Origin of the sequence: Agrococcus pavilionensis RW1 (assembly GCF_000400485.1) — a bacterium.
GTDB classification, from domain to species: Bacteria; Actinomycetota; Actinomycetes; order Actinomycetales; family Microbacteriaceae; genus Agrococcus; species Agrococcus pavilionensis.
Window position 1 is genome coordinate 1 of sequence record NZ_ASHR01000028.1, and the last position, 57456, is coordinate 57456.

Genomic DNA, 57456 nt, shown 5'->3' on the forward strand with positions numbered 1-57456 from the left:
GGCCGACACGAGCCCGTCGTCGCCCAGCAGGTCGACGTCCGCGATGGCGTCGACCTCGATCCCGGCGAGGTCGATCGGCACGGATGCCGTCGCCACCACGAGGTCTTGCGAGCCGACGCTGATCGTCGCGTCGGCATCCACCGCACTGGCGATGCCAGTGCCTGCGGCCCAGAGGCCGCCCGCGAGCGCTGTGGTTGCCAGCGCTCGCCATGCGAGCTTGCGCATAGTCATCTTGCCCTTCTGATCGAGAGATCCGCCGGCCCGCTCCGGGACGGCTGCGTGCCGCGCGCAGGGCGCGGCCTCGGATCGCTCAATCAGGGCTTGCGGTGTGCTCCTCCACCGGGGCATCGGGGATGCGGTCATCCGCGGCCGCGCGGAGCTCGCCCTGGGCGAGCTGCGGCAGGCGGTGGCTGTCGGTGACGGCGAGCGGCTGGCTGGCGCCGGCGGCGGCAGCGCCGCTCGCTCCGCCGGCCACGACGGCCGACGGCTCGGCGCCGATGGGCGCCCGGGACGCGGCCGGCTCGGCCGCGAGCGGCACGGCGGGCACGGCCTCGTCGAGCGCGGCGGCCGGCGCCGGCACGGAGGCGAGCGCATCGGCGACGAGGCGCTCGAGGGTCAAGGGTGCGCGCTCGCCGAGCGGCGCGGGGGCGGATGCGTCGGCACCCTCGAGCGCGCCGCCGAGCGCGGGTGCCTCGGCGACGATCTCGCCGGGCTGCTCGCCGACCGCGGGGCCGGCGCCCGGCGCGGGGGTGGGGCCGGCGCCGGGCGCCGGGGTCGGGACGGGAGCGGGGCTCGCGCCGGGGGCGGGCGCGGTGCCGGGTTCGGGCGACGCGCCGGGCTCGGGCGACGGAGTCGGCACGACGAGGTCGACGACGGTCTCGTCGATCGCCTCGACGACGGGGTCGACGATGCCCGCGACGGGGCGCTCGCCGAGCAGCTCGTCGACGACGGGGAGCTCGGCCACGGTCTCGTCGACCGCGCCGACGACGGGCGCGAGCACCTCGCCGCGCACGCTCTCGACGAGTCGCTCGACGGGCTGCGTGACGGGCGCGAGCGGCTCGAGCACGGGCTGGAGGGCACCGGTGACGGGGGCGACGACGGGACTCGCGGCGCCGACGACCTCGCCGGGGAGGTCGACGACGGCGCCCACGACCGGGGCGACGGGGGCGACGACGGGAGCGACGAGCGCCTCGACCGGATCGGTCACGGGCGCGAGCCCGCCGACGAGCGCGTCGACCGGCTCGGTGACGAGCCCGACGGCGCCGCCGACGAGATCGCCGACATCGCCGAGCAGGCCGGTCGTGGCGCCGCGGTCGTCGTCGACGGCGTGCGCGGCCGAGCCGCCCAGCAGCACGGAGAGGCCGATGGCACCGAGCGATGCGGCACCGGCGGCGAGGGCCAGGCGCAGCACGCGGGGCCGCGCCCCTGCTCTGCTCGCCGCCATGGCTGCCCCTTCGAAGTCGTGACCTTCGGGTCTGCCCGCCACCGTACGGAACGCTTGCGCGAACGGCAAGGATTTCTCAGTGCTTTCCCAGGCGAGAGATCACGCGGCGGGCAGGCGCAGCGACTGCTCCTCCTCGAGCTCGACCGCCGGTCGACCGGCGATCGGGATGCGCGCCCTCCGGGGCGCGCCGCCAGCGGCGGCCTCGACGAGCAGGCTGCCCGCGGCGATCCGTCCATCGCCGTCGGCGAGCCCTTGCCACTCGGCGCGCACGCTCCGCACGACGGTCGCCGCGTTCGGCCACTCGCCGACGACGAGCAGCGTCGAGGAGGCCTGCCGCAGCCGCGCCGCGAGCCGAGCGGCCTCGGTGGGCGTCACGCGCGCGGGCGAGGCGGCGAGCACGACCGGCATCGCCTCGGCGAGGCTCGCGACCGCGTCGAGCCACGCGCGGCCCGGCTGCGGCACGAGCGCGATGCGGTCGATCGGCACCCCGAGGTCGCGGGCCGCCTCGATGCCGAGGTCGGGCATGCCGACGATCGCGCCCCACGCGCCGGCGGGCAGCGCCGCGCCGAGGCACGCGAGCGCGAGGCTGCGCGACTGGATGCTGTGGGCGGCACCGGGGCGGAGAGTGCGGACGACCTCGTCGAGCCCCGCGGGCGCCGCGTCGTCGACCGTCGGCGCGGTCGCGGGCACGGCCTGCTGCATGCCGCGCAGCCGCTCGCGCAGCGCCTCGATCGTCGCGGTGCGCTCCTCGCCCGAGCGGCGCTCGAGCCTCGTGGACGCCATCCTCACCCTCCCATTCTCGAACGTGTGTTCGAACCGGTCAACCGCCTCCGGCGTGTCGGGGACCGCGCGCCGTGCCAAGATCGATCCGAGTCCGCTGAGCCCTGCGATCGCGACGAGGAGGTTGGATGGCGACCGACGCTCCCCGCCCCGACGACGCATCCGACACCCTCGCACCGACCGCCGACACCGGCCGCCCGAGCGGCGCCCACGTGCTGTGCGTCACAACGAACCCCGCGATCGACATCACCTACACGATCGACGACCTGCGGCCCGGCTCGAGCCACCGCGTGCCGACCGGCCTCGCCCGCGCGGGCGGCAAGGGCGTCAACGTCGCGCGCGTGCTGCACCAGCAGCACGGCCGCGCGGTCGTCGTCGCCCCGGTCGGCGGCCCCGTGCAGTCGCTGTTCGTGCACGAGCTCGACCGCTCCGGGATCCCGCACCGGCTCGTCGAGGTCGCCGCGCCCACGCGCCGCACGACCGCGATCGTCACGCCCGCCGGCACCACGAACCTCAACGAGACGGGCGAGCCGATCGACCACCGCGACTGGGCGCGCGTGCTCGAGATCGTGCGCGCGGAGGCGCCCGCCGCGCGGGTCGTCGTCTCGTCGGGCTCGCTCCCGCCGCTGACGCCCGACCGCTTCTGCGCCTCCGTCGTCGACATCGCGCTCGCCGTGCGCCGCCCCGTGATCGTCGACGTCGGCGGCGAGCAGCTGCGGCACGCGATGGCCTCGGGCGCGACGGCCGTCAAGCCGAACCGGCACGAGCTCTTCGACGCGATGGGCGGCACCGACCCGCTCGACGCCGCCCGCCGGCTCGCGGCGCTCGGCACCGGCACCGTCTTCGCGTCGCTCGACATCGAGGGGATGCTCGCGGTGCTCCCCGACGGCCGCGCGTGGCACGCCGTGCTCGACCACGTGCTCGACGGCAACCCGACCGGCGCGGGCGACGCCGCGGTCGCGGCGCTCGCCGAGGCGCTCGGCGAGGGCGCGACGCTCGAGGAGCAGCTCGCCCGCGCGACCGCGTGGTCGGCGGCCGCGGTGCTCGACGCCCAGGCAGGCTCGATCGCCGATCCCGCCGAGCTCGCCGAGCGCATCCGCATCACGCCCATCGGCTGAGCGCGTCCAGCCGGCTCCGAGCGTTCATCCAACGCCCATTCGGCCCCCGGCATCGCGCTGGTACGGTGTGCCCATGACGACACTGCGCCTCGAAGAGCTCAACGCCGCCAACATCGTCGCTGCCAACGGCATGACGCTCAAGCGCGGCCAGGAGGCCTTCCTCGCCGCGAACGCGCGGCTCGAGGAGTTCGTCAACACCCAGAGCGCGTGGCAGCGCGTCGTCTTCGACGGCGACGAGCCCGTCGCGTTCGTGATGGCGAACTTCGACCCCGAGGTCGACCGCGAGGAGTACCGCTCGAGCATCCTGCGCATGTACGTCGCGGGCGACGCGCAGCGCCGCGGCGTCGGCAGCTACACCGTCGAGCAGGTCGCCGAGGAGGCCAAGCGGCTCGGCTTCGAGCACCTCTTCGCGGTGTGGGAGGAGGGCGACCTCGGCCCCGGCAAGTTCTTCCAGGCGGTCGGCTTCGAGGTCATCGGCGAGAACGAGTACGGCGAGGCCATCGGCCGCAAGACGCTCTAGCCCCCGCGAGCGCAGCGTGCGACGCCTGGCCGCCATCGTCGCGACCGCGGCCGTGCTCGCGGTCGCGGGCTGCGCATCCGCCCCGCCGGAGCGCCGCGACGCGGGCGTCGCGATGTTCCAGTGGACGTGGGACGCGATCGCCGCCGAGTGCCCCGCGCTCGGCGACGCCGGCGTCGCGTGGGTGCTGACCTCGCCGCCGCAGGAGCACGTCGACGGCGCGACGGCCGCGCTGCCGGGCGCGGACGGAACCGAGTGGTGGTGGAGCTACCAGCCCGTCTCGTACGCCGTCGAGTCGCGGCTCGGCACGCGCGACGAGTTCGCCGCGATGACCGCCGCGTGCGGTGAGGCGGGCGTCGACGTCTACGCGGATGCGGTGATCAACCACATGGCGGGCGTCGAGTCGGGCTCGGGCTGGGCGGGCACCGCGTTCGAGCACTACGAGTACCCGGGCCTTTACGGCCGCGCCGACTTCCACGACTGCAACCGCACGCCCGATGACGACATCGACGCCTACCGCGAGCCCTTCGTCATCCAGCACTGCGAGCTCGAGAACCTCGCCGACCTCGCGACCGAGTCGGAATCGGTGCGGGCGACGATCGTCGGCTACCTCGAGGACCTGCTCTCGCTCGGGGTGACGGGCTTCCGCGTCGACGCCGCCAAGCACATCGACCCCGACGACGTCGCCGCGATCGTCGGCGCGCTGCCCGAGGGCACGCCCGTCATCAGCGAGGTCATCCGCGGCGCGGGCGAGCCGGTGCTGCCCGAGCAGTACACCGGCTTCTCGACCGTGTGGGAGTTCGGCTGGGCCGAGCGCGTCGGCGCCTTCGTGCGCGGCGGGCAGGCGCGCGCGCTCGCCGACCTCTCCCCCGCCGGTTACGGCCTGCTCGAGGAGGGCCAGCGCACCTTCGTCGCGAACCACGACACCGAGCGCAACAGCCAGACGCTCTCCTACCGCGACGGCGGCGCGTTCGCCGCGGCGACCGCCGTCATGCTCGCGAGCGACTACGGCCCGCCGACGCTCTACTCCGGCTACGCGTTCACCGACCGCGACGCGGGCCCGGTGCTCGAGGCCGACGGCTCGGTGGCGGATGCGTCGTGCGCGGCGGATGCGCGGCCAGACCCCGAGGGTGGCTGGCAGGACGGCGACTGGGTGTGCCAGCACCGCTGGCCCGGCACGCTCGAGCTCGTCTCGTGGCGCTCGCGCGTCGTCGACGCACCGGTGACCGAGCAGTCGTCGATCGACTCGGTCTTCGTCTCGCTCCGCGGCGAGACGGCCGCGTTCGCGGTGCAGCTCGACGACGCGCCGGCCTCGGTCGAGGTGCCCGTCGGCCTGCCCGACGGCGACTACTGCGACGTCGTCGTGCCCGATTGCGCATCCGTCGTCGAGGTCGCCGGCGGCGTCGCCGCGCTCGAGCTCGACCCGTGGCAAGCGGTCGCGCTCGACCGCTCCGCCCGCCCGTAGCCGCCTCGCTCGTCGACCCCACCCGCTCGTCGAGCAGCGGCCGCAGGCCGCGACCCCACCCGCTCGTCGAGTAGCGGCCGCAGGCCGCGTATCGAGACGCACAGTCGATTCGTCTCGATACGGCCGCTCCGCGGCCTACTCGACGAACGGGCTATGTTCCCCCGCTCGTCGAGTAGCGGCCGCAGGCCGCGTATCGAGACGCGCAGTCGGTTCGTCTCGATACGGCCGCTCCGCGGCCTACTCGACGAACGAGGGTCAGCGCTAGACGAGCGACTCCCGCCACGCCCGGTGCAGCGACGCGAACTTCCCGCCCTGCTCGATGAGCTCGGCGGGCGAGCCGTCCTCGATGATCCGGCCGTGCTCCATCACGAGCACCCGGTCGGCGATCGCGACTGTCGAGAGCCGGTGGGCGATGATGATCGCCGTCCGGTCGGCGAGCAGGGTCGTGAGGCCCTCCTGCACGAGCCGCTCCGAGGGGATGTCGAGCGACGCGGTCGCCTCGTCGAGGATGAGCACGCGCGGGTCGGCGAGGAACGCGCGCGCGAACGAGAGCAGCTGCCGCTGGCCCGCGCTCACGCGGCCGCCGCGCTTGTTGACGTCGGTCGCGTAGCCGTCGGGCAGCGCCTCGATGAAGCCGTGGGCGCCGACCGCGCGCGCGGCCGCCTCGATCTCCTCGTCGCTCGCGCCCGGCTTGCCGAGCGCGATGTTGTCGGCGACGGTGCCCGAGAAGAGGTACGCCTCCTGCGTCACCATCACGACCGCACGCCGCAGGTCGTCGTTCGCGAGCTCGCGCAGGTCGACGCCGTCGAGCTTCACCGCTCCCTCGGTCGGGTCGTAGAAGCGCGAGACGAGCTTCGCGAGCGTCGACTTGCCCGCGCCGGTCGTGCCGACGAGCGCGATCGTCTGGCCCGAGGGGATGTGCAGGTCGAAGTCGGGCAGCACGACCTTGCCGTTGCCGTACGCGAAGCGCACCGCGTCGAAGTCGATCTGCCCGCGCGAGGCCGGCAGCGCCTTCGGCTGCACCGGCTCCTTCACCGTCGGCTCCTCCTCGAGCACGCCCGAGATCTTCTCGAGCGCCGCCGATGCCGACTGGTAGCCGTTGAAGAACATGCCGATGCCCTGGATGGGCTGGAAGAAGTTGCGCGCGTAGAGGGCGACGCCGAGCAGCGCCCCGATCTGCATCGAGCCCTCGACGACCCGGAGACCGCCGACGATCACGAGCGTCGCGATCGTGACCGCGCCGATCATCATGATCCCCGGCTCGTAGATGCCGAAGATGTTGATCGTGCGGTAGTTCGCGTCGCGGTAGTCGTCGACGCGCTCGTCGAACTCGCGCTGGTTCGCGGCCTCCTTGCGGAACGCCTTCACGGCGCGGATGCCCGTCATGGTCTCGACGAAGTGCACGATCATGCGCGCGCTCGTCGTGCGGGTCTCGCGGAAGAGCACCGTCGAGCGCACCTGGAACCAGCGGGTGAGGATGATCGCGGGGATGAGCGCGATGCCGATGATCGCGCCCGAGAGCGGATCGAGCAGCGTCATGGCGCCCGCGGTGAAGCCCATGATGAGCACGCCGCGCACGAGCTCGTTGAGCCCCTGGTCGAGCAGGTCGCGGATCGACTCGAGGTCGCTCGTCTGCCGCGCGATGATGCGGCCCGACGTGTAGGACTCGTGGAACTCGAGGCTCAGCCGCTGCGCGTGCGCGAACAGCCGCCGGCGCAGCTCGTAGAGCACCGTCTGGCTGATGCGCGCGATGCCGACGGTGTAGAGGTACATCAGCACGCCCGCGGCGATCGCCGCGACGATGTAGACGAGCGTCGCGACCCACAGCGGCATCCAGTCGCCCTGCTCCATGATCGCCGGCAGGCCGACGTCGATGCCGTAGGCGATGAGCAGCGGCCCCGCGATGTTCGCGGCGGCCGCGATCACGACGAACAGCAGCGTCACGACGACGCGGCCGACGTGCGGCTTCAGCAGCGAGCCGAGCAGGCGCCGCGAGCGCGCTCGGATGGCCTTCGACTCGGCCTTGGTGTAGTCGGTGCGGTCCTCGCCCTGCACGCCCTGCACGCTCATCGGGACACCTCCTCGGACTCGGCGTCGAGCTCGTCGAGGTCGATGACCTCCATTGAGCCGGTGACGGCGGCGATCGACTGGCGGTCGCGCTCGGCCTCCTCGAGGCTCGAGATCACGTAGCGGTAGTGCTCGCTGCGCGCGAGCAGCTCGGAGTGGGTGCCGACGTCGACGATCCGGCCGTCGCGCATGAGCGCGACGCGGTCGGCGAGCTGCACCGTGCTCGGGCGGTGGGCCACGATGAGGGCGGTCGTGCGCTCGAGCACGTGCCGCAGCGCATCCTCGACCTGCGCCTCCGTCTCGACGTCGAGCGCCGAGAGCGGGTCGTCGAGCACGAGCACCGCGGGGTCGGCCGCGACCGCGCGCGCGAGCGCGAGGCGCTGCCGCTGGCCGCCGGAGAGGGAGAGGCCCTCCTCGCCGATCTCGGTGTCGAGCCCGTCCGGCAGGTTGCGCGCGAAGTCGGCCTGGGCGATCGCGAGGGCGCGGTCGAGGGCCTCCTCCGACGCATCCGGCGCGCCCATGAGCACGTTGTCGCGCACCGACGCCGAGAAGAGCGTCGCGTCCTCGAACGCCATCGCGATGTGCGTGCGGAGCTCCTCGAGGGTCAGGTCGCGCACGTCGACGCCGTCGAGCAGCACGCGCCCGCCCGTGACGTCGTAGAGGCGGGTCGGCAGCGCCGTGAGCGTCGTCTTGCCCGAGCCGGTGACGCCGATGAGCGCCATCGTCTCGCCCGGCTCGATCACGAGGTCGGCGCCGTCGACGAGGTCGCGCTCGTGCGGCTGCGCGTCCTGGTAGCGGAAGTGCACGCCCTCGAACACGAGCTTGCCCTTCGGCTCGCGGATCGTCTTCGGCTCGGCCGGGTCGACGATCGTGTTCTCGCTGTCGAGGATCTCGTGGAAGCGGCGGGATGCGTTCGACGCGTCGATGAGGAACGCGAACAGGAAGCCGATCGACTCGATGGGCCAGTTGAGCACCATCGCGACGGCGAAGAACGCGAAGAGCGTGCCGACCGTGATCTGGCCGCTCGCCGCGAGCCAGACGCCGAGGAAGAGGCAGACCGCGTACGAGACGTACGGCACGATCGTCAGCCACATCCACAGGTTGCCGTCCATGCGGGCCTTGTCGATCTCGGTCTCGCGCAGCCGCTTCGCCTGGTCGGTGAAGCCCTCGAGCGCGTGGCGGCCGCGGCCGAAGGCCTTGAGCACGCGGATGCCGTGGATCGACTGCTCGACGGTCGTCGCGAGGTCGCCCGCCTGGTCCTGCGCCGAGCGCGAGATCGAGAAGTAGCGGCGCTCGAAGCGCAGCGCGACGAGCACGATGGGCGCCGAGAGCACGACGAAGACGCCGGCGAGCAGCGGGCTCCAGTAGAAGAGCACGCCGATGCCGACGACGAGCGTGATCGAGTTGACGACGAGCAGCGGCGCGCCGAAGGCGGTGAAGCGGCGGATCATGCCGAGGTCCTGCACGGCGCGGCTGAGCAGCTGCCCCGACTGCCAGCGGTCGTGGAACGCGACGGGGAGGGCCTGCAGCTTCGCGTAGAGCGAGCGGCGCATCGACGCCTCGACCTTCGTCGAGGGCAGCGTCACGAGCAGCCGCCGCATGTAGACGAAGAACGCCTCGCCGAGGCCGAGCGCGAGGATCGCGAGGCCGACCGGCCAGACCGCGGCGGCGTCGGCGGCGGCGAGTGGGCCGTCGACGAGCGCGCGCATCGCGATCGGGGTCGCGAGGCTCAGCAGCGCCGAGAGCAGCGCGGCGAACGTGCCCCACAGCAGCCGCGGCAGCACCGGGCGGAGGAAGGACACGAGCCGCGAGAGCGCGCGCAGGTGGCTGACGGGCTTGGTCTCGGTCTGATCCGGAGACGTCGAGGACATGAGGGGATCCTTCGCGGTCGCAGGCGGGGTGGGCCGGCGATGGTGGGGCGCGACGATGGTCGCTGGGGTCGAGCGGCGTCAGCGGTCGTGACGCGAGGGCGAGCGTGGCTCGCGGCGGGCGATGCCCCGTCTGCTCCTAGGCGGCGACGCGCGCGGGGCGGACGCGGAGGGCGGGGGCGGCAGCGATCGCGGTGGTCGTCGTGCTCATGGCATCCTCCTGGCGTCGGCAGCACCCGGTCGGTGCAGACAGCCTTCAATCCTAAGCAGACTCACAGCGGCGTGTCTACCGCTGATCGGCGTTTCCCGATGACGTCGCGTCGCGCGCACCGGGACCGAGCGCGTCGAGCAGCGCGTCCGCGTCGGCGGGGGTGCTGAGCAGCAGCACGGGCGGCTTCGTCGCGTCGGCATGCCAGGCCCGCATCCGCGCGCGCTTCGAGCGCCACGAGCGGAAGTGCCAGACGAGGATGGAGTCGCGGGAGAGCACGGCGCGGACGGTCTCGACGTTGCCGTTGCACACGAGCTCGCGCGTCCGCACGCGCCGGAGCGTGCGGCGCAGCAGCCGCGCGAGCGACACGAGCCGCGGGTAGTCGAGGCCGACGATCACGTCGACCCGCGCGAGCGCCGCCTCGTTGTGGATGCCGTAGACGGTGTCGGCGACGTACGCCTCGCGCTCGAGCACCGGCAGCACGCGAGCGTCGAGCTCCGGGCGCGGCGGCTGCACCCAGCCCGGATCCCAGCAGAGCTCGTCCATGAGCACGACCGGCAGGCCGAGCCGCTCGCCGAGCGCGGTGGCGAGCGTCGACTTGCCTGAGCCGGTCGCGCCGAAGCACAGCACGCGGCGGGCGCGACGCACGTCGTCGATCGTGCCGGCGCTCATGCGGGCGAGGCTACCGGCACGCGCCGAGCGGTGCGGATGCGCCCGAGCGGGGCGGGCGTGCCGGCCCCGGTCGGGCGCGACCGCCCCCGTCGGCGAGGCGGGCGGCGAGGCCGCGCCTTCAATGCGCGAAGTGGCGCTCGCCCGTGAAGTACATCGTGATGCCGGCGGCGGTCGCCGCGGCGATGACCTCCTCGTCGCGCACGGAGCCGCCCGGCTGCACGACCGCGCGCACGCCCGCGTCGAGCAGCACCTGGAGGCCGTCCGCGAACGGGAAGAACGCATCGGAGGCCGCGACCGAGCCGGCGGCCCGCTCCCCCGCGCGCGAGACGGCGAGCGCGCACGAGTCGACCCGGTTGACCTGACCCATGCCGACGCCGACGGAGGCGAGCCCCGCGGCGAGCAGGATGGCGTTCGACTTCACCGAGCGCACGGCGCGCCAGGCGAACTCGAGGTCGGCGAGCACGTCGTCGGCCACGTGCGAGCCGGCGACCCGTCGCCACGTGTGCGACGAGAAGCCATCGAACGTGTCGGGCTGCTGCACGAGCACGCCGCCCGAGACCTGCCGCAGCTCGGAGCCCTCGCGCGCGTAGCCCTCCGGCAGGCGCAGCAGCCGGATGCTCTTCTTCGCGGTGAGCAGCTCGAGCGCCTCGGGCTCGAAGTCGGGCGCGACGACGACCTCGGTGAAGATGTCCTTCACCGTCTCGGCCATCGCGCGCGTGACGGTGCGGTTCGCGGCGATGACGCCGCCGAAGGCCGAGACCGGGTCGCACGCGTGCGCGCGCTCGTGCGCCGAGGCGATCGCGTCGGCCGCGCCGGGCGCCGCGATCGCGATGCCGCACGGGTTCGCGTGCTTGATGATCGCGACCGCCGGCTCGACGAAGTCGTACGCCGCCCGCAGCGCCGCATCGGCGTCGACGTAGTTGTTGAACGACATCGGCTTGCCGTGCAGCAGCTCGGCCTGCGTGATGCCGCGGCCGCCGGGCAGCGCGAACAGGCCGGCCTGCTGGTGGCTGTTCTCGCCGTAGCGCAGCCCCTGCACGAGGCTCGCGGCGCCGACCGCGCGCAGCAGCCCGCTCGCGCTCGAGGTGTCGGCGGCGGATGCGTCGGCCGGCTCGGGCGCGCCCGTCGCGGCTGCCGGGGCGGCCAGCGCCGCGCTCGCAGCGGGCGCCTCGGCGGCGGAGGCCGCCGCGGGCGCCGCCGCGGCCGGCTCGTCCACCGGCTCGCCCGCGAACCAGCGCGCGACCGCGCGGTCGTAGGCGGCGGTGTGGGCGAACGCGTCGCGCGCGAGCGCGCGCCGCTGCATGAGGTTCAGGCCCGTGCCGGCGGCCTTCGCGATGAGCGGGTAGACGCGCGGGTCGGTCACGATCGCGACGTTCGCGTGGTTCTTCGCCGACGCCCGCACCAGCGCCGGCCCGCCGATGTCGATCTGCTCGACGATGTCGGCATCGGCCGCGCCCGACCGCACGGTCTCGACGAACGGGTAGAGGTTGACGACGACGAGCTCGAACGGCGCGATGCCGAGCTCGGCGAGCTGCGCCTCGTGGTGCTCGAGCCGCAGGTCGGCGAGCAGGCCGGCGTGGATCGCGGGGTGCAGCGTCTTGACGCGGCCGTCGAGCGCCTCGGCGAAGCCGGTGACCGACGCGACCTCCGTCACGGGCAGGCCCGCGCCGGCGAGCAGCTTCGCGGTCGAGCCGGTCGAGACCAGCTCGACGCCCGCCTCCGCGAGCGCCGCGCCGAGCTCGACGATGCCGGTCTTGTCGCTCACCGAGAGCAGCGCGCGCCGGAAGGGCACCGCGTCGCGCTCGCGGTAGAGGCTGGGGTCGTGCTGCGGTCCGCTCACTTGGCTTCCTCCGGTGCGGTGTCGGGCTGGTCGAGCCGGTGCTCGAGGCCGTGGTCGGCGAGGTCGATCGAGCCGTCGGCGATGCCCGCGAGCACCTCGGCGAGCAGCTCGCGCTCGACGAGCTTGATGCGCTCGTGGAGCGTCGCCTCGGTGTCGCCCTCGAGCACGGGCACGCGCTGCTGGGCGAGGATCGGGCCGGTGTCGACGCCGCTGTCGACGATGATGACGCTCGCGCCGGTCTCGGTGACGCCCGCCGCGAGCGCGTCGCGCACGCCGTGCGCGCCGGGGAACTCGGGCAGGAACGCGGGATGCGTGTTGAGCAGCGCCGGCTCGAAGCGCGAGACCGCCTCGGCCGAGAGCAGCCGCATGAAGCCCGAGAGCACCACGAGGTCGGGCTCGAACGCCTCGACGCGCTCGGCGATGCGATCGCTCCAGGCCTCGCGCGGCGGGGCGAACGGCTCGACGAAGGTCGGGATGCCGGCGGCGCGCGCGATCTCGATGCCGCCGCACTCGCGGTCGGCGCCGACGGCGATCACCTCGACAGCGACGCGCCCGGAGCGAGCACGATCGAGCAGGTCGGCGAAGTTGCTGCCGCTCCCGGAGACGAGGACGACGACGCGGAGCACGCCCTCCAGCCTACCGAGGGTGCTCGTCGCCGTCGGCAGTCGGGTCCGGATGCGCTGCGTCGCGCTCGTGCGCCGGCTCGGCGCCGTCGTCGGTCGCCGGGGTGCCCCCCGCGGGCGCCTCGACGGGATCGACGGCTTGCGTCGCCGCCCGGTCCTCCATCGAGACGGCGACGACCGGCGAGGTCTCCTGCGGCGCGTCGGGCACCGGTGCTCCAGCCACCGGCTCGACCCGTCCCGGCTCGACCGGTCCCGGCTCGGCCGGCGCGGGCTCGACGGGCGTCGGCGCTGCGACCGCGGGCTCCGCGACCGGCGCGACCGGCCGGGTCTCCTGCGCGTCGGCGTCCGCGTCGCCCGTGGACGCATCCGCACCGTCGTTGCCCGCGCGGAGGCCGAGCACCTCGCGGATCGTCGAGCCCTCGCCCTCCCGCGCGAGCGAGCCGAGGCCGCGGCCGCCCACCACGAGGCCGATCAGGAGGCCGACGCCCACCTCGAGCGCGCCCCACGCGGCGACGAGCACCGCGTCGGGCCCCGCCTCGGCGAGCCGGCCGGGCCCGATCGAGCCGCTCGAGAGCATCGCGGCGAGGCCGAGCAGCGCGCCGGCGAGCACGCCGCCACCGATGCCGGCGATCGCGAGCTCCCACCAGTGCACGGGGCGCGCGGCGGTGCCTGCGAGGATCGTCTGCCGCGCGAGCGCGCCGACCACGACCGCCGCGACGACCGGGAGCGCGACGACGGCGAGCATCCACGGCGCCGCCTCGGGGTCGATCGCCGACAGCAGCGGCATCGCGGGGATCGGGCCGAGGTCGGTGCTGAGCGGCGAGACGTGCGAGCCGGTGCCGATCATGAAGCCCGGCCCGACCGCCCACGCCGCGGCCCACACGATCGCGACGGGTGCGAGCACGAGCTGCAGCAGGAAGAGCACGAAGGCGCCGAGGTGCGTGACCTGCAGCGACTCCATCACGAGCAGGCCGTCGGCGAAGCGCGCGAAGAGGCCGACGCCGAGCACGAGGCCGCCGACGCCGAGCACCGCGACCGCGCCGCCCGCGCCCGTGCGGAGGGCGGCGCGGATCGGGCGCATCCAGCGGTCCTCGATCGTGAGCGCGCGCGCAGCCGCGTCGAGCCAGTCGTGGCCGTGGACGCGCACGATGGCGGCGACCATGCCGACGAGGGCGACGAGCGCGGGCAGCGCGAAGGCCTGCGCGAGGTCGGGGGATGCGACGGGGTGCTGGGCGCTCACGGCCGCGAGCAGGCCGACGGCACCGGTCGCGAGCGCGCCGCTCGCGGTCGCGATGCCCGCGTCGAGCATCGGCAGCTCGGCGAGCCGGCGGCCGCTGCGCCAGTGGAGCCAGAGCGTGAGGAGGCCGATGCCCCACGCGCCGAGCGTGATCGCGAAGGGCCGGCTCGCCGCCTCGATGCCGACCGCGATGACCGCGTCGCGGCCGAGCTCGAGCGAGAGGTCGACGCCGTGGCCGACGAGCCACGCGTCGGCGGCGATGCGCCAGTGCACGAGCGGGTCGCCGGCGAAGCCCTGGTCGACGCCCCAGACGGCGAGCAGCACGAGCGCGCACAGCACGAGGCCCACCGCTGCGATGGCGGCGGACTCGACTGCCTGGCCGATCCCGGCCCACACGCGACGCACGGCTGGCACCCTACCGACGCATCCGGCCCGAGCCCCGCCGCCGCGCGGCGGACGGGCACGCTCGCGGTAGGTTGGATGCGCACGGCGCGGCCCGCGCACGCTCTCGAGGCCGCCGTCACAATCCGAGACCGCGAGGGGTTCGAGCCGCATGGCCAAGATCATCTACACGTACACCGACGAGGCGCCGATGCTCGCGACGCACTCGTTCCTGCCGATCGTCGAGGCCTTCGCCGCGGCCGCCGACGTCGAGGTCGAGCGCCGCGACATCTCGCTCGCCGGCCGCATCGTCGCCGCCTTCGCCGACCGCCTCCCCGCCGAGCAGCAGGAGGCCGACGCGCTCGCCGAGCTCGGCGAGCTCGCGAAGACGCCCGAGGCCAACATCATCAAGCTGCCGAACATCTCGGCGTCGGTGCCGCAGCTCAAGGCCGCGATCGCCGAGCTGCAGTCGAAGGGCTTCGCGCTGCCCGACTACCCCGACGAGGTCGTCACCGACGACGACCGTGACGCGCGGGCGCGCTACGACTCGGTCAAGGGCTCGGCCGTCAACCCCGTGCTGCGCGAGGGCAACTCCGACCGGCGCGCGCCGCGCTCGGTGAAGGAGTACGCGCGCAAGCACCCGCACTCGATGGGCGCGTGGTCGGCCGACTCGAAGACGGCCGTCGCGACGATGGGCGCCGGCGACTTCCGCTCGAACGAGCAGTCGGTCACGATGCCCGCCGCCGACACGCTGCAGATCTGCCTCGTGAGCGCCGACGGCGAGACGACCGTGCTCAAGGACGCCCTCGCCGTGCTCGAGGGCGAGATCGTCGACGCGACGTTCATGTCGGCGAAGGCGCTCGACGCCTTCCTCGCCGAGCAGGTGCGCCGCGCTCGCGACGAGCACATCCTCTTCTCCGCCCACCTCAAGGCGACGATGATGAAGGTCTCCGACCCGATCATCTTCGGCCACGTCGTGCGCGCGTTCCTCCCCGCGGTGTTCGAGCGGTACGGCGAGCAGCTCGCCGAGGCCGGCCTCTCGCCCGAGAACGGCCTCGCCTCGATCCTCTCCGGCCTCTCGGAGCTCGGCGAGGAGACGGCCGCCGAGGTGCGCGCCGCGATCGAGCAGGGCATCGCCGACGGCCCGCGCCTCGCGATGGTGAACTCCGACCGCGGGATCACGAACCTGCACGTGCCCTCGGACGTCATCGTCGACGCATCCATGCCCGCGATGATCCGCCAGTCGGGCCACATGTGGGGCCCGGACGGCGAGGAGGCCGACACGCTCGCGGTCATCCCCGACTCGTCGTACGCCGGCATCTACCAGGTCGTGATCGAGGACTGCCAGCGCAACGGCGCCTTCGACCCGACGACGATGGGCTCGGTGCCGAACGTCGGCCTCATGGCGCAGAAGGCCGAGGAGTACGGCTCGCACGACAAGACGTTCCGCATCGAGCGCGACGGTCGCGTCGAGGTCGTGAACGCGGCCGGCGAGGTGCTGCTCTCGCACGACGTCGAGGCCGGCGACATCTGGCGCGCGTGCCAGACGAAGGACGTGCCGGTGCGCGACTGGGTGAAGCTCGCGGTGACGCGCGCCCGCGCCTCGTCGACGCCCGCGATCTTCTGGCTCGACGCCGAGCGCGCGCACGACGCCGAGCTCATCAAGAAGGTCGAGGCCGAGCTGCCCAAGCACGACACCGAGGGGCTCGACATCCAGATCCTCAGCCCGGTCGAGGCGACGCGCGTCTCGATCGAGCGCATCCGCCGCGGTGAGGACACCATCTCGGTGACCGGCAACGTGCTGCGCGACTACAACACCGACCTCTTCCCCATCCTCGAGCTCGGCACGAGCGCGAAGATGCTCTCCGTCGTGCCGCTGCTCAACGGCGGCGGCCTGTTCGAGACCGGTGCCGGCGGCTCGGCGCCGAAGCACGTGCAGCAGCTCGTCGAGGAGAACCACCTGCGCTGGGACTCGCTCGGCGAGTTCATGGCGCTCGCGGAGTCGTTCCGCCACCTGTCGGAGTCGACCGGCAACGCCCGCGCGGGCGTGCTCGCCGAGACGCTCGACGCGGCGACCGGCACGTTCCTCAACGAGAACAAGTCGCCCTCGCGCAAGGTCGGCGAGACCGACAACCGCGGCAGCCACTTCTGGCTCGCGCGCTACTGGGCCGAGGAGCTCGCCGCCCAGGGCGACGACGCGCAGCTCGCGGAGGTGTTCGCGCCCGTCGCGCAGCAGCTCGTCGAGCAGACCGACGCGATCGAGCGCGAGCTGCTCGAGGCGCAGGGCTCGCCCGTCGACCTCGGCGGCTACTACCGCGTCGACACCGACCTCGCCGACGCCGCGATGCGGCCGAGCGCGACGCTCAACGGGATCCTCGCGCACCTGCGCTGACGCGAGACCGACGGGGGCGGATGCGCCCGAGCGGGCCGGGCACGCCGGCCCCGCTCGGGCGCATCCGCCCCTCTCGCTCGTGCCCGTCCGGGCGCGCCCTCAGGTCAGGTCGTCGTGCACGCCCGTCACCCAGTCGATGTGGCGCTGGGCGCTGCGGGCGATCGCCTCCGGCCCGTCCTCGACGACCTGCCCGGGGATGTTGCCGTAGACGCGGCGGAACCGCAGCCCGACCGCCTGCTCCGCGAGCCGGCGCACGACGCCCGCTGAGAGCGGGATGTTGTTCGGGTACGAGCGCATGAACGCGACGCTGCGCCGGTCGGGCTTCGGCTGCATCGTGTCGCCCGCGAGCAGCGAGCCCTCGCCGCCGCTCCCCCGCGCCCACTCGATGACGGCGGCGCCGGGGAAGTGACCGCCGAAGCGGATGAGCCGCACGCCCGGCAGCAGCTCGACCTCCCCGTCCCACAGGTCGATGCGCTCGTGGCGGCGGGCGATCCAGGATGCGTCGCGCTCGTTCACGAGCACGCGCGCGTCGAGCGCGTCCGCCCACGCGCACTGCACGCTGAACATGTGCGGGTGGGAGGCGGCGACGAACGCGAGCCCGCCGAGCTCGTGCACCTGCTCGACTGCGTCGTCGGTGATCGTGCCGAGCGGATCCCACAGCACGTTGCCCGCGTCGGTCTGCACGAGGATCGAGCGCTGGCCGATGCCGACGGCGGGATCCGACGTGAGCGCCCACGCGCCGGGCTCGAGCTCGACGACGTCGATGTGCATGCCGTCGGCCAGCTGCTCCTCGACGCTCGTCCAGATCTGCCCGTGCAGCGGCACCCACTGCCGCTCGTCGGCGCAGATGCGGCAGGTCTCGGGCAGCGGCTCGGCGGTCTCGACGCCGCACGTCGCGCAGAGGATCGTCATGCTGACACTCTGCACCGCGTCCGTGCTCGGCGCGAGCGCGGGCCGTCGCGCGCGGGGCGCGAGGCGTCGTCAGTCGACGTCGGGCTTCGCCGCCTGGTCGTCGGCCGCCTCGTCCTCCTCCGGCTCGAACGTCGACTCCTCGTCGGTCGTCGTCGCGCCGAGGCCGTCGGGGTTCGCGGGGATCGTGCCGTCGTCGCCGAGCCCGCCGGGCTTCTTGGTGCCCTCGTCGTCGTGCTCGCTGCTCGCGTCGTGATGCATGGCTGCCTCCTCGAGTCGTGCAGCCACCCTAGACGGCGCGCCCGAGCGGTGCCCGAGAACGCGGAAGCGCCCCGGCCGCAGCCGGGGCGCTCCGCGAGCGCTCACGTCAGAGCGACTCGATGACCTCGCGCATGAGGCGAGCGGTCTCGGAGGGCGTCTTGCCGACCTTGACGCCGGCCGCCTCGAGCGCGACCTGCTTCGCCTCGGCGGTGCCCGACGAGCCCGAGACGATCGCGCCGGCGTGGCCCATCGTCTTGCCCTCGGGAGCCGTGAAGCCGGCGACGTAGCCGACGACGGGCTTCGTCACGTTGGCCTTGATGAAGTCGGCCGCGCGCTCCTCGGCGTCGCCGCCAATCTCGCCGATCATGACGATCGCCTTCGTCTCGGGGTCGGCCTCGAAGGCCTCGAGCGCGTCGATGTGCGTCGTGCCGATGATCGGGTCGCCGCCGATGCCGATGGCGGTCGAGAAGCCGATGTCGCGCAGCTCGAACATCATCTGGTAGGTCAGCGTGCCCGACTTCGAGACGAGGCCGATCGGGCCCTTCCCGGTGATGTTCGCGGGCGTGATGCCCACGAGCGACTCCTCGGGCGTGATGATGCCGGGGCAGTTCGGGCCGATGATGCGCGTCGTGCCCTTGGCCTTCGCGTGCGCCCAGAACTCGGCCGAGTCCTGCACGGGGATGCCCTCGGTGATGACGACGAGCAGGCCGATGCCCGCGTCGACGGCCTCGATGACGGCGTCCTTCGCGAAGGCCGGCGGCACGAAGACGATCGACGTGTCGGCGCCCGTCTCGGCCATCGCCTCGGCGACGGAGCCGAAGACCGGCAGCTCGACGGCGGAGCCGTCCTGCGCCGTGTGCGAGACGGTCGTGCCGGCCTTGCGCGCGTTGACGCCGCCGACGACCTGGGTGCCGGCCGCGAGCATGCGGGCGGTGTGCTTCGAGCCCTCGCCGCCGGTGATGCCCTGGACGATGACCTTGCTGTCCTTGTTGAGGTAGATCGACATCTCTTCTGTATCTCCTAGGCCGCAGCCAGCTCGGCGGCCTTGTCGGCGGCCTCGTCCATCGTCTCGACGACGGTCACGAGCGGGTGGTTGGCGTCGGCGAGGATCCGCCGACCCTCCTCGACGTTGTTGCCGTCGAGCCGCACGACGAGCGGCTTCGAGGCCTCGTCGCCGAGGATCTCGAGCGCCTTGACGATGCCGTTCGCGACCTCGTCGCACGCGGTGATGCCGCCGAAGACGTTGACGAAGACGCTCTTGACGTCCTCGTCGTTCAGGATGACGTCGAGGCCGGCGGCCATGACCTGCGCGGAGGCGCCGCCGCCGATGTCGAGGAAGTTGGCGGGCTTCACGCCGCCGTGGCGCTCGCCCGCGTAGGCGACGACGTCGAGCGTCGACATGACGAGGCCCGCCCCGTTGCCGATGATGCCGACCTGGCCGTCGAGCTTGACGTAGTTGAGGTCGGCCGCCTTGGCCTTCGCCTCGAGCGGGTTCGTCGCGGCCTTGTCCTCGAGCTGCGCGTGCGCCTCGTGCCGGAACTCCGCGTTCTCGTCGAGCGTGATCTTGCCGTCGAGCGCGATGACGTCGCCGCCCTCGGTGAGCACGAGCGGGTTGACCTCGACGAGCGTCGCGTCCTCGCCGGTGAAGACGCCATACAGCTTGACGATGACGGGCGCGACCTTCGCGACGAGCTCCTCGGGGAAGCTCGCGGCGCGCACGATCTCCTCGGCCTTCGCCTGGTCGATGCCGGTCGACGGGTCGACCTCGACCTTCGCGAGCGCCTCGGGGCGCTCCTCGGCGAGCTGCTCGATCTCCATGCCGCCCTCGTACGAGCACATCGCGAGGTACGAGCGGTTGGCGCGGTCGAGCAGCACCGAGAAGTAGTACTCCTCCTTGATGGCGGCGCCCTCGGCGACCATCACGCGGTGCACGGTGTGCCCCTTGATGTCGAGGCCCAGGATCGCCTCCGCGGCGGCCTTCGCCTCCTCGGGGCTCTTCGCGAGCTTGACGCCGCCGGCCTTGCCGCGACCGCCCGTCTTGACCTGCGCCTTCACGACCACGACCCCGCCGCCGAGCTCCGCGGCAGCCGCCTGCGCCTCGTCGGGAGTGTCGGCCGTGATGCCCCGCAGCACGGGGACCCCGTGCTGCTCGAACAGGTCCCTTGCCTGGTACTCGTACAGATCCACGCGTCATCCAATCGGTGTGCTGGTGGCGAATCGCCGCTGTCAAGCCTAACCCCGCCTCACATGCGCCCCCGTCGCTTTCGGCGTGCCGAAGCCGCTCGCTTCGGCGCGCGGGCGCGGTTGGGCCGAGTGCCGCCTTGCTTGCGGCGCACTCGACGGCACCGGACGATGGATGCCCGGGAGGACATCCATGGATCCTGCGCTCCAGCGCCGTCCCGACCTGCCGCCGCCGGTCGGATCGATCGCGTCGAAGCTCAACTGGCTGCGCGCCGGCGTGCTCGGCGCGAACGACGGCATCGTCTCGACGGCAGCGCTCATGGTCGGCGTCGCGAGCGCCGGCACGTCGCCCGCCGGCGTGCTGACCGCGGGGGTCGCGGCGCTCGTCGCCGGCGCGTTCTCGATGGGCGTCGGCGAGTACGTCTCCGTCTCGTCGCAGCGCGACAGCGAGCGAGGTGCCATTCGCCGCGAGCAGCAGCACCTCGCCGACAACCCCGAGGGGCAGATCGACCAGCTCGCCCACATGTTCGAGGAGCGCGGACTCTCGCCCGCGACCGCGCACACCGCGGCGCTCGAGCTGCACGGCAAGGACCCGCTGCGCGCGCACCTCAGCATCGAGTACAACCTCGACCCCGACGACCTCAACAACCCGTGGTCGGCGGCGCTCGCCTCCGCCGTCGCCTTCACGATCGGCTCCTTCATCCCGCTGCTCGCGGCGGTGCTCTCCCCCGGTGCGTGGATGCCGTGGCCGATCGCGATCGCGACCGTCGTCGCCCTGCTCATCACGGGCTTCGTCTCCGCCCGCATCGGCGCCTCGGGCAAGCGCGTCGCGATGTTCCGCGTGCTGATCGGCGGTATCCTCGCGCTCGCGGCGACCTGGGCGATCGGCGCGCTCGTCGGCACGCCCGTGCACTAGCGGCGGCGTCAGCGCCGCGGGCTGTACCGCAGCTCGGGCCGCCCGGTGCCGCCGTACCGCGGCGCGACCTCCGCGCGGCCGTCGAGCACGAGCCGCTCGAGGTAGCGGCGTGCGCTCACGCGCGACATGCCGAGCCGCTCCGCGAGCTCGGCGGCGCTCACCGTCTCGACCGCGCCCTCGAGCGCGGCTGCCACCCGCTCGAGCGTGAGCTGCGAGCCGGGCGGCGCCGGGCGCTGCCGATCGGCCGGCTGCAGCATCGCGTCGACGGCGCGCTGGTCGAGCACCGCGGGCCCGAGCGTCTCGGCCCGCTCGATCTCGGCCCGGATCGCCTCGAGCCGCTCGCGCATGGCCTCGAGGCCGAACGGCTTCACGAGGTAGTGCCGCACGCCGAACGCGCGCGCGGCGCGCACGGTCTCGAGATCCCGCGCCGCCGTGACCGCCACGACCTCGCCGGCGAAGCCGCGCGCCCGGGCGACGCGCAGCACCTCGATCCCGGATGCGTCGGGCAGGTGCACGTCGAGGAGCACGAGGTCGGGGCGGATCGCCTCGATCGCCTCGAGGGCGTCGCGCCCGGTGCCGGCCTGCCCCGCGACCAGGAACGCCCCGTGGCGCTCGATGAACCCTCGCGTGACCATCGCGACGGCCCGATCGTCCTCGACGATGAGAGCCCGCAGCGTCCTCACGCCGGCACCTCGCGGCGAGCGACCGGCAGCGTGGCGGTGAAGCGCGCGCCGCCGAGCGGCGATGCCTCGACGGCCGCGCTGCCGCCGAGCCGGTCGACCACCCGGCGGACGAGGGTGAGCCCGTAGCCGCGAGCGAGTCCGGCCGCGCGCGGCTTGGTCGACTCCTCGAGGTCGAAGATCGCGGCGCGCCGGCCCTCCGGCACGCCGGGCCCGTCGTCGTCCACGACGATCGTCACGACGCGGCCGAGCTCGCCGTCGACGTCGTCGATCGCCACCTCGACCCGGCCGCCTGACGCCGCCTCGATCGCGTTGTCGAGCAGGTTGCCGAGCACCGTGACCCAGTCGCTCGCGTCCCCCGCGGGTGCGGCGGGGCGCAGTCGGGATCGCTCGCGGACGACGAGCTCGACCCCGTGCTCGCGCGCCTGCGCCCGCTTCGCGAGCAGCAGCGCCGCGACCTCGAGCTCGAGGATCCCGCTCGCGGGCTCGAGCGCCGCGAGCGCGCCGCCCGCGCCCGCGCGCTCGATCACCTGCATCGCCGCCTCGGTCTCACCGAGCTCGAGCAGGCCGCCGAGGGTGTGCAGCGTGTTGGCGAACTCGTGCTGCTGCGCGCGCAGCGTCTCGGTCATGCCCTGCGCGCCGGCGAGGTCGCGCAGCGCCGCGTCGAGCTCGGTCCGATCGCGCAGGATGAGCACGGTGCCGACGGTGCGGCCGTCGACGACCACCGGGTCGGCACGCGCCACGAGCATCCGCTCGCCCGCGAGCACGAGCTGCTGCTCGCCCGCGTCGGCCAGCAGCAGCTCGAGCTGCGCGTCGAGCACCTCGGCGATGGGAACGCCCGCGAGGTCGTCGCCCTCCCGCCCGAGCAGCCGCAGGGCGGAGTCGTTGCACAGTGTGATCGTCGCCGAGTCGTCGAGCACGACGAGCCCCTCGCCGATCCCGTGGAGCGTCGCGTTGCGGGTCTCGAGCATCGACTTGATCTCGTCCGGCTCGACGCCGTAGATGCGCTTCCGCACCTGCGCCGCGGCCCAGCCGGCGAGCAGCACGCCGACGATCGCCGCGACCGCGAGGCACAGGCCGAGGATCCAGATGGTGCTGAGCCACTCCGCGTGCAGCTCCGATTCGAGGATGCCCACCGAGACCTGGCCAATGATCGCGCCGTCGGGGCCGAAGACAGGCACCTTCGCTCGCCAGGAGGTGCCGAGCGTGCCGGTCTCGGTCGTCGTGACGAGCTCGCCGCTCCGGGCCGCGTCGGGCGGCGTCGAGACGACCTCGCCGATGCGGTCGGGGTTGGGGTGCGAGTAGCGGATGCCCTCGACGTTCGAGACCACGACGTACGTGACGTCGGATGCCTCCCGCACCGTCTCGGCGATCGGCTGGATGACGGCTGCGGGGTCGGGGTCGTCGAACGCCTCGGTCACCGACGGCAGCTGCGCGACCGAGTAGGCGACCCCGATCATGCGGTCGAGGTAGGCGTCGCGCAACGAGCGCTCCTGCAGCCACGCGGCGGCGACGCCCGAGCCGAGGATGACGACGAGCATGATCGCGCTCTGCAGCAGCACGATCTGCGTGCGCAGCTTCATCGCTCTCCTCACGGCCCCATGGTAGGCGCGATCCCGCGAGGCGGATCGTGACCGAAACGACCGAAACGCACACATCGACCACAACGCGCCGCAGCGCATCCGGCCCGGTTAGCGTCCAGGCAGATCGTGACCCGGCATGGCGCCGGGCGCTCAAGGAGGAGACGGTCCATGCACCCCAGCACCGCGCGCAGCACGCGCTTCTCGACCATCGTCCGAGTCGGCATCGCGGGGACTGCGATGCTCGCCCTCGCGGCCTGCTCGTCGGGCGGCGGCGCGCCCGCGGGCAGCGCGCCCGCCGGTGACGGCGAGGCTGCGGCCATCAGCGCCGTGAACGTCATCGCCCCCGCCGACCCCGGCGGCGGCTGGGACCAGACCGCCCGCGCGCTCTCGCAGGTGCTGACCGACACCGACCTCGTCGGCTCGGCCCCGGTCGAGAACATCGGCGGCGCCGGCGGCACGGTCGGCCTCGCGAGCCTCGCGACCGAGACCGACCCGAACACGCTCATGATCACGGGCTCCGTCATGGTCGGCGCGGTCGAGACGAACGCGTCGAGCACCCGCATCGAGGACACGACGCCGATCGCGAAGCTCACCGAGGAGCCGCTCGTCATCGTCGTGCCGGCCGACTCGCCCTACGAGTCGCTGCAGGACCTCGTCGACGCGGTGGTCGAGGAGGGCCAGGGCATCGCCGTCACGGGCGGCTCGGCCGGCGGCATCGACCACATCCTCGCGGGGCTGCTGCTCACCGAGGGCGGCGTCGACGCCGCCGACGTGCCCTCGACGCTCAACTACATCGCCAACTCCGGCGGCGGCGAGGCGCTCACGATGCTGCTCGGCGGCACCGTGCAGGCCGGCATCTCGGGCGTCGGCGAGTTCTCGGAGTCGGTGCTCTCGGGCGACCTGCGCGCGCTCGCCGTCTCGAGCGCCGAGCCCGCCGAGGCGCTGCCCGACGTGCCGACCATCCAGGACGAGGGCATCGACGTGACGGTGACCAACTGGCGCGGGGTCATCGCGCCCGGCGACATCACCGCCGATGAGCGCACCGCGCTCATCGACCTCGTCACGCAGCTGCACGAGCAGGACGCGTGGACCGAGATCCTCTCGACCAACGGGTGGACGGATGCGTTCATCGCCGGTGACGAGTTCGACGCGTTCCTCGCCGACGACATCACGCAGACGCAGGAGACCCTCCGCACGATCGGGCTCATCGAATGAGCACCGCGACGTCCGCCGGCGCGACCCCCTCGGGCGCGTCGGCGGCGTCGCGTTCGGCCCGGATCGAGGCGATGGCGTTCGTCGGCCTCATCGCGCTCCTCTCGATCGCCGTGCTGATCGCGACCACGACCATCCGCGAGCCTCCCGGCTCGACGAACACGCTCGGCGCTCGCGTCGTCCCCTACGCCGTCGGCGGGCTCATGCTCGTCAGCGCGATCGCCGTGCTCATCGGCCAGCTGCGCGGCCGCTTCGGCCACGCGGAGGAGGGCGAGGACATCGACCTCGAGCACGGCACCTCGTGGGGCTCCACGGGCGTCGTCGTCCTGAGCTTCCTCTCGCTCATGCTCACGATCCCCCACCTCGGGTGGCCGCTCGGCGTCACCATCCTCTTCACCGGCGCCTCGCTCGCCCTCGGCGCGAAGCGCTGGTGGGTCGCCGTGCTCATCGGGCTCGCGCTCGGCGTCGTCACGCAGGTCGTGTTCGGCACGCTGCTCGGGCTCTCTTTGCCGGCGACCGGCACCCTCACCTCCTGGATCGGCCTCTGATGGACACCTGGACCCTGCTGCTCGAGGGCTTCGCGACCGCGCTGCAGCCGATCTACCTGCTGTGGGCGCTCCTGGGCGTGCTGCTCGGCACGGCCGTCGGCGTGCTGCCGGGCATCGGCCCGGCGATGACGGTCGCGCTGCTGCTGCCGATCACCTACTCGCTCGAGCCCACCGCGGCGTTCATCGTCTTCGCGGGCATCTACTACGGCGGCATGTACGGCGGATCGACGACCTCGATCCTGCTGAACACGCCCGGCGAGTCGGCCTCGATCGTCACGGCGCTCGAGGGCAACCGCATGGCGCGCGCCGGCCGCGGCGCGGCCGCCCTCGCGACCGCGGCGATCGGCTCGTTCATCGCCGGCACGATCGCGACGGTGCTCCTGACGCTGCTCGCGCCCGTGGTCGCGCGATTCGCCGTGAGCCTCGGCCCCGCCGACTACTTCGCGCTCATGGTGATCGCCTTCCTCACCGTCGGCGCGCTGCTCGGCGACAGCGCCTGGCGCGGCATGGTGTCGCTCTCGATCGGCCTCTTCATCGGCCTCATCGGCGTCGACACGCTCACCGGCCAGGCGCGGTTCACGCTCGGCATCCCGCAGCTCGGCGACGGCATCGACGTCGTGCTCGTTGCGGTCGGCCTCTTCGCGCTCGGTGAGGCGCTCTACGTCGGCTCGCGGCTGCGCAACGGCGAGATCCCGATCATCCCCATCACGCGCGGCTGGCGCACGTGGATGCGCCGCTCCGACTGGGCGCGCTCGTGGAAGCCGTGGCTCCGCGGCGCGGGCATCGGCTTCCCGATCGGCTCGATCCCGGCCGGCGGCGCCGACGTCGCGACCTTCCTCTCCTACGCAACCGAGCGGAGCCTCGCGAAGCCGGAGTACCGCAAGCAGTTCGGCAAGGGCGCGATCGAGGGCGTCGCGGGGCCCGAGTCGGCGAACAACGCCGCCGCCGCGGGCGTGCTCGTGCCGCTGCTGACGCTCGGCATCCCGACGACCGCGACGGCCGCGATCATCCTGAGCGCGTTCCAGAGCTACGGCATCCAGCCGGGCCCGCGGCTGTTCGACACGCAGCCGGCCCTCGTGTGGGCGCTCATCGCGAGCCTCTACATCGGCAACACGCTCCTGCTCGTGCTCAATCTCCCGCTCGTCGGCATGTGGGTGAAGCTGCTGCAGATCCCGCGCCCCTACCTCTACGCGGGCATCCTGGTGTTCGCCGGCCTCGGCGCGTACGCGGCGAACTTCACCGTGTTCGACATCGGCGTGCTGCTCGTGCTCGGCGTGCTCGGCTTCTTCATGCGGCGCCTCGGCTTCCCCATCGCGCCGCTCGTGGTGGGCGCGATCCTCGGGCCGATGGCCGAGGAGCAGCTCCGCAAGGCGATGCAGATCGGGCAGGGCGACCCGTCGTACCTCGTGCAGAGCCCGTTCTCGATCGTCGCCTACGTCGCGATGGCGCTCATCATCGTGCTCGCGCTGTGGCTCAAGCGCCGCCGCGCCCGCTTCGAGGCGGCGCTGCCCGCGGCGGACACGACGGCCATCGCGGCGATCGACGAGGAGATCGAGTCGCACGAGCCGCACCCGCAGCCCGACCGCGGCCGGCTCTCGACCACGGCGCTGCCGAGAGTCGACCGGGACCCGGATCGTCCCGAGGACGACCGCCGCGACTGAGGCGCACCAGAAGACGACGGATGCCGTCCCGGACACACCGGGACGGCATCCGTCATCCGTGGGAGGCTGGGCACATGCAGGAGCAGAGCCGCGAGCAGGACCGGGTGCCGCCGGAGCTCGACCCCTACTTCGAGCGCTTCGACGACGACCGGCCGCCGCGCACGATGGCGCGCCGCTTCCGGCCGATCATCGTCGGCGGCGCGGCGCTCACGCTCGTCGCGATGGTGCTGCTCGTAACGCAGTCGCTGTAGCTCGATCGCGCGGAGCGGCGGTCAGCCGATCTTCTCGATCGGGGCGATCTTCACGAGCAGCCGCTTGCGGCCGGCCGCGTCGAAGAGCACCTCGGCGACGCGCTTCTTGTCGGCGCCCGTGATGGCCTGCACGCGGCCCTCGCCGAAGTCCTTGTGGCGGATGCGGTCGCCGGGCGCGAGCTCCATGCCGCTGTTGTCGCGCACCTCGGTGATCGTGTTGGCGAACTCGCGCTTCGGGCCCTTCGGCAGCGCCTTCGGCTCCCGGTAGCCCGTCACGAACGACTCGCGCGGCTCGTCGCGCCAGCGGCCGACCGCGCGCTGCGACGACGCCTGCCGCACCGTCACCGGCGCGGTGCGCCAGTCGATGAGGTCGGCCGGGATCTCCTCGAGGAAGCGGCTCGGCACGGCGGGGTTCACCTCGCCGAACTGCGCGCGCGTCATCGCGAGCGAGAGGTGCAGGCGCTGGCGCGCGCGGGTGATGCCGACGTAGAACAGCCGCCGCTCCTCGGCGGGCCCGCCCGGCTCGTTCGCCGAGATGCGGTGCGGCAGCAGGTCCTCCTCGACGCCCGTGATGAACACCGCGTCGAACTCGAGCCCCTTCGCGGTGTGCAGCGTCATGAGCGAGACCTGCCCGCCCGAGTCGTCGAGCTCGTCGGCGGCCGCGACGAGGGCCGTCTCGGTGAGGAAGTCGACGAGGTTGCCCGTGGGGTTCTGCCGCCGGAACTCGCGCGTGACCGCGATGAGCTCCTCGACGTTCTCGAGCCGCGCGGCGTCCTGCGGGTCGGGCGAGCGGCGCAGCTGGTCGGTGTAGCCCGACCGGCTCATGAGCTCGCGCAGCACCTCGCCCGGGTCGGCCTCGGGCCGGTCGCTCCACTCGTCGAGCAGCGCCGCGAGGTCCTTGATCGCCGCGGCGACCTTGGGGCCGAGGGCGATCTCGTCGACGCGACGCATCGCATCCCGCAGCGTGATCTGCCGCTCGTCGGCGAAGGCCTGCAGCGCCGCCTCGGTCGCCGGGCCGATGCCGCGCTTGGGCACGTTCATGATGCGGCGCAGGCTCAGGGAGTCGGCAGGGTTCGCGACCGTGATGAGGTACGCCATCGCGTCCTTGATCTCGGCCCGCTCGTAGAACTTCGTGCCGCCGATCACCCGGTACGGGATCGCGGTGCGGATGAGCACCTCTTCGAGCGCTCGCGTCTGCGCGTTCGTGCGGTAGAAGACGGCGATGTCGCTGTAGGCCATGCCGCCGGAGGTGAGCTCGACGATCTCGTCGGCGACGAACTGCGCCTCGTCGTGGCCCGAGTAGCCGGTGAAGCCGACGATCTTCTCGCCGTCGCCCGAGTCGGTCCACAGCCGCTTCTCGCGCCGGTCGAAGTTGTTGCCGATCACGGCGTTCGCGGCCGAGAGGATGTTCTGCGTCGAGCGGTAGTTCTGCTCGAGCATGATGACGCGCGCGCCGGCGAAGTCGCGCTCGAAGTCGGTGATGTTGCGGATGTCGGCGCCCCGGAAGGCGTAGATCGACTGATCCGAGTCGCCCACGACCGTGAGGGATGCGCCGGGCAGGTCGGCGCGGAGGTCGGGCAGGTCGGCGCGCGTCACGGGCTGCGTGAGCTCGCGGATGAGCGCGTACTGCGCCGCGTTCGTGTCCTGGTACTCGTCGACGAGGATGTGCCGGAAGCGCTTGCGGTACTGCGCGGCGACGTGCGGGAACGCGCGCAGCAGGAAGACGGTCTGCGAGATGAGGTCGTCGAAGTCGAACGCGTTCGCGCGCCGCAGCTCGACGTCGTAGGCGCGCCAGAGCTCGAGGAAGGCCGCGTCGAGCGGGTTCTCGAGGTTGGCGGTGCGCGCCCAGGAGTCGACGTCGTGCAGCTCGTTCTTCGCCTTCGAGATGCGGGCGGCAACGCCGCCGGGCGTGAGCCCCTGGATGTCGGCGCCGCGCTCCTTGATGAGCCGCTTCACGAGCGCGCGCACGTCGCCCGAGTCGTAGATCGTGAACGACTGCTTGAAGCCGAACTCCTCGGCCTCGCGGCGCAGGATGCGCACGCACGCGGAGTGGAACGTCGAGATCCACATGCCGCGCGACTCCTCGCCGATGAGGCGCTCGACGCGCTCGCGCATCTCGGCGGCGGCCTTGTTCGTGAAGGTGATCGCGAGGATCTGGCTCGGCCATGCCTCGCGGGTCGCGAGCAGGCCGGCGACGCGGTGCGTGAGCACGCGCGTCTTGCCCGAGCCGGCGCCCGCGACGATGAGCAGCGCGGGCCCTCGGTGCTCGACCGCCTCGCGCTGCGGCGGGTTGAGGCCCTCGAGCAGCTCCTCCGGGATCGCCTCGCCGCGCGGTCCGAGGGGCGTCGGCCGCTGCACTTCCCCGAAGCCCTCGTCCCCCAGGCCCCACAGATCCGTCATGTCCCCTCCAGTCTACGAGCCGGGGGTGACACGGCCGACGGTCGTGACGCATCCCTCGTGGACGGCCGGCCTCTCGGCACGCGCGCACGCGCCGTGGCTAGGGTGACCGCACGATCACGGGGAGGGATGCACGATGCCGGACTGGGGAGAGGTCTTCGGCCTCACGGTGCCGGTGCTCGAGATCGTCGCTCGCGGCTCGGTGATGTTCCTCGCGCTCACGGTGCTGCTGCGCGTCGTCGGCCAGCGCGAGGCCGGCGGCCTCGGCATCACCGACATCCTCATCGTCGTGCTCGTCGCGGATGCCGCCGGCGCGGGGATGCGGGGCGAGGCGGGCTCGATCGGCGACAGCCTCGTGCTCGTCGGCACGATCCTCTTCTGGAGCGTCGCGCTCGACGCGCTGGGCTACCGCTGGCCGGCGCTCGGGCGCCTGCTCAAGGCACGGCCGAAGCCGCTCATCGAGGACGGCCGGCTCAACCGCCGCGCGCTGCGGCGCGAGTTCATGAGCCGCGACGAGCTCGAGTCGCAGCTGCGGCTGCACGGACTCACCGACATCTCGCAGGTCAAGCGGGCGTGGCTCGAGCCCAACGGCATGGTCAGCGTGCTGCCGGTGGAGGGCAAGCCGAGCGAGGAGCCGCCGGAGCGTCCCGCGCGGTGACGCGGCGCCAGAGGTCCGGGTGGTCGACGAAGACCGCCTCGAGCCCGAGCGCCGCGAGCATCCCCCACTCGGTCGTCCAGTCGCCCCACGCCGCGTCGTGCTCGCCGAGCCGGTGCTCGGGCTCGAGGAACGCGTTCTCGGGCCGCAGCGTCCAGGCGATCGTGCCGAGCCCGACCGCGCGCGCCCGCTCGACGAGGTCGCTCGTGCCGAGCCGCTCCCCGTCGCGCTCGAAGAGCACCGACTTCGCGACGCTGATCGCGTCGACGCGGCTCGCGAGCGCCGCGAGCGCCGCGTCCTCGCGCTGCTCGGCGTAGGTGGGAGCGGATGCGTCGCCGCCGGCCACGAGGTCGGCGGCGGTGCCGTCGTGCTCCATGAGGTAGACGAGCCGGGCCTCCACGCCCCGCTCCCGCACCGCGTGCAGCACGCTCTCCTCGAAGGACTCGACCACGAGCGCGCCCGGCGCCCGCCAGCGGGTGCCGCGCACCGCATCCGCCACGAGCTCGTCGAGCGGCAGGCCGATGGCGGCATGGTGGGTGGCGTGCTTGAGCTCGGCGACGACGCCGAGGCCGGTCTCGTCGGCGAGCGTGAGCAGCTCGTCGAAGCGCAGCACGCGGTCGCGGCCATCCTGCCGCGCCCCGAGCGGCCGCAGGTGCGGCAGCCGCTCGCGAGCGCGCAGCGTCGCGACCTCCGCCCAGGTGAAGTCCTCGACGAACCAGCCCTCGAGCTCGTGGCCGTCGATCGGCTGCGAGCGACGGCGGTCGGCGAACTCCGCTCGCGCGGCGACGTCGGTCGTCTCGCTCAGCTCGTTGTCGTGCCGCACCACGAGCACGCCGTCGCGCGTCGCGACGAGGTCGGGCTCGACCGCGTCGGCCCCGAGCTCGGCGGCCAGGCGGATCGCGGTCTCGGTGTGCTCGGGCGCCCAGCCCGAGGCGCCGCGGTGGGCGATGAGCGTGGTCGGCTGCACGTGCTCAGGCTATGGGCCGTCTGCCTTGGGCGAACGAGCCGTGCAACACAGCGAAATCCTGGCTCGTTTCGCTACGCTGAGCGCGACCGCCCGTTGAGGCGGCCGCATGCACTCGACAGGAGCAACACCCTTGGCAGGCAACCCCGCGTTCCGCAACTCGCCCGCGTTCACCGAGAACTCGCAGCGCGCGGCTCAGGCCATCCCTGGTGGCCAGGCACCCTACGGTCAAGCACCGTACGGTCAGGCACCGTACGGCCAGGTGCCCTACGGACAGGCACCGAACGGCCAGCAGCAGTTCGGCGGCGCGCCCTACGGCCAGCAGCAGCAGTACGGCGCGCCGTACGGCCAGCAGCCGATCCCGTCGCCCGAGCAGCTCAACCAGCAGTTCAACGCGCCCTCGGCCGGCCCGCTCGAGACCGAGCGCCTCACCTACGACGGCGTCATCACCAAGACGGCGCTGACGCTCGGCGTCACGGCGATCGGCTTCATCATCACGCTGGGGATGCTCTTCCTCACCGGGCCGACGCCGCTCTTCTACGCGCTCACGTGGGGCGGCGCGATCGTCGGCTTCGTGCTCGCGCTCGTCAACATCTTCAAGAAGGAGCCGAGCCCCGCGCTCGTGCTCGCCTACGCCGCCGCGCAGGGCCTCTTCCTCGGCGGCTTCTCGGCCACGGTGGAGTTCGGCATGAACCTGCCGGGCGTGATCTTCCAGGCGCTGCTCGCGACCGCGTGCGTGTTCGGCGTGACCCTCGCCGGCTACGCGTTCCGCGTCTTCCGCACGTCGCCGAAGCTCAACAAGATCTTCTTCATCGTGATCATCGGCTACGGCCTGTTCTCGCTCGTGAACTTCGTGCTCATGCTCACGGGCGTCAACCAGGACCCGTGGGGCCTGCGCTCGGCGGAGGTCTTCGGCATCCCGCTCGGCGTGCTGCTCGGCGGCCTCGCGGTGCTCCTCGGCGCCTACTCGCTCGTGATGGACTTCGAGGGCATCGAGCTCGGCGTGAAGCGCGGCGTGCACAAGAAGTACGGCTGGTCGGCGGCGTTCGGCCTGGTCATGACGATCATCTGGCTCTACGTCGAGATCCTGCGGATCCTCGCGATCCTGCGCAGCAACAACTAGCGCGCTGCGTGCAGCAGCACGAAGGCCCCGGCAGATGCCGGGGCCTTCGTCGTCTCGCCGTCCCGACCGAGCCTGGCAATCGCCGCAATGCGCGGGCTCCGGCTCCGCCGTAGCGTCGGAGGACATCCACGCAACACCACGGGAGGAACATCATGGCCATCGACGGCAAGGTCGCCTTCGTCACCGGAGCGGCGCAGGGCATCGGGCAAGCGATCGCGAAGCGGCTGGCGCACGACGGCGCCGACGTCGCGCTCCTGGATCTGCGAGAGGACTCGCTGCATGAGACGAAGGAGCTCGTGGAGGCCGCCGGCCGGCGCGCGATCACCATCGGCGGCGACGTCTCCGACAAGTCGAGTCTCGAGGCGGCGGTGAACCGCGCGGCGGACGAGCTCGGCGGCTTCGACATCATGATCAACAACGCCGGGATCGCGGGACCCATCACCCCCGTGCGCGGCATCACCGAGCAGGACTTCGACCGGGTGTTCAGCATCAACGTCAAGGGCGTGCTGTTCGGCATCCAGGTGGCCGCCGCCAAGCTCGAGGAGCTCGGGCACGGCGGCAAGATCATCGCGGCGACCTCGATCGCCGCGCACGAGTCGTTCCCGATGCTCGGCCTGTACTCGTCGAGCAAGTTCGCCGTGCGCGCGCTCGTGCAGGCCGCCGCCCAGGAGCTCGCGACGCTCGGCATCACCGTCAACGGCTACTCCCCCGGGATCGTCGGCACCGGCATGTGGGAGGAGATCGACCGCGGCTTCGCCGAGCTCACCGGCGCCGAGATCGGCGCGACCTACAAGAAGTACGTCGAGGGCATCACGCTCGGTCGCGCATCCACCCCGGAGGACGTCGCGCGCTTCGTCTCCTACCTCGCCGGGCCGGACTCCGACTACATGACCGGGCAGACCCCGCTCATCGACGGCGGCATGGTCTACCGCTGACCCGCTCGATCGCCGCGGGGCGCGGTGCACGGCGCCCCGCGGCGAGCCTCACATCTCGCGGCTCGAGAGCACGCAGAACTCGTTGCCGTCGATGTCGGCGAGCACGGTCCACGACACGTCTGGCCCCTGACCCACGTCGATGCGCCTCGCGCCGAGCGCCTCGAGCCGCGCGATCTCGGCCTCGCGGTCATCGCTCGAGTGCGGGGCGAGATCCATGTGCAGGCGGTTCTTCGTCGCCTTCTCGTGGTCGACGCGCACGAACACGAGTCCCGGCGGGAACTGGTGGAAGGTCAGCTTCGCGGCGATCTCCTGGGCCTGCTTCGGGATGACGACCACCTCGTCGTCGGTGTCGTGGATGGTCTCCCAGTCGAGCGCCTCGCGCCACCAGGCGCCGAGCCTCCTCGGGTCGGTCGACTCGATCACGTTCGAATACCAGCGCAGCGCCATCGCAGCCCCTCTCGGTCGGTGCTGGGAAGCGTACGCCCCGCCGCCCACGAGGGGCGACGGGGCGCATCCGCGGTCCAGTCAGCTCGCGACGGGCTGGTCCTCCGCCGCCGCGAGGCGGGCGGCGTCCTTCGGCGGGCGGCGCGACCAGAACGACGCGAGCAGCGAGCCCGAGACGTTGTGCCAGACCGAGAAGATCGCGGCGGGCAGCGCCGACTCGGGCGAGAAGTGGGTGCGCGCGAGGCCCGCGGCGAGGCCGGAGTTCTGCATGCCGACCTCGATCGCGACGGCGCGGCGGGCGCTCTCGTCGAGCCCGACCGCCTTCGCGGCGAGGAAGCCGAGCCCGTAGCCGACGCCGTTGTGCAGGACGACGACGAGCGCGACGAGCAGGCCGACCGACAGGATCGTCGCGGCCGAGCCGGCGACGACGGCGAGCACGACGAGCGTGATGCCGATGACCGAGACGAGCGGGAGCCACGGCAGGATCGCCTGCACGACGCGCGGGAGCAGGATGCGCAGCAGCACGCCCGCGACCACGGGCAGCAGCACGATGAAGATGATCGACTGGAACAGGCCCCACGCGTCGACCGGCAGGTAGGAGCCCGCGAGCCACAGCACGAGCAGCGGCGTGAGCACGGGCGCGAGCAGCGTCGACGCGGTCGTCATCGCGACGGAGAGCGCGGTGTCGCCCTTCGCGAGGTAGACCATGACGTTCGAGGCGGTGCCGCCGGGCGCGGAGCCGACGAGCACGACGCCCACGAGCAGCTCGGGCGGCAGCTGGAACGCGAGCGCGAGGCCGATCGCCGCGAGCGGCATGATGACGTACTGCGCGACGACGCCGACGACGAAGGCCTTGGGCTTCTTCGCGATGACGGTGAAGTCGACCGGCTTCAGCGTGAGCCCCATGCCGAGCATGATGATGCCGAGCAGCGTGTTGACCCACGGCCCGATCGGCAGGAACACCTGCGGGACGACGATCGCGACGGCCGCCGCGGCGAGCACGACGAGCGGGAACCAGGTGCCGGCGACGCGGCCGATCCGCTCGCCGACGGGCGTGGTGCTGGACATGTCAGACCTCCTTGGGGGACATCTCATCCCATCACAGCCGACATGCGCCGCCGGGTCCCGTGACGCTCGGTGACGCCCGCTCAGCGGGCGTCGAGCTCGTCGAGCGCCTCCTCGAGCGCGACCCACGCGAGCATCGCGCACTTCACCCGCATCGGGAACCTCGCGACGCCCGCGAACGCGACGGCGTCGCCGAGCAGCGCCTCGTCCGGCTCGACCGAGCCGCGCGATCGCAGCAGCTCGCGGAGCGCCTCGATGCGCGATCGCGCGCCTGCAGCCGTGAGCCCGGGCACGTCCTCCGCGAGCACGGAGGCGGACGCCTGCGAGATCGAGCATCCCTGCCCCTCCCAGCCGACCGCATCCACCGTCTCCCCGTCGAGCCGCACGCGCAGGCGGATCTCGTCGCCGCACGTGGGGTTCCGCAGGAACCGCTCGGCATCGGCGGGCTCGAGCACGCCCTCCCCCGAGCGGCGCTTCGCGTGCTCGAGGATGAGCTCCTGGTAGAGGCCGGCGAGCGGGTCGCGCGGCGCCTGCCCGCTCATCGCCCGACCCCGAAGTAGGAGCGCACGGTCGAGAGCACGTCGAGGAAGCGGTCGACCTCGGCCTCGGTCGTCGTGAGGTAGGTGGATGCGCGGGTCGTCGCCGCGACGCCGAGGCGGCGGTGGAGCGGCTGGGCGCAGTGGTGGCCGACGCGCGCGGCGATGCCGGCGGCGTCGAGCACCTGGCCGACGTCGTGCGCGTGCACGCCGTCGACGATGACGCTCGCGAGGCCCGCGCGCTCGCTGCCGGGGCGTGGCCCGACGAGCCGGACGCCGTCGATCGCGGCGGCGCCGGCGGCGAGCCGCTCGCCGAGCGCGACCTCGTGCCGCTCGATCGCGCGCATCCCGACCGCCTCGAGGTAGTCGACCGCGGCGGCGAGGCCCACGATCGCGCCGACCGGCTGGGTGCCCGCCTCGAAGCGCTGCGGCGCGGGGAGGTAGTCGCGCTCGGTCATCGTGACCGTCGTGATCATCGAGCCGCCCACGCGCGCGGGCGGCAGCGCGGCACCGAGCTGCGCCGTCAGGTAGAGCACGCCGACACCGCCGGGGCCGAGCATCTTGTGGCTCGAGAACGCCGCCGCGTCGACGCCGAGCGCAGGGAGGTCGACGGGCCGGTGCGGCACCGACTGGCATGCGTCGAGCACGACGAGCGCGTCGACGGCGTGCGCGGCCCGGGCGATCGCCTCGACGGGCGCGATGAGGCCCGTGACGTTCGAGACGTGCGCGATCGCGACGAGCCGCGTGCGCTCGGTGATCGCGGCGAGCGCGTCCTCGAGCGTCCAGACGCCGTCGTCGTCCACTTCGATCCAGCGCAGCGTCGCGCCGGTCTCGTCGGCGAGCCGCTGCCACGGCAGCAGGTTCGCGTGGTGCTCCGCCTCGGTGACGAGGATCTCGTCTCCCTCGCGGATGCGGAGGGCCGGGTCGGTCGCGCCGGCCCGGTTCGCCTCGGCGAGCGAGAGCGCGACGGTGTTGAGCGCATCCGTCGCGTTCATCGCCCAGGAGATCTCGGTCGGCTTCGCGCCCACGAAGCGCGCGATGCGCTCGCGCGCGAGCTCGTAGTCGTCGGTCGCGAGCGCCGCGAGGGTGTGCGCGCCGCGGTGCACGGCGGCGTTCCGCTGGGTGCGGAACACCCACTCGGCCTCGAGCACCTGCCGCGGCTGCTGGCTCGTCGCACCGGAGTCGAGGTAGACGAGCGGCACGCCTCCCGGCTGCTCGGCGAGTATCGGGAAGTCGGCGCGCAGCAGCTCGATCCGCTCCTCGCTCAGGGTCGCCTCGGCACTCGTCGTCGTCACCCACCCAGGGTAGTAGCCCTCCCTGTCGGGGCCATATGCGCGGCTGTCGGCCGCGCTCCCCGCGGCGTAGCGTGTCGGCGGTGGAGACGCTGGGCGCCGGGGCCGTCGACATCGCGTTCGAGCGCGTCGGCGAGGGACCGCCGCTCGTGCTGGCGCACGGCGCTGGCGACGACAGCCGCGCGTGGGGACCTCAGCTCGAAGGCCTCGCGAGCGACTTCACCGTCATCGCGTGGGACGAGCCCGGGCAGGGCCGCTCCTCCGACGTACCGGAGGGCTTCGGTCTCGGCGACTACGCCGATTGCCTCGCCGCGCTCATCGAGGCGGTCGCGGGCGAGCCGGCCGTCGTCTGCGGCATCTCGTGGGGCGGCACCATCGCGCTCGAGCTGCACCGCAGGCATCCGGATCGGGTTCGAGCGCTCATCCTCGCCGACACCTACGCGGGCTGGCGCGGCTCGCTGCCGCCGGACGAGCTGCGCGACCGCGTCGACGCCGCGGCCCGGCAGCTCGACGCAGCCGACTCGGGCATGCCCGAGCTGCCGCCCGGTCTGTTCGCGGCCGATCCTCCTGCTGGGACCGCCCGCCTCGTGCGAGCGATGGCCGCCGCGGCGCGCCCAGCGACGCTGCGCCAGCAGCTCCGCGCGATGGCCGACGCCGACCTCCGCGACGAGCTGCCCCGCATCGCGGTGCCGGCGCTGCTCATCTGGGGCGCGCTCGACGCGCGGTCGCCGCTCCGCGTCGCCAGTGAGTTCGCGAGGGCGATCCCCGGGGCGCAGCTCGTCGTGCTCGAGGGCGCGGGGCACCTCAGCAACCTCGAGCGACCCACCGCGTTCACGGATGCGGTGCGCGAGTTCTGCCTTGCGCTGCCGCCGATGTGACCGATGGGCGGTCAGCGCCCTGCCGCGGCCTTCGCCAGCAGCACCGCCCGCTCGCGCTCGTTCTGCGTCCGCTCGGCCGCGAGCGAGAACGCTTCGCGGGCCTCCTCCGCGCGACCGAGCCGGGCGAGCAGCTCGCCGCGCACGGACGGCAGCAGGTGGCCGATCGCGAGCGCCTTCTCCCCCTCGAGCGCGTCGACGATCGCGAGCGCCGCCGCCGGCCCCTCCGCCAACGACACCGCGACCGCGCGGTTGAGCGCGACGACCGGTGACGGCGCGAGCCGCTCGAGCGCCTCGTAGGCGGCGACGATCCGCGGCCAGTCGGTCGAGTCGACGTCGGCAGCGGCCGCGTGGCACTCGGCGATCGCCGCCTGCAGGCCGTAGTGCCCGAGGCCCCGACCGAAGCCCTCCGCGCGCCGGAGGGCCGACCGGCCGCGCCGGATCGCGCCGCGATCCCACAGCCCGCGATCCTGGTCTGCGAGGAGCACCGGCTCGCCGCGGGCATCGACTCGCGCCGGGAAGCGCGCGGCGGTGAGCTCGAGCAGCGCGAGCAGCCCGTGCACCTCCGGCTCTTCCGGCTGCAGCGCGACCAGGGTGCGCGCGAGCCGGAGGGCCTCCCGCGCGAGGCCGGGACGCATCCAGTCGTCGCCCGCAGTCGCGGCATGGCCCTCCGTGAAGAGGAGGTAGACCGTCTGCAGCACGGCACCGAGCCGCTCGGCGCGCTCCCCCCGGGTCGGCACCTCGAACGGCACGCCCGCGTCGCCGAGCGCCTGCTTCGCGCGCACGATGCGCTGCTGGATCGTCGCGACCGGCACGAGGAAGGCGCGAGCGATCTCGCTCGTCTCGAGGCCCGCGACGACCCGCAGCGTGAGGGCGACGCGCGCGGCCGGCGTCAGCACCGGGTGGCACGCGGTGAACACGAGCCGGAGCACGTCGTCGTCGATCTCGTCGGGATCCCACGGCACCGCATCCGCCGCCTCGTCCTGCTCGCGCTCGAGGTCGTGCGCGATCGCGACGAGCCGGTCGTCGTAGCGCTCCCGGCGCCGCCAGTGGTCGATCGCCTTGCGCTTCGCCACCGCGGTGAGCCACGCGGCGCCGTTGCGGGGCGCCCCGCGCTCGGGCCACTGCGCGAGGGCGTCGGCGAGCGCCTCCTGCGCGAGGTCCTCCGCGAGCGCGAAGTCGCCCGTGAAGCGCGTGAGCGTCGCGACGATGCGAGCCGACTCGATGCGCCACACGGCCGCGACGGAGCGCCGGGCGGACTCGACCGCCCGGCGCTCGTCGCCGGCGGGGGTGCTCAACCGGCGCTGCCGCCCGGCGTGGTCGCGGCGCGCTTCGCAGCCTGCTCCTCGCGCCAGCCCTCCTCCTTCTGGATCCACTCGTTGTCGGCGGGGAAGTCGTCGGGCCCCTGCACGCGGCGCACCTCGAGCTTGGCGCCCGGTCCGAGCGGGCAGCGCTTCGCCCACTCGGCGGCCTCCTCCTTCGACGACACCTCGAGCATCCAGAAGCCGTTGAAGAGCTCCTTCGTCTCGCCGTAGGGGCCGTCGGTCACGAGCGGCGGGTCGCTGCTGAAGTCGACGACGAACCCCTCGCTCGCGTCGCTCAGGCCCTCGCCGCCGATCATGACGCCGGCCTCCATCATCGCCTCGTTGTACTTCCCCATCCGCTCGATGACCTCTTCGAAGGGGATCTCCTTGTATGCGTCGACCGCTTCGTCGTCCGCGCGCATGATGAGCATGTACTGCATGGTCCACTCCTCGTTCCGGTGGGTCGGTCTCGACCCTCTCACTCAAGACGTCGAACGGGAACGGCCTGGATCGACATCGCCGACGATCTGCTTCGGCGCACCCGGCCACGCCGCTGCCGCGAGGTACCAGCCCGCGCCGATCGCGGACGCCGCGACGATGCCGGTCGGCAGCGTGCCGAGGAACGAGATGACCGCGGCGACGAGCAGCAGCGCGAACGCCGGCAGGATCGTGACGAACGCGACGCGGCGCGGGCGGCCGCGGGCGCGCATCCGCAGCCCGGAGCCGGCGAGCACGCCGGCGACGGCCGTCGCGAGCGCCGGGATCATCGCGCTCTCGATCCACATCGCGAGGCGGCTGTCGTCGATGCCCACGTCGGCCGGCTCGTGCGTCGCCGCGTCGAGCAGCAGCACCGCGCACAGGATGAGCGTGGGCAGCACGGCGATGAGCGCGATCCAGCCGAACCGCTCGGCGCGCAGCCGCACGCGATCCCACGTGGCGCGGACGATGAGGGCGATGCCTCCGAGCGCGAGCGTCGAGAGCACGAGGCTGCTCGCCCCGGCCGCGAGCAGGGCCGCGTTGCCGTCGCACACCCACTCCTCCGCCTCGAACGCGCACGCGTAGCGCAGCCGCGCCTGCAGCCAGCTGGTGGGCGAGAGCCCGACGAGCACGCTCGCCCCGAACCCGATCGCGAGCGTCCAGAGAGCGACGACCCGGGCCGCCACGTCCCGCCCCCTCGGCTCCCCCATGCCGCAATCATCCTCCCCAGCGGGCCCCCGCGCCGAGCAGCACCTGGGCGGCGACCTCCTGCCACCCCGCGAGCGCGGCGCGCGTGGTCTGCGGGGTGCGAGTTATGCCGAAGGCCGGGCGCCCCATCGGGGCGTCCGGCCTTCGGCATTGTCTGAGCTGAGGAGCAGACCACGCGCGCCGCGCGCTCTACCCCCTCACTCCCATTCGATCGTCCCCGGCGGCTTCGACGTCACGTCGAGCACGACCCGGTTGACCTCGGGCACCTCGTTCGTGATGCGGTTCGAGATGCGTGCGAGCACGTCGTACGGCAGTCGCGTCCAGTCGGCGGTCATCGCGTCCTCGGAGGAGACGGGGCGCAGCACGATCGGGTGGCCGTAGGTGCGGCCGTCGCCCTGCACGCCCACCGAGCGCACGTCGGCGAGTAGCACGACGGGGCACTGCCAGATCTCCTGGTCGAGCCCTGCGGCGGTGAGCTCGGCGCGCGCGATCGCATCGGCCTTGCGGAGCGTGTCGAGGCGCTCCTGCGTGACCTCGCCGATGATGCGGATGCCGAGGCCGGGCCCGGGGAAGGGCTGGCGGCCGACGATCGCCTCCGGCAGGCCGAGCTCGCGACCGATCGCCCGCACCTCGTCCTTGAACAGCGCGCGCAGCGGCTCGATGAGCTGGAACTGCAGGTCGTCGGGCAGGCCGCCGACGTTGTGGTGGCTCTTGATGTTGGCGGCGCCCGTGCCGCCGCCCGACTCGACGACGTCGGGGTAGAGCGTGCCCTGCACGAGCCAGCGGATGGGCTCGCCCTCGCTCGCGGCCTCGGCGGCGAGGTCGCGCTCGGCCTGCTCGAAGACGCGGATGAACTCGCGGCCGATGATCTTGCGCTTCTGCTCCGGGTCGGTGACGCCCTTGAGCGCACCGAGGAACCGCTCGCGCGCATCCACCGTCACGAGCCGCACGCCCGTGGAGGCGACGTAGTCCTCCTCGACCTGGCGCCGCTCGTCCTGCCGCAGCAGGCCGTGGTCGACGAAGACGCACACGAGCTGGTCGCCGACCGCCTTGTGCACGAGCGCCGCGGCGACGGCCGAGTCGACGCCGCCCGAGAGCGCGCACAGCACCTTGTCGGAGCCGACCTGCTCGCGGATGCGCGCGACCTGCTCGTCGATGACGTTGCCGGTCTGCCAGTCGCCCGGCAGGCCCGCGATCTCGTGCAGGAACGACGAGAGCACGCGCTGACCGTGCTCCGAGTGCTTGACCTCCGGGTGCCACTGCACGCCGGCCATCTTCCGCTCGCGGTGCTCGAAGGCGGCGACCGGGGTGTCGGCGGTCGACGCGAGGACCGTGAAGCCCTCGGGCGCCTCCGCGACCGAGTCGCCGTGGCTCATCCACACCGTCTGCGCGTCGGGCTGGCCGTGCAGGAGCGTGCCGCCGCCGTCGACGCGCACGCTCGTCGAGCCGTACTCGCGATTGCCGGTCTTCGCGACCTTGCCGCCGAGCTGCGCGGCCATCACCTGGAAGCCGTAGCAGATGCCGAAGGTCGGCACCCCGAGCTCGAGGATCTCCTCGTCGAGGCGCGGGGCGCCCTCCTCGTAGACGCTCGAGGGGCCGCCGGAGAGCACGATGGCGGCGGGGTCCTTCGCGCGCACCTCCTCGGCGCTGATCGTCGAGGGCACGATCTCGCTGTAGACGTCGGCCTCGCGCACGCGGCGCGCGATGAGCTGCGCGTACTGGGCGCCGAAGTCGATCACGAGCACGGGCCGCTGAGCGGTGTCGGACATCAAGCCTCCGGAGTGGTTGCAGGGGCGGGAGCGGCGGCGTCCCTCGCGGCCCGCTCAGCCTCGAGGCGGGTCACGTCGGCGACCGCGACGTCGTGCATGCGGCGCTCGACGAAGAAGGAGAGGAAGGGCACGACGCCGCCGGCGGCCATCGCGAGCAGGCGCTTGAAGGGCCAGCGCAGCAGGCTCCAGAGGCGGAAGCACGCGAGCAGGTAGACGACGTAGATCCAGCCGTGCACGATGAGGATCGCGAGCGAGATGTTGAAGCCGTCGCCGAGCGAGGTGATCTCGCAGCCCATGCCGCCGGGCACGAAGAGCGAGTACCACTGGCAGCCGTCGCCGGGCACGACGCGCTGCAGCGAGAGCAGGCCGCCCGAGCCGCCGGCGAAGACCTCGACGTGGGTGGGCGAGTACTTCAGCACCATCTCGGCGACGAGCAGCAGCAGGAACATGCCCGTCACCCACGACATCGCGCGGTAGAAGCGGATGGCGGAGCGGATCTGCGGCAGCTGTTCGATGGGGCGGGGCACGGCTACCAGCCTATCGGCGGGGCTCGGCGGCTTCGGCGGCCGCAGCCTCTGCATCCTCGATGTCCTCGATCTCGCGCTCGAGCGCATCCTTCACGAGCCGGTACCAGAGGTAGAAGGCGAAGAGCATGAACGCGATCCACTCGATCGCGTAGAAGACGTTGAGCCAGTTGAGCTGCGCGTCGACCTCGGGGCGCACCGAGACGATCGGCTCGGCGCCCTCGACGAGGGCGTCGGATGCGGCTGCCGACGGCTCGTCGAGGATCGCGTACGACGCGTAGACCATGCCGTCGTAGTCGTCCCACTCGTTGACGAGCTCGGCGACGCTCATCGCCTCGCGCGTGCCGCCCTGCACGTCGCCCATCGTGGGCGCCTCCGGCGGCATGAGCCGGCCGACGAGCTCGCCGGTCTCGCCCGCCTCGAGCGAGGCTGCGAGCGCCTCGGCAGCGGCGGGGTCGGACAGCCACGAGAGGGCGACGGCGAGCGACGCGGTGCCGCCGGCCGGCTGCTCGACGAGCACGCGGCCGATGACCCAGCTGCCCTGGTCGCCGTGCTGGTCGCGGCCGACGCGGGTGTCGAAGTCGTCGGTCCAGGTGCCCGAGAAGGCGACCATGCGCCCACCCGCCTCGCTCGTGAGCGTCGAGCCGGGCTCGGCGACCTGCTCGAGCGGCACCGCGGTCTCGGTGTCGCGCTCGTCGGCCTGCCCCTGCTCGACGGCCCGCTCGATCTGCCACTGGCCGAGCAGCGCGAAGACGCCGGCGACGACGATGCACAGCACGAGCACGCCGATCCACCGCGGTCGCTTCGCGACGTCGGAGAAGGTGGGGAGAGGGGTGCTCACGGCGCGCCCAGTCTACCGGCGCGCCTGCGCCCGCTGGCTGAGCCGCCGCTCCCCCCCTCCGGCGGCTACTCGACGACCGGCGGGGCACCCGCCCCGCGACCGGCGGGCGACGCCTCCTGCGGGCGGGTGCCGACGGTGTCGGCGGTCGGGAGCGCGCTGAGCGGCACGATCTCGGGCGCCTCCGTGCGAGCCCGGTCGGCCGACTCGTCGTCGGGCAGCTCCTGGCTCGCGATCTCCGCGGCGACGCGCTTGTTGTAGGTGTTGATCTCCTTCTCGACGCGCGCGTCGTCCCAGCCGAGCGCATCCGCCATGATCCGCGCGGCCACGGGGGCCGCCGCGACGCCGCGGTCCCACGACTCGATCGAGATGCGGGTGCGGCGGGCGAGCACGTCGTCGAGGTGCAGCGCGCCCTCGTGCGTGCACGCGTAGCGCACTTCCGCGCCGATGTAGTCGTCGGCGCCGGGGAGCGGCTCGAGCAGCGACGGGTCCTTGCGGATCATGTCGAGGATCTCGTCGGTCAGCACCCCGTAGCGGTTCAGCAGGTGCTCGACGCGGTGCTTGTGGACGCCGAAGGCGCGCGCGATCTTCGCGCGCTTGTTCCACGCGGCGCGGTAGCCGGTCGCGCCGAGCAGCGGGATCTGGTCGGTGCACGACTCCGGCACCTTGCCGTCCATCGCGCTCACGGCCTCGTCGATCGCGTCCTTCGCCATCACGCGGTAGGTCGTCCACTTGCCGCCCGCGATGAGCACGAGGCCCGGCACGGTGTGCGAGACGTGGTGCTCGCGCGAGATGTTCGCGGTCGAGGTGCCGTCGCCGCCGGCCGCGAGCAGCGGGCGCAGGCCCGCGTAGACGCCCTCGACGTCGGCACGCGTGAGCTTCGTCGCGAGCACCTTGTTGACGTTGTCGAGGATGTAGTCGATGTCGGCCGCGGTCGCCGCCGGGTGCGCCTTGTCGAGGTTCCAGTCGGTGTCGGTCGTGCCGATGATCCAGTGCCGACCCCACGGGATGACGAACAGCACGCTCTTCGCGGTCCGCAGCAGCAGCCCCATCTCGGAGTGGAAGCGGTCGCGCGGCACGACGAGGTGCACGCCCTTCGACGCGCGCACCTTGAACTCGCCGCGCTCGCCGACCATCGCCTGCGTCTCGCCCGTCCACACGCCGGTCGCGTTGACGACCTGCTTCGCGCGGATCTCGAACTGCTCGCCCGTCTCGTAGTCGTGCGCCTGCACGCCGACGACGCGCTCCCCCACCTTGAGGAAGCCCTCGGCGCGCACGCGGCTCGCGACGTGCGCGCCGTAGAAGGATGCGGTGCGCGCGAGCTCGGCGACGTAGCGCGCGTCATCGACCTGGGCGTCGTAGTAGGTGAGCCCGCCGACGAAGGCGTTCGGGTCGAGCGACGGGATCTTCTTGAGCACCTGCTTCTTCGTCAGGTGGCGATGCAGCGGCACGCCCGGCTTCATGAAGCCCGTGTAGCTGAAGACGTCGTAGAGCGCCATGCCTGCGCCGATGTAGGCGCGCTCGATGAGCGGCGTCTCGAGCGGGTAGAGGAACCGCACGGGCTTCGCGAGGTGCGGCGCGATGCGCTGCAGCAGCAGGCCGCGCTCGATGAGCGCCTCGCGCACGAGCCCGAAGTTGAGCTGCTCGAGGTAGCGGATGCCGCCGTGGATGAGCTTCGACGAGCGGCTCGAGGTGCCCGAGGCGAAGTCGCGGGCCTCGATGAGGCCCACACGAAGGCCGCGCGTGACGGCGTCGAGCGCCGCCCCGGTGCCGACGATGCCGCCGCCGATGACGAGCACGTCGACCTCGCGCTCGCGCATCGAGGCGATCGCGGCGGCACGCTCCTCGGGGCCGAGCTTCCTCGACCGACTGACGCTGTTGGTGGTCTCAGACATGGATCCTCCTCGTTCGCGCCGCCCGGAGCGGCGCGCTAGCGCTGCGGGTTGGCCTCCAGCACCACGTCGATCCGCTGGAACTCCTTGAGATCCTTATAGCCGGTGGTCGACATGGCCTTCCTGAGGGCGCCCATGATGTTGGCTGTGCCGTCGGCGACGGGCGACGGCCCGTTGAGCACGACGTCGAGCGGGCCGACGCGGTCGACCTGCACCCGGTTGCCGCGCGGCAGCTTCTGGTTGTGCGCCTCCGGGCCCCAGTGCCAGCCGCGACCCGGCGCATCCGTCGCGCGCGCGAGCGCGGTGCCGAGCATGACGGCGTCGGCGCCGCACGCGAGCGCCTTGACGATCTGCCCCGACGTGCCGAGCGAGCCGTCGGCGATGACGTGCACGTAGCGGCCGCCCGACTCGTCGAGGTAGTCGCGGCGCGCTGCCGCGACGTCGCTCACGGCGGTCGCCATGGGTGCGGCGACGCCGAGCACCTTCTCGCTCGTCGAGGCGGCGCCGCCGCCGAAGCCGACGAGCACGCCCGCGGCACCGGTGCGCATGAGGTGCAGCGCCGCCGTGTACGTGACCACGCCGCCCACCACGACCGGCACGTCGAGCTCGTAGATGAAGCGCTTGAGGTTGAGGGGCGCCCCGGCGTCGGCCGACACGTGCTCGGCCGAGACGGTCGCGCCGCGGATGACCATGAGCTCGACGCCCGCCGCGAGCACCGCCTCGTAGTGCTGCTGCACGGCCTGCGGGCTCAGGCTGCCCGCGACCACGACGCCCGCGTCGCGGATCTGCGCGATGCGGTCGCGGATGAGCTCGGGCTTGATCGGCTCGGCGTAGATCTCGCGCATGCGGCTCGTCGCGAGGTCGGCCGGCAGGCCGGCGATCTCGGCGAGCAGCGGCTCGGGGTCGTCGTAGCGGGTCCAGACGCCCTCGAGGTTGAGCACGCCGAGGCCGCCCGCGCGGCCGAGCGCGATCGCCGTCGCGGGGCTCATGACCGAGTCGGTCGGCGCGCCGAGCACCGGGACCTCGAAGCGGAACGCGTCGATCTGCCATTGGAGCGAGACGAGGTCGCTGTCGCGCGTGCGGCGCGACGGCACGATGCTGATGTCGTCGAAGCCGTAGCCCATGCGGGCGCGCTTGCTGCGGCCGATCTCGATGTCCGTCACGACCCCAGCCTATCCCGGGCTCGTCGAGCGAGGCTCAGCCCCCGAGCGCGCTCTTGATGCGCAGCAGCGCCGCCTCGAGCTCGCGCCGCACGGTCGCCGCGCGCTCCGCCGTCATGCGCTCGCCCCGGTCGGCGCGCACCGCCGCCCGCACCTGCTGGCGGAACTCGCCGAGCGCGAGTTCGACGTCGTGCACCGCGATGCGCGACGCGGCGCGCTCGGCCGGGTGCGACGCATCCACCCGCTCGTCGCGCTCCGGCTGCGGCGCGCTCCACGGGTTCGCCGCGCGCTCCTCGGGCGCGTCGGGCGGCGCGGGCACGTGCGGCGCCTCGGGCGCGGGCGGCGCCTCGGGCACGGGGGCGGATGCGTCGGGCCCGGATGCGTCGCGCCCGGGCGCACTCGGTCGCGATCCGTGCGCGGCGCTCCGCGCGTCGCGCTCGGCCGCCGCGAGGTCGGCGCGGAGGGCCTGCATCGCGCTCCGCACGCCCGCCCGGACGTCGGAGGCCATCCGCCGCACCGAGTCGGTGATCTCGCTCTCGAGGTCGCGCAGCTCGGCCTCGCGCGCGTCGAGCTCGGCGCGGCCCGCGTCGGTGATCGAGTAGGTGGTCTTGCGGCCATCGACCGCCTTCGTCAGCAGCCCCTCTTCCTCGAGCTTCGAGAGCCGCGGGTAGATCGTGCCGGCGGAGGGCGAGTAGGTGCCGCCGAAGCGCTGCTCGAGCGCCTGCATCAGCTCGTAGCCGTGGCGGGGCGCCTCGGCGAGGAGGCTCAGCAGGTAGAGCCGCAGCGCGCCGTGGCCGAAGACGGCGGGGCTCACGCGTCCCTCCGCACGACCGTGACGTCGCCCGAGACGGTGTTCGCCACGAAGGAGAAGAGGTTCGAGCCGTCGATCGTCTCGGTGCCACCGCGGCGCGGGAGCGAGTGGCCGGCGATCGAGCCGGCGCCCGAGACGGTGCGCGTCGTCGCCCGCACGCCCTGGCCCGCGTCGAGGCGCAGCGTCACGTCGGCCGAGACGGTGTTGACCGAGATCGAGCGCGGCGAGCCGTGCACGTCGAGCAGCACGTCGCCGCTCACGGTGTCGACGCCGACCTCGTCGAGCGCGCCGCTCGCGGTGACGTCGGCCGAGACGCCGTTGACCGAGAGCCGGCCGCTGCCGCCCGACACCTCGACGTCGCCCGAGACGGTGTTGAGCTCGAGCTCGCCCTCGTGCGACTCGACCTGCAGCTGCCCCGAGACGGTGCTGAGCGTCGCGCTCGAGCGGAGGCCCGAGACGAGGGCGGATGCGCTCACCTGGCCGAGCGAGAGCGTCGCGTCGCGCGGCACGAGGATCGAGAGCTCGACCTTGGCGCGCACGCCCACGAGCGCCTTGACCGACTGCCACACGTCGTCCCAGCTCACGCGCGGGTGCGCGATCGACAGCCGGCCGTGCTCGAGCTTGACCGTGAGGTCGCGCCCCTCGACGCGGTGCACCTCGACGCGGGCGGTCGGCTCGTCGTGCGCGACGATGTCGACGCTGCCGCCGACGATGCCGACGCGCAGCGCCCGCACCTCGTCGAGGTCGATGACGCGGCTCTCGCCCTCGCGCACGACCCACTGCTCGATGATCCGGTCGGCGCCCGACGCCGACGCGCCGGATGCGCTGCGCGGCCTGGTGTCGCCGCTCTCGAACTGCTCGTCCATCTCTGGCTCCTTCGCCTGATCGAAAACGCGATATAGCGCGTCTTACGAGACACGATATATCGCGTCGCCGAGCAGGACAACCCCTCGCGATCGCCTCCGCTCCATCGGGGCCGCTGCGCCCGAGCGGGGCAGGCGCACCGGCCCCGGTCAGGCGCAGGCGCCCCGGTCGCCGAGCATCACCGGCTCGCGCGCGGGCTCGCGTACGATGCGCGAGCGTCGCTCTCCACAGCGCGCTCGCCGAGCCACGCGGTCACTTGCCCCATGCGCCAGGGTGCGGCCGTGACCGTCGACCTCCTCAGACCGGACCCAGGCGAGCCGCAGCGGCTCCGACGAGCACCCGAGCTCCAGCGAATCCGCCGCGGTGCCTACGTCGACGCCGCCGCGTTCACGGCGCTCCCGCAGCACCAGCGCCACGTCGTCCACGTGCGCGCGGTCGCGCTCTCGCGCCCCGGCGCGGTCTTCGCCCGCGAGTCCGCGCTCGCCCTCGCCGACCTCCCGCACGGCCGGCCGGACGCGGTGCACACGATCGGCGACCTCGGCGCGACGGGCCGCCGCAGCGGCGTCGCGAGCACGCGGGTCGCGATCGACGACGACGACGTGCTCGTCGAGGACGACATCGCCCGCTGCACCCCCGCCTACGCGCTCGCGCACCTCGCCCGGGTCGGTCGGCAGGGCGATGCCGTGAGCGCGCTCGACGAGGCGCTCCGGCGCGAGATCGTCACGAAGGAAGCGGTGACGGACGCCCTAGGTCGCCAAGGGCCGCGCGGCCGACGCCGCGCCGAGTGGGTGATCCGCTTCGCCGACCCGCTGTGCCAGTCGGTGGGCGAGTCGTGGAGCCGGGTCGCCATCCACCGACTCGGAGCGCCCCCGCCGCAGCTGCAGGTGCGCATCATGACGAGGCTCGGCCCGCGCTTTCCCGACTTCCTCTGGGAGCGGCCCGGGATGCGGCTGCTCGGCGGCGAGTTCGACGGCGCGTGGAAGTACGGCGTGATCGCTGAGGCGAACGGGATGCAGCCGGTCGATGCCGTGATCGCCGAGAAGCAGCGCGAGGACGCGTTGCGGGAGCACATCGACACGCTGCACTGGATGTGGGAGCAGGCGTTCCGTCCGGCGCTCCTGCGGCCGATGCTCGAGCGCGCGCACATCCCGGTGCGCTCCGCGCTGCCGGGCTGGTGAGGCGCACTCCACGCCGAGCGGTGCGGTTGCGCCTGACCGGGCCGGGCGCGCCGGCCCCGGTCGGGCGCAGCGGCCCCGGTCGAGCGCGAGCGGTCAGCGGCGGTAGTTCGGCGCCTCGACCACCATCTGGATGTCGTGCGGGTGCGACTCCTTGAGGCCCGCCGCGGTGATCTGCACGAAGCGGCCCTTCTCCTTGAGCTCGTCGATCGTGCGCGCTCCGGTGTAGAACATCGACTGCCGCAGCCCGCCGACGAGCTGGTAGGCGACCGAGCCGAGCGGGCCGCGGTAGGGCACCTGCCCCTCGATGCCCTCGGCGATGAGCTGCTCGTCGCTCGGCACGTCGGCCTGGAAGTAGCGGTCGCGCGAGTAGGAGGTCTTCTTGCCGCGCGTCTGCATCGCGCCGAGCGAGCCCATCCCGCGGTAGGTCTTGTACTGCTTGCCGTTGACGAGCACGAGGTCGCCGGGGCTCTCGTTCGTGCCGGCGAGCAGCGAGCCGAGCATGACCGACGAGCCGCCCGCGACGAGCGCCTTCGCGATGTCGCCCGAGTACTGCAGGCCGCCGTCGGCGATGATCGGGATGTCGGTGCCCGCGTCGTGCGCGGCGCGCGCGGCGTCGTAGATGGCCGAGACCTGCGGCACGCCGACGCCGGAGACGACGCGCGTCGTGCAGATCGAGCCGGGCCCGACGCCGACCTTGACCGCGTCGACGCCCGCCGCGATGAGCGCCGCCGCGCCCTCGTAGGTCGCGACGTTGCCGCCGATGATGTCGATGTCGTCGAAGCGGCGGTCGCCCTTGAGCTTCGCGACCATGTCGAGCACGCCCTGGCTCTCGCCGTTCGCGGTGTCGACGACGATGACGTCGACGCCCGCCTCCGCGAGCGCCTCGGCGCGCTCGAACGCGTCGCCGAAGAAGCCGATCGCGGCGCCGACGCGAAGGCGGCCCTGCGGATCCTTCGTCGCGTTCGGGTACTGCTCCACCTTGTCGAAGTCCTTGACGGTGATGAGCCCGCCGAGGCGGCCGTCCTCGTCGACGAGCGGCAGCTTCTCGAGCTTCGTCTGCTGGAAGATCTGGAACGCGTCCTCGCGCGAGATGCCGATCGGCGCGGTCTTGAGCGGCGATGGCGTCATGATGTCGCGCACGAGCGTCGTCGCGAACTCGTCGCGCGGCACGAAGCGCATGTCGCGGTTCGTCACGATGCCGACGAGCACGCCCGCTTCGTCGACCACCGGGAGCCCCGAGACCTTGAACTCGCCGCAGACGCGATCGACCTCCTCGATCGTGGCGTCGGGATGCGTCGTCACGGGATCGGTGATCATGCCCGACTCCGAGCGCTTCACCCGATCGACCATCGCCGCCTGGTCGGCGATCGAGAGGTTGCGGTGTATGATGCCGAGCCCGCCCTGGCGCGCCATCGCGATCGCCATGCGGTCCTCGGTCACGGTGTCCATCGCGCTCGACACGAGCGGGATGCCGAGGCGGATGCGGCGCGAGAGCCGCGTGCCGGTGTCGGCCTCGCTCGGGATCACATCCGTCCGGCCGGGCAGCAGCATGACGTCGTCGTAGGTGAGGCCGATCGGCCCGAACGGGTTGCGCATCTCCATCGCTCTCATCGTATCGATTCGGTTACGGTCCAGCGGCATCTCGGCGAAGTTGCCCCGAGGAGCGCCTCAATTGGACGAGGAGCGGCGCGGCCGCCGCTACTGTGACACCACCGATGTAACGGGCATCCCGCGATCCGCATTCCTGCTGGACTCGTCGCCCCACAGCATGGAGGACATGTGAAGACGTCCAGCAGACCGCAACGGCGCGGGCTGCGGCGAGTGATCGCCGTGGCCTTGGCCGTCATGGGCATGGTGGCTGGTGGTGCGACCGCGGTCGCCGCCGCGCCGCTCCCCGAGACCGAGCAGGCATCCCCCTACAACTTCAACGGCATCATCCGTGACGGGCAGACGCCCGTCGAGGGCGTCGAGATCACCGTCACCGGCAACGGCGTCGATGAGACCGTCGCCACGGGCGCCGACGGACGCTGGCTCATCGGCGTCCCGTCGACCGGCACCTACACGGTGTCGATCGACACGTCGACGCTGCCGGAGGGGCTGACCCTGCGGGACCCCAGCTTCGAGAGCCGGGAGTTCGAGGTCGGCGGCTCGACCGCGGTCGGCGTGCTGTTCCCCTTCGGCCCCGCGACGGGCGGTGGCGGCTCCGGCAGCGACCCCGGCACGGGCAGCAGCGGCGCCCCGAGCGGCAGCGAGGCACCCGCCCCCGGTGGCGAGGGCACGCCCGGTGGCTCCTCCGACACGGGTGCGAGCTCGAACGACTTCGGCTCGCAGCTGCTCGCGCGCGTCATCTCGGGCCTGAGCTTCGGCCTCCTGCTCGCGCTCGCGGCGATCGGCATCACGCTCATCTTCGGCACCACGGGCGTCAACAACTTCGCCCACGGCGAGCTGCTCACCTTCGGCGGCATCGTCTTCTACGCCACCACGACGCTCGTCAACTGGCCCGCGTGGATCGCGGTGATCGTCACGCTCGTCGCATCGGCGGCATTCGGCTGGGCGCACGACTGGGGCATCTTCAAGCCGCTGCGCCGCCGGCGCGTGGGCCTCGTGCAGGTGCTCATCGTGACGATCGGCCTCTCGATCGCGCTGCGCTACTTCTACCAGTTCCTCATCGGCGGCGGCACCGAGGGCCTCTCGGTCGACCGCGGTGCGGTGCTGCAGATCGGCCCGGTGCTCATGCGCACGTCGGGCGTCGTGAGCGCGCTCATCGCGATCGTCGTGCTCGTCGCCGTCGGCCTGTTCCTCACCCGCACGCGCATCGGCAAGGCGACGCGAGCCGTGAGCGACAACGCGGGCCTCGCGGCTGCGTCGGGCATCGACGTCGACCGGGTCATCCGCATCGTCTGGGTGCTCGCCGGCCTCCTCACCGGTGGCGCGGGCATCCTCTACACCTACTTCATCGGCGCCAACATCAAGTGGGACGTCGGCTTCACGATCCTGCTGCTGCTCTTCGCCGCCGTCACCCTCGGCGGGCTCGGCAGCGCGTTCGGCGCGCTCGTGGGCGCCATCATCATCGGCCTCGTGACCGAGATCTCGACGCTCTTCATCGCACCCGACCTGCGCTACGCGATCGCGCTGCTCGTGCTCATCCTGGTGCTGCTGTTCCGACCGCAGGGCATCCTCGGTCGACGGGAAAGGATCGGCTGACATGGACTTCCTCTCCATCATCAACTCCGCCGCCAGCGAGATCCTCTCGCCCACCACCGCCGCCTTCGCGCTCGCGACGATCGGCCTCAACATCCACTTCGGCTACTCCGGCCTGCTGAACTTCGGCCAGGCGGGCTTCATGGCGATCGGCGCCTACGCGTTCGCGATCTTCACGATGATGGTCGACCCGACCGCGACGCTCGGCTGGCCGGTGTGGCTCTCGTTCATCGCGGCGGTGCTCGTCGCGATCGTCGCCGCCGTGGTCTTCGCGCTCATCCTCGGCATCCCGACGCTGCGCCTGCGCGGCGACTACCTCGCGATCGTGACGATCGCGGCGGCCGAGATCATCCGCTTCTCCGTCCGCACGCAGGACCTCACTGCCATCACCGGCGGCTCGCAGGGCCTGCGCGGCGCGGACTACAAGGGCGACTTCGACGCGATGAACCCGCTCACCGGCACGACCTACGGGTTCGGCCCGTGGACGGCGACCGCCTACGACACGTGGGTGCGCATCGTCGCGTGGTCGCTCGTGATCGTCGCGCTCGTGCTCGTGTGGCTCCTCATGCGCAGCCCGTGGGGACGCGTCATCAAGGGCATCCGCGAGGACGAGGATGCGGTGCGCTCGCTCGGCAAGAACGTCTACGGCTACAAGATGCAGGCGCTCGTGCTCGGCGGCGTGCTCGGCGCGGTCGCCGGCGTGATGTTCGTGCTGCCGCGCGCCGTGCAGCCCGACAACTTCGCCACCACGATGACGTTCTACATCTGGACCGCGCTGCTGCTCGGCGGCGCCGCGACGGTCTTCGGGCCGCTGCTCGGCTCGGTGCTGTTCTGGGTGCTGCTCTCGTTCACGGGCGGCGTCATCAACCTGCTCCACGGCATGGGGGTCTTCGGCGACATGTCGGGCTCGCAGGCTGGGCAGATCCGGTTCGTGCTCATCGGCATCGCACTGATGGTCCTGGTGATCTTCAGACCACAGGGCATCCTCGGCAACAAGAAGGAGCTGTCGTTCAATGTCTGACACGACCACGCCTCCCACCACGCACCCGCTCGTCGACGGAGAGGTCGGCCCGGGCTGCAAGAAGGTCGACCCGATCGTCGTCGCCGACGGCGTCGTGCGCCAGTTCGGCGGCCTCACCGCCGTCGACGTCGCGCACGTCGAGATCCCCCGCGGCATGATCACGGCGCTCATCGGTCCGAACGGTGCGGGGAAGACGACGTTCTTCAACCTGCTCACGGGCTTCGACCGGCCCAACAAGGGCTCGTGGTCGTTCGAGGGCCAGTCGCTCGCGCACGTGCCGAGCCACAAGGTCGCCCGGCGCGGCATGGTGCGCACGTTCCAGCTCACGAAGTCGCTCGGCCGCCTGACGGTGCTCCAGAACATGCTGCTCGGCGCGCGCGACCAGCGCGGCGAGGGCATCTTCGCGGCGCTGCTCAAGCCGCTGTGGGCCAAGCAGGAGCAGGCGAACACCGAGCGCGCCGACGCGCTTCTCGCCCGCTTCAAGCTCGACGCGAAGCGCGAGGACTACGCCGCGTCGCTCTCGGGCGGGCAGCGCAAGCTGCTCGAGATGGCGCGCGCGCTCATGAGCGAGCCGAGCCTCGTCATGCTCGACGAGCCGATGGCCGGCGTCAACCCGGCGCTGACGCAGTCGCTGCTCGACCACGTCAAGGGGCTCAAGGCCGAGGGCATGACCGTGCTCTTCGTCGAGCACGACATGCACATGGTGCGCCACATCTCCGACTGGGTGATCGTGATGGCCGAGGGCAAGGTCGTCGCCGAGGGCCCGCCCGAGACGATCATGCAGAACCAGGCCGTCGTCGACGCCTACCTCGGCGCGCACCACGACACCGACCTCGGCACCCTGACGAACCAGCAGGTCGCCCAGATCAACGAAGCGGCCGAGGAGGAGGTGCCGGTCGACCCGGAGGCATCCGCGACCGACTCCGAGACCCGCACGGGCGGCGCGACGCGGATCACGGCCGCCGACGACGAGGAGGGCCAGCGATGACCGCGACCGGTGCCACGACCACCCCGGTGCTCGAGACGAAGGAGCTCGTCGCCGGCTACCTGCCGGGGGTCAACATCCTCAACGGCTGCTCGATCGTCGCCAACCAGGGCGACCTCATCGGCATCATCGGACCGAACGGCGCCGGCAAGTCGACGCTGCTCAAGGCCGTCTTCGGCCAGGTGAGCATCCGCGAGGGGTCGGTGCTCCTCAACGGCGACGACATCACGGGGCTCAAGGCCGACAGGCTCGTGAGCAAGGGCGTCGGCATGGTGCCGCAGAACAACAACGTGTTCCCCTCGCTCACGATCGAGGAGAACCTCGAGATGGGGCTCTTCCAGGAGCCGAAGATGTTCAAGGAGCGCTTCGAGTTCGTCGGCGCACTCTTCCCGGAGCTCGTGAAGCGGCGCAAGCAGCGCGCGGGCAGCCTCTCGGGCGGTGAGCGCCAGATGGTCGCGATGGGCCGCGCGCTCATGATGGACCCCGCGGTGCTGCTGCTCGACGAGCCGAGCGCCGGCCTGAGCCCCGTGCGCCAGGACGAGACGTTCCTGCGGGTCGCCGAGATCAACAGCCACGGGGTCACGATCGTGATGGTGGAGCAGAACGCGCGGCGCTGCCTGCAGATCGCGCACCGCGCCTACGTGCTCGACCAGGGCAAGGACGCCTACACGGGCACCGGCCGCGAGATGCTGAACGACCCCAAGGTCATCCAGCTCTACCTCGGCACGCTCGCGACGGATGTCGAGGAGAAGGCGCGCACGTCGGCGACCGAGACTGTCGGGCCGACGCCCGAGGTGGCGACGACGACCGCTCCCCCGCTCGCGGCGGAGGAGCCGAAGGCGCCGTAGGTCGATCGGCGACGAGGAGCCCGCTGCGCGCAGCGGGCTCCTCTCTCGTGGCGGCATGGTGCGCGCTGGCTTTTCGCCGGAGACCGCGCGGTGCTGGGCAGTGCCCGCCGTCAGCTTCGTCGTCCTCACTCCGCGCAGCTCGGACGAGCGCAAACAACCACAAGGCCAGCGGCCCAGTGGTTGTCTGCGCCGTACATCGGCAGCCGTTCCCGTCGAACTCGATCGGGCCGGAGAGAGCGTGGTGGTTCAACTCCCGCCGACGGCGATCGGCTGCGAGCACTCGGCGGCGCTTGCGTCGGTGCACTTCTCGCCGCTCCTCAAGACCGACCGCGCGCGGTCGCGCATGGTGACGGGGTCGGTGCTGCCGACCCGCGCCGTGCTCACGCGAAGAAATACGTCGTTACTGGAACAAAATGCTCGAGCGCACCCTCGGTTACCTGCTAAGAACGCTTTCAAGCCGCAATGTCGCGGCCCGAAACCACGGAGGTATCAATCATGAGAGTCAAGCGCCAGCGGGCACTAATGATGGGCCCCATCTTGGCCGGAGCATTCATCGGTGCACTAGCCTTCGTTGGCGCAACCCCTGCAATGGCGGGCGGGGAAGGCTGCTGGACTGCAACCAACGGGACGCGGTCGAAGGCACCTGCCGGTACTTGACCGGAGGCGACACTCAGTTCCGAATCGCAGTGGGATGCGAACGGCCAACTGGCCACTTCGTCATCAACTATTCACCTTGGCGGGTGTCGGGGGCAGCCGTCGTCTACTGCCAGGCCGGCTACACCGTGGTGTCCAGGACCTTCCACTTCCGCTGAGAAGTCCGAACGAGAGGCGGGCGCTACATGGGACGACGCCGCGCGTCCCCCTCTCGTACGTCTGGAGCGCCAATCGTTCCGCACGGTGCCGTGACTCTTGGCGGCAGCAGTCGTCGAAGCGCCCAGCTACCTCTTCCTGCGCCGAGCGGGCGCGTTCTTCGCCCCGCACGGCATCGCCTCAATCGAGCGCGTCATGACCGACAACGCCTGGGCTTACCGCCACTCGCTAGGTGAGATCTGTGAGCAGGTCGAGGGCCCGTCAAGCTGTTTGTGTAAGCGGCGCGTTCCGGTGTGGTTAGAGGTGGCGGTTGATGCGCTCGGGGTAGACGAGCGACAGCTGCTACAGAGCTTGCTTCCAGTTCGTGGTCACTTGTCCCTCGACGAGCCTGCCTTCGGCTTTACGCTGCTCTGATCGCCGGCCCTTCTCCTTCGCGCGGTCTCTGGCTCGTTTGCCCTCGATCTCGCAGATCGCCAACCAGAGCAGCTTCGCGACCGGCTGGTCGTCGGGGGAAGTACCCGCGGTTCTTGGTCACCTTCCGCAACTGGAAGTTCAGCGACTCAATCGAGTTGGTCGTGTACATCACCCGCCGCAGCTCAGGCGGGAAGGCGAGGAAGGGCGTGAACCGCGCATACGCGTCCCGGAACGTCTTCACCGCCGACGGATAGCGCTTGCCGAGCTTCGACGCCTCGAACGCGCGCAGCTCCGCCAGCGCGGCGTCCGCGTTCGCGGCCTCGTAGATGAGCTTGAGCGCGGCGGAGACGGCCTTGCGGTCCTTGTAGTTCACGAACTGGTGCGCGGCCCGAATCAGGCGCACGACGCACGTCTGGATGGTCGCTTCCCGCCAGGTCGCCTCACCGCCTCGGGGAAGCCGGTCAGCCCATTGCAGCACTCGATCAGCACGTCGTCCACGCCGCGGTTGACGAGCTCGGCGCAGACGGCCGCCCAGCACTTCGCGCCCTCGGTGTCCTGCACCCAGATGCCTAGCTCATCCTTGATGCCTTCAACGTCCACGCCCACTGCGATATGCGCGGCCTTGTTGCGCACGTGCCCACCGTCGCGGACCTTCACGACCCGAAGGCCCTCACCGGCTCGGTGCTCCACCGCCGTCAGCTCTCGGCAACGGTGTTGAAGGACGGCCTGCCCACACCGCCTTCCGGCCATCCGCCACGCGCGGATGGACGGCAACACTTCCGATCCTTCGTCGCCCGGATGCGAACCCTGGCCGCTGTCACAAGCACACCCCACCCTACGGGCGGCGAAGTCACGTGGGGCCTGCGCATCGCATCGAGATCGCGAATGACCCCAGAGCCAAGGTGGGCACGCCAGGAGCAGAAACGACAACACTCCCCGGAACCTACACGAGCCGGGTTCCGGGGAGCGAGCCTGCCGCAGCAGATCAGTCGAGCGAGCCCTCCTCGACTCGGAGCAGCGAGTACTGGTTGTCGGCGCCGTACTGGTAGATGCCGATGAAGGCTTCCGACGGGTCGCCGTTCTCATCGAACTCCACCGGTCCGGACGGGCCGTCATAGTCAATGTCCTCGCCGTCGGCGATCAGCTGAAGGCACTCGGCGACCTCGGTGCACTTCGTGCCCTCGGTAGAGACCGCCTGCATGTTGTCGCGGATCGTCTCGGCGTCGGCGCTGCCGCCCGTCGCGGCCGCGAGGGCCGCCAGGATGACCGCGTCGTACGACTCGGCGCCGTACGAGAAGTCCTGCAGGTTGGGGTCCTGCTCGAGTAGCCGCTCGCGGAACGTCTCGTTCGTCGGGTCACCGGGGAGCGTGCCCTTCGCGCCGTCGAGCGTGCCCTCGGGGAAGTTGTAGTCGTTCGACAGGTTGCCGTCGACGAGGTACATGCCTGAGGCCGGGAAGCCCTGCGTCACGAGCTCCGGCACGATCTGCGCCGTTTCGGCGAAGGCGATAATGGCGATCGCGTCGGGCTGGCCGGCCATGATCTCTTGCACCTG

The 57456-nt window shown here is 72.4% G+C and carries 51 protein-coding genes and 2 pseudogenes (1 of these 53 only partly in view); 19 read left to right on the forward strand and 34 right to left on the reverse strand.

What is annotated here, in order from left to right; all coding sequences use genetic code 11:
- From L332_RS30125 to L332_RS29500, 3 genes are all read right to left on the reverse strand, one after another.
- Positions 1–225 (reverse strand): hypothetical protein (locus tag L332_RS30125; protein ID WP_144061061.1); only part of this gene is annotated, 225 nt, incomplete at its 3' end.
- Positions 226–310: 85 nt separating this feature from the next.
- Complete coding sequence (locus L332_RS23680) at positions 311–1444, reverse strand: hypothetical protein (RefSeq protein ID WP_144061062.1); 1134 nt, start codon at positions 1442–1444, stop codon at positions 311–313.
- A gap of 99 nt (positions 1445–1543) precedes the next feature.
- A complete protein-coding gene (locus L332_RS29500) occupies positions 1544–2227 on the reverse strand; it encodes a hypothetical protein (protein ID WP_021010785.1) in 684 nt (227 codons plus the stop codon).
- 125 nt (positions 2228–2352) lie between these two features.
- On the opposite strand from L332_RS29500, the gene L332_RS23690 reads away from it, so the two are divergent.
- The 3 genes from L332_RS23690 (at position 2353) to L332_RS0115390 (ending at position 5324) form a co-directional block, all read left to right on the forward strand.
- Positions 2353–3342, forward strand: coding sequence for a 1-phosphofructokinase family hexose kinase (locus tag L332_RS23690; RefSeq protein WP_021010786.1), 990 nt, complete (start codon positions 2353–2355; stop codon positions 3340–3342).
- Between the two features lie 73 nt (positions 3343–3415).
- Entirely contained in the window at positions 3416–3862 is a 447-nt protein-coding gene (locus tag L332_RS23695; protein WP_021010787.1) for a GNAT family N-acetyltransferase, read from the forward strand.
- Between the two features lie 16 nt (positions 3863–3878).
- Complete coding sequence (locus tag L332_RS0115390) at positions 3879–5324, forward strand: alpha-amylase family glycosyl hydrolase (RefSeq protein WP_021010788.1); 1446 nt, start codon at positions 3879–3881, stop codon at positions 5322–5324.
- Between the two features lie 261 nt (positions 5325–5585).
- Here L332_RS0115390 and L332_RS23700 read toward each other — a convergent pair whose 3' ends face one another.
- From L332_RS23700 to L332_RS30355, 6 genes are all read right to left on the reverse strand, one after another.
- Positions 5586–7394 carry an ABC transporter ATP-binding protein gene (locus L332_RS23700; protein WP_021010789.1) on the reverse strand — a complete coding sequence of 603 codons (1809 nt, stop codon included), beginning with the start codon at positions 7392–7394 and terminating at the stop codon, positions 5586–5588.
- Positions 7391–9262 (reverse strand): ABC transporter ATP-binding protein, encoded by a 1872-nt coding sequence (locus tag L332_RS23705; protein ID WP_021010790.1) that lies wholly within the window; start codon positions 9260–9262, stop codon positions 7391–7393. The genes L332_RS23700 and L332_RS23705 overlap by 4 nt, the downstream gene beginning before the upstream one ends.
- A 283-nt stretch (positions 9263–9545) precedes the next feature.
- Complete coding sequence (locus L332_RS23710) at positions 9546–10139, reverse strand: P-loop NTPase family protein (RefSeq protein WP_021010791.1); 594 nt, start codon at positions 10137–10139, stop codon at positions 9546–9548.
- 118 nt (positions 10140–10257) lie between these two features.
- Positions 10258–11979 carry a bifunctional phosphoribosylaminoimidazolecarboxamide formyltransferase/IMP cyclohydrolase gene (gene purH / locus L332_RS23715; protein WP_021010792.1) on the reverse strand — a complete coding sequence of 574 codons (1722 nt, stop codon included), beginning with the start codon at positions 11977–11979 and terminating at the stop codon, positions 10258–10260.
- A complete protein-coding gene (gene purN, locus L332_RS23720; RefSeq protein WP_021010793.1) occupies positions 11976–12605 on the reverse strand; it encodes a phosphoribosylglycinamide formyltransferase in 630 nt (209 codons plus the stop codon). The genes purH and purN overlap by 4 nt, the downstream gene beginning before the upstream one ends.
- A gap of 10 nt (positions 12606–12615) precedes the next feature.
- The gene (locus tag L332_RS30355) at positions 12616–14244 is read right to left on the reverse strand and encodes a cell division protein PerM (RefSeq protein ID WP_021065024.1); all 1629 of its coding nucleotides are present in this window, start codon (positions 14242–14244) and stop codon (positions 12616–12618) included.
- A gap of 148 nt (positions 14245–14392) precedes the next feature.
- Between L332_RS30355 and L332_RS23730 the strand changes: the two genes are divergently transcribed.
- On the forward strand, positions 14393–16612 hold the full coding sequence (locus tag L332_RS23730) for an NADP-dependent isocitrate dehydrogenase (RefSeq protein WP_021010795.1): 2220 nt from the start codon (positions 14393–14395) through the stop codon (positions 16610–16612).
- A gap of 99 nt (positions 16613–16711) precedes the next feature.
- Here L332_RS23730 and L332_RS23735 read toward each other — a convergent pair whose 3' ends face one another.
- The 4 genes from L332_RS23735 to sucC all read right to left on the reverse strand — a co-directional run bounded on the left by L332_RS23735 (position 16712) and on the right by sucC (position 19969).
- Positions 16712–17524, reverse strand: coding sequence for an MBL fold metallo-hydrolase (locus L332_RS23735; protein ID WP_021010796.1), 813 nt, complete (start codon positions 17522–17524; stop codon positions 16712–16714).
- A 69-nt stretch (positions 17525–17593) separates the two neighbouring features.
- Positions 17594–17782, reverse strand: a complete 189-nt coding sequence (locus L332_RS23740; RefSeq protein ID WP_021010797.1) for a hypothetical protein — start codon at positions 17780–17782, stop codon at positions 17594–17596.
- Between the two features lie 106 nt (positions 17783–17888).
- Positions 17889–18788 carry a succinate--CoA ligase subunit alpha gene (gene sucD, locus L332_RS23745; protein ID WP_021010798.1) on the reverse strand — a complete coding sequence of 300 codons (900 nt, stop codon included), beginning with the start codon at positions 18786–18788 and terminating at the stop codon, positions 17889–17891.
- A gap of 14 nt (positions 18789–18802) precedes the next feature.
- A complete protein-coding gene (gene sucC / locus L332_RS23750) occupies positions 18803–19969 on the reverse strand; it encodes an ADP-forming succinate--CoA ligase subunit beta (RefSeq protein ID WP_021010799.1) in 1167 nt (388 codons plus the stop codon).
- 187 nt (positions 19970–20156) lie between these two features.
- Here sucC and L332_RS23755 point away from each other — a divergent pair, with 187 nt between their 5' ends.
- Positions 20157–20879: a VIT1/CCC1 transporter family protein gene (locus L332_RS23755; RefSeq protein ID WP_021010800.1), complete on the forward strand. Its 723-nt coding sequence runs from the start codon at positions 20157–20159 to the stop codon at positions 20877–20879.
- Between the two features lie 8 nt (positions 20880–20887).
- Here the strand turns inward: L332_RS23755 and L332_RS23760 are convergent, their stop codons facing one another.
- Positions 20888–21562 carry a response regulator gene (locus tag L332_RS23760; protein WP_021010801.1) on the reverse strand — a complete coding sequence of 225 codons (675 nt, stop codon included), beginning with the start codon at positions 21560–21562 and terminating at the stop codon, positions 20888–20890.
- Positions 21559–23154 carry an ATP-binding protein gene (locus L332_RS23765; RefSeq protein WP_021010802.1) on the reverse strand — a complete coding sequence of 532 codons (1596 nt, stop codon included), beginning with the start codon at positions 23152–23154 and terminating at the stop codon, positions 21559–21561. The genes L332_RS23760 and L332_RS23765 overlap by 4 nt, the downstream gene beginning before the upstream one ends.
- Before the next feature lie 156 nt (positions 23155–23310).
- Between L332_RS23765 and L332_RS23770 the strand changes: the two genes are divergently transcribed.
- The 4 genes from L332_RS23770 to L332_RS30360 all read left to right on the forward strand — a co-directional run bounded on the left by L332_RS23770 (position 23311) and on the right by L332_RS30360 (position 26814).
- Positions 23311–24357, forward strand: coding sequence for a Bug family tripartite tricarboxylate transporter substrate binding protein (locus tag L332_RS23770; protein WP_021010803.1), 1047 nt, complete (start codon positions 23311–23313; stop codon positions 24355–24357).
- Positions 24354–24902, forward strand: a complete 549-nt coding sequence (locus L332_RS23775) for a tripartite tricarboxylate transporter TctB family protein (protein WP_021010804.1) — start codon at positions 24354–24356, stop codon at positions 24900–24902. The genes L332_RS23770 and L332_RS23775 overlap by 4 nt, the downstream gene beginning before the upstream one ends.
- Positions 24902–26563, forward strand: a complete 1662-nt coding sequence (locus tag L332_RS23780; RefSeq protein WP_021010805.1) for a tripartite tricarboxylate transporter permease — start codon at positions 24902–24904, stop codon at positions 26561–26563. Before L332_RS23775 ends, L332_RS23780 begins: the two co-directional genes overlap by 1 nt.
- Positions 26564–26637: 74 nt before the next feature.
- Positions 26638–26814: a hypothetical protein gene (locus tag L332_RS30360; protein ID WP_021010806.1), complete on the forward strand. Its 177-nt coding sequence runs from the start codon at positions 26638–26640 to the stop codon at positions 26812–26814.
- Positions 26815–26835: 21 nt separating this feature from the next.
- On the opposite strand, the gene L332_RS23785 is transcribed toward L332_RS30360, so the two are convergent.
- On the reverse strand, positions 26836–29214 hold the full coding sequence (locus tag L332_RS23785) for an ATP-dependent helicase (RefSeq protein WP_021010807.1): 2379 nt from the start codon (positions 29212–29214) through the stop codon (positions 26836–26838).
- A 133-nt stretch (positions 29215–29347) separates the two neighbouring features.
- Between L332_RS23785 and L332_RS23790 the strand changes: the two genes are divergently transcribed.
- Entirely contained in the window at positions 29348–29869 is a 522-nt protein-coding gene (locus tag L332_RS23790; RefSeq protein ID WP_021010808.1) for a DUF421 domain-containing protein, read from the forward strand.
- Here L332_RS23790 and L332_RS23795 read toward each other — a convergent pair.
- The gene (locus L332_RS23795) at positions 29808–30833 is read right to left on the reverse strand and encodes a glycerophosphodiester phosphodiesterase family protein (RefSeq protein ID WP_021065026.1); all 1026 of its coding nucleotides are present in this window, start codon (positions 30831–30833) and stop codon (positions 29808–29810) included. The two genes, L332_RS23790 and L332_RS23795, sit on opposite strands and share 62 nt — an antisense overlap.
- A 106-nt stretch (positions 30834–30939) precedes the next feature.
- On the opposite strand from L332_RS23795, the gene L332_RS23800 reads away from it, so the two are divergent.
- Both L332_RS23800 and L332_RS23805 read left to right on the forward strand, forming a co-directional pair.
- A complete protein-coding gene (locus L332_RS23800) occupies positions 30940–31953 on the forward strand; it encodes a Bax inhibitor-1/YccA family protein (protein ID WP_031223844.1) in 1014 nt (337 codons plus the stop codon).
- Between the two features lie 152 nt (positions 31954–32105).
- Positions 32106–32888, forward strand: a complete 783-nt coding sequence (locus L332_RS23805) for an acetoin reductase (RefSeq protein WP_021010810.1) — start codon at positions 32106–32108, stop codon at positions 32886–32888.
- A 48-nt stretch (positions 32889–32936) separates the two neighbouring features.
- Here L332_RS23805 and L332_RS23810 read toward each other — a convergent pair whose 3' ends face one another.
- The 4 genes from L332_RS23810 to L332_RS23825 all read right to left on the reverse strand — a co-directional run bounded on the left by L332_RS23810 (position 32937) and on the right by L332_RS23825 (position 36228).
- Positions 32937–33335 (reverse strand): VOC family protein, encoded by a 399-nt coding sequence (locus tag L332_RS23810; protein WP_021010811.1) that lies wholly within the window; start codon positions 33333–33335, stop codon positions 32937–32939.
- Positions 33336–33413: 78 nt separating this feature from the next.
- On the reverse strand, positions 33414–34400 hold the full coding sequence (locus tag L332_RS23815) for a bile acid:sodium symporter family protein (RefSeq protein ID WP_021010812.1): 987 nt from the start codon (positions 34398–34400) through the stop codon (positions 33414–33416).
- 80 nt (positions 34401–34480) lie between these two features.
- Positions 34481–34939, reverse strand: a complete 459-nt coding sequence (gene sufU / locus L332_RS23820) for a Fe-S cluster assembly sulfur transfer protein SufU (RefSeq protein ID WP_021010813.1) — start codon at positions 34937–34939, stop codon at positions 34481–34483.
- Positions 34936–36228 (reverse strand): SufS family cysteine desulfurase, encoded by a 1293-nt coding sequence (locus L332_RS23825; RefSeq protein WP_021010814.1) that lies wholly within the window; start codon positions 36226–36228, stop codon positions 34936–34938. The genes sufU and L332_RS23825 overlap by 4 nt, the downstream gene beginning before the upstream one ends.
- Positions 36229–36308: 80 nt before the next feature.
- Here L332_RS23825 and L332_RS23830 point away from each other — a divergent pair, with 80 nt between their 5' ends.
- Complete coding sequence (locus L332_RS23830) at positions 36309–37103, forward strand: alpha/beta fold hydrolase (protein WP_021065028.1); 795 nt, start codon at positions 36309–36311, stop codon at positions 37101–37103.
- Between the two features lie 11 nt (positions 37104–37114).
- Here L332_RS23830 and L332_RS23835 read toward each other — a convergent pair whose 3' ends face one another.
- From L332_RS23835 to L332_RS23880, 10 genes are all read right to left on the reverse strand, one after another.
- Positions 37115–38398, reverse strand: a complete 1284-nt coding sequence (locus L332_RS23835; protein WP_021010816.1) for an RNA polymerase sigma factor — start codon at positions 38396–38398, stop codon at positions 37115–37117.
- Positions 38395–38844 carry a YciI family protein gene (locus L332_RS23840; RefSeq protein ID WP_021010817.1) on the reverse strand — a complete coding sequence of 150 codons (450 nt, stop codon included), beginning with the start codon at positions 38842–38844 and terminating at the stop codon, positions 38395–38397. The genes L332_RS23835 and L332_RS23840 overlap by 4 nt, the downstream gene beginning before the upstream one ends.
- 42 nt (positions 38845–38886) lie before the next feature.
- Complete coding sequence (locus tag L332_RS23845) at positions 38887–39591, reverse strand: hypothetical protein (protein ID WP_144061063.1); 705 nt, start codon at positions 39589–39591, stop codon at positions 38887–38889.
- Between the two features lie 195 nt (positions 39592–39786).
- The gene (gene guaA / locus L332_RS23850) at positions 39787–41358 is read right to left on the reverse strand and encodes a glutamine-hydrolyzing GMP synthase (RefSeq protein WP_021010819.1); all 1572 of its coding nucleotides are present in this window, start codon (positions 41356–41358) and stop codon (positions 39787–39789) included.
- Positions 41358–41885 carry a DUF3817 domain-containing protein gene (locus tag L332_RS23855; protein ID WP_021010820.1) on the reverse strand — a complete coding sequence of 176 codons (528 nt, stop codon included), beginning with the start codon at positions 41883–41885 and terminating at the stop codon, positions 41358–41360. Before L332_RS23855 ends, guaA begins: the two co-directional genes overlap by 1 nt.
- Positions 41886–41895: 10 nt before the next feature.
- The gene (locus L332_RS23860; protein ID WP_021010821.1) at positions 41896–42723 is read right to left on the reverse strand and encodes an SURF1 family cytochrome oxidase biogenesis protein; all 828 of its coding nucleotides are present in this window, start codon (positions 42721–42723) and stop codon (positions 41896–41898) included.
- Positions 42724–42788: 65 nt separating this feature from the next.
- Complete coding sequence (locus L332_RS23865) at positions 42789–44615, reverse strand: glycerol-3-phosphate dehydrogenase/oxidase (protein WP_021010822.1); 1827 nt, start codon at positions 44613–44615, stop codon at positions 42789–42791.
- A 35-nt stretch (positions 44616–44650) separates the two neighbouring features.
- Complete coding sequence (locus L332_RS23870) at positions 44651–45775, reverse strand: GuaB3 family IMP dehydrogenase-related protein (protein ID WP_021010823.1); 1125 nt, start codon at positions 45773–45775, stop codon at positions 44651–44653.
- A gap of 34 nt (positions 45776–45809) precedes the next feature.
- Positions 45810–46586 (reverse strand): PadR family transcriptional regulator, encoded by a 777-nt coding sequence (locus L332_RS30985; RefSeq protein ID WP_021010824.1) that lies wholly within the window; start codon positions 46584–46586, stop codon positions 45810–45812.
- Complete coding sequence (locus tag L332_RS23880) at positions 46583–47449, reverse strand: DUF4097 family beta strand repeat-containing protein (RefSeq protein WP_021010825.1); 867 nt, start codon at positions 47447–47449, stop codon at positions 46583–46585. Before L332_RS23880 ends, L332_RS30985 begins: the two co-directional genes overlap by 4 nt.
- Before the next feature lie 279 nt (positions 47450–47728).
- On the opposite strand from L332_RS23880, the gene L332_RS23885 reads away from it, so the two are divergent.
- Positions 47729–48625 (forward strand): hypothetical protein, encoded by an 897-nt coding sequence (locus L332_RS23885; protein ID WP_021065030.1) that lies wholly within the window; start codon positions 47729–47731, stop codon positions 48623–48625.
- Positions 48626–48718: 93 nt separating this feature from the next.
- Here the strand turns inward: L332_RS23885 and guaB are convergent, their stop codons facing one another.
- Complete coding sequence (guaB, locus tag L332_RS23890) at positions 48719–50227, reverse strand: IMP dehydrogenase (protein WP_021010827.1); 1509 nt, start codon at positions 50225–50227, stop codon at positions 48719–48721.
- Positions 50228–50455: 228 nt separating this feature from the next.
- Here guaB and L332_RS23895 point away from each other — a divergent pair, with 228 nt between their 5' ends.
- The 5 genes and pseudogenes from L332_RS23895 to L332_RS30135 form a co-directional block, all read left to right on the forward strand.
- Positions 50456–51829: a branched-chain amino acid ABC transporter permease gene (locus L332_RS23895; protein WP_144061064.1), complete on the forward strand. Its 1374-nt coding sequence runs from the start codon at positions 50456–50458 to the stop codon at positions 51827–51829.
- 1 nt (position 51830) lies between these two features.
- A complete protein-coding gene (locus L332_RS23900; RefSeq protein ID WP_021010830.1) occupies positions 51831–52847 on the forward strand; it encodes a branched-chain amino acid ABC transporter permease in 1017 nt (338 codons plus the stop codon).
- On the forward strand, positions 52840–53835 hold the full coding sequence (locus tag L332_RS23905; RefSeq protein WP_021010831.1) for an ABC transporter ATP-binding protein: 996 nt from the start codon (positions 52840–52842) through the stop codon (positions 53833–53835). The genes L332_RS23900 and L332_RS23905 overlap by 8 nt, the downstream gene beginning before the upstream one ends.
- Positions 53832–54680: an ABC transporter ATP-binding protein gene (locus L332_RS23910; RefSeq protein ID WP_021010832.1), complete on the forward strand. Its 849-nt coding sequence runs from the start codon at positions 53832–53834 to the stop codon at positions 54678–54680. The genes L332_RS23905 and L332_RS23910 overlap by 4 nt, the downstream gene beginning before the upstream one ends.
- A gap of 945 nt (positions 54681–55625) precedes the next feature.
- Positions 55626–55742, forward strand: a pseudogene (locus L332_RS30135) (IS481 family transposase); the annotation flags it as partial.
- 90 nt (positions 55743–55832) lie between these two features.
- On the opposite strand, the pseudogene L332_RS23915 reads toward L332_RS30135, so the two are convergent.
- Positions 55833–56564 (reverse strand): annotated as a pseudogene (locus tag L332_RS23915) (IS256 family transposase); the annotation flags it as partial.
- A 325-nt stretch (positions 56565–56889) separates the two neighbouring features.
- Positions 56890–57456, reverse strand: partial view of an ABC transporter substrate-binding protein gene (locus tag L332_RS23920; RefSeq protein ID WP_021010835.1) — the final stretch only. 711 nt of this gene lie beyond the right edge of the window; only the last 567 of its 1278 coding nucleotides appear in the window; its start codon lies beyond the right edge, outside the window; the stop codon is at positions 56890–56892.

Coding starts and splice junctions, on each gene's coding strand:
- L332_RS23705 (WP_021010790.1), bottom strand. CDS start 9,262: ATGTCCTCGACGTCTCCGGATCAGACCGAGACCAAGCCCGTCAGCCAC.
- L332_RS23775 (WP_021010804.1), top strand. CDS start 24,354: ATGAGCACCGCGACGTCCGCCGGCGCGACCCCCTCGGGCGCGTCGGCG.
- guaA (WP_021010819.1), bottom strand. CDS start 41,358: ATGTCCGACACCGCTCAGCGGCCCGTGCTCGTGATCGACTTCGGCGCC.
- L332_RS23800 (WP_031223844.1), top strand. CDS start 30,940: ATGCACTCGACAGGAGCAACACCCTTGGCAGGCAACCCCGCGTTCCGC.
- sucD (WP_021010798.1), bottom strand. CDS start 18,788: ATGTCGATCTACCTCAACAAGGACAGCAAGGTCATCGTCCAGGGCATC.
- guaB (WP_021010827.1), bottom strand. CDS start 50,227: ATGGAGATGCGCAACCCGTTCGGGCCGATCGGCCTCACCTACGACGAC.
- L332_RS23865 (WP_021010822.1), bottom strand. CDS start 44,615: ATGTCTGAGACCACCAACAGCGTCAGTCGGTCGAGGAAGCTCGGCCCC.
- L332_RS23680 (WP_144061062.1), bottom strand. CDS start 1,444: ATGGCGGCGAGCAGAGCAGGGGCGCGGCCCCGCGTGCTGCGCCTGGCC.
- L332_RS23840 (WP_021010817.1), bottom strand. CDS start 38,844: ATGCAGTACATGCTCATCATGCGCGCGGACGACGAAGCGGTCGACGCA.
- L332_RS23905 (WP_021010831.1), top strand. CDS start 52,840: ATGTCTGACACGACCACGCCTCCCACCACGCACCCGCTCGTCGACGGA.
- L332_RS23845 (WP_144061063.1), bottom strand. CDS start 39,591: ATGGGGGAGCCGAGGGGGCGGGACGTGGCGGCCCGGGTCGTCGCTCTC.
- L332_RS23900 (WP_021010830.1), top strand. CDS start 51,831: ATGGACTTCCTCTCCATCATCAACTCCGCCGCCAGCGAGATCCTCTCG.
- L332_RS23910 (WP_021010832.1), top strand. CDS start 53,832: ATGACCGCGACCGGTGCCACGACCACCCCGGTGCTCGAGACGAAGGAG.
- L332_RS23700 (WP_021010789.1), bottom strand. CDS start 7,394: ATGAGCGTGCAGGGCGTGCAGGGCGAGGACCGCACCGACTACACCAAG.
- L332_RS23810 (WP_021010811.1), bottom strand. CDS start 33,335: ATGGCGCTGCGCTGGTATTCGAACGTGATCGAGTCGACCGACCCGAGG.
- L332_RS23880 (WP_021010825.1), bottom strand. CDS start 47,449: ATGGACGAGCAGTTCGAGAGCGGCGACACCAGGCCGCGCAGCGCATCC.
- L332_RS30360 (WP_021010806.1), top strand. CDS start 26,638: ATGCAGGAGCAGAGCCGCGAGCAGGACCGGGTGCCGCCGGAGCTCGAC.
- sufU (WP_021010813.1), bottom strand. CDS start 34,939: ATGAGCGGGCAGGCGCCGCGCGACCCGCTCGCCGGCCTCTACCAGGAG.
- L332_RS23790 (WP_021010808.1), top strand. CDS start 29,348: ATGCCGGACTGGGGAGAGGTCTTCGGCCTCACGGTGCCGGTGCTCGAG.
- L332_RS23695 (WP_021010787.1), top strand. CDS start 3,416: ATGACGACACTGCGCCTCGAAGAGCTCAACGCCGCCAACATCGTCGCT.
- L332_RS29500 (WP_021010785.1), bottom strand. CDS start 2,227: ATGGCGTCCACGAGGCTCGAGCGCCGCTCGGGCGAGGAGCGCACCGCG.
- L332_RS23735 (WP_021010796.1), bottom strand. CDS start 17,524: ATGACGATCCTCTGCGCGACGTGCGGCGTCGAGACCGCCGAGCCGCTG.
- L332_RS23785 (WP_021010807.1), bottom strand. CDS start 29,214: ATGACGGATCTGTGGGGCCTGGGGGACGAGGGCTTCGGGGAAGTGCAG.
- L332_RS23780 (WP_021010805.1), top strand. CDS start 24,902: ATGGACACCTGGACCCTGCTGCTCGAGGGCTTCGCGACCGCGCTGCAG.
- L332_RS23690 (WP_021010786.1), top strand. CDS start 2,353: ATGGCGACCGACGCTCCCCGCCCCGACGACGCATCCGACACCCTCGCA.
- L332_RS23740 (WP_021010797.1), bottom strand. CDS start 17,782: ATGCATCACGACGCGAGCAGCGAGCACGACGACGAGGGCACCAAGAAG.
- L332_RS23805 (WP_021010810.1), top strand. CDS start 32,106: ATGGCCATCGACGGCAAGGTCGCCTTCGTCACCGGAGCGGCGCAGGGC.
- L332_RS23815 (WP_021010812.1), bottom strand. CDS start 34,400: ATGTCCAGCACCACGCCCGTCGGCGAGCGGATCGGCCGCGTCGCCGGC.
- L332_RS23770 (WP_021010803.1), top strand. CDS start 23,311: ATGCACCCCAGCACCGCGCGCAGCACGCGCTTCTCGACCATCGTCCGA.
- L332_RS23710 (WP_021010791.1), bottom strand. CDS start 10,139: ATGAGCGCCGGCACGATCGACGACGTGCGTCGCGCCCGCCGCGTGCTG.
- L332_RS23755 (WP_021010800.1), top strand. CDS start 20,157: ATGGATCCTGCGCTCCAGCGCCGTCCCGACCTGCCGCCGCCGGTCGGA.
- L332_RS23730 (WP_021010795.1), top strand. CDS start 14,393: ATGGCCAAGATCATCTACACGTACACCGACGAGGCGCCGATGCTCGCG.